The 54,969-nt window shown below is 74.2% G+C and carries 59 protein-coding genes (1 of these 59 only partly in view); 33 read left to right on the top strand and 26 right to left on the bottom strand.

Annotated elements, in window-relative coordinates:
- Positions 1-852: the 5' portion of a mycothiol synthase gene (mshD, locus tag VKZ81_RS23920; protein WP_414709456.1), read on the bottom strand. The gene continues 18 nt to the left of window position 1, outside the view; only the first 852 of its 870 coding nucleotides appear in the window; the start codon lies at positions 850-852; its stop codon lies beyond the left edge, outside the window.
- 30 nt (positions 853-882) lie between these two features.
- Positions 883-1,668, bottom strand: coding sequence for a winged helix-turn-helix transcriptional regulator (locus tag VKZ81_RS23915; protein WP_324243899.1), 786 nt, complete (start codon positions 1,666-1,668; stop codon positions 883-885).
- 141 nt (positions 1,669-1,809) lie between these two features.
- Here VKZ81_RS23915 and VKZ81_RS23910 point away from each other — a divergent pair, with 141 nt between their 5' ends.
- The 7 genes from VKZ81_RS23910 to VKZ81_RS23885 all read left to right on the top strand — a co-directional run bounded on the left by VKZ81_RS23910 (position 1,810) and on the right by VKZ81_RS23885 (position 5,698).
- Entirely contained in the window at positions 1,810-2,670 is an 861-nt protein-coding gene (locus VKZ81_RS23910; protein ID WP_324243898.1) for an alpha/beta hydrolase family protein, read from the top strand.
- Positions 2,667-3,458: an LmeA family phospholipid-binding protein gene (locus VKZ81_RS23905; RefSeq protein ID WP_324243897.1), complete on the top strand. Its 792-nt coding sequence runs from the start codon at positions 2,667-2,669 to the stop codon at positions 3,456-3,458. The genes VKZ81_RS23910 and VKZ81_RS23905 overlap by 4 nt, the downstream gene beginning before the upstream one ends.
- A gap of 54 nt (positions 3,459-3,512) precedes the next feature.
- Positions 3,513-3,587 carry a putative leader peptide gene (locus VKZ81_RS35215; protein ID WP_414709458.1) on the top strand — a complete coding sequence of 25 codons (75 nt, stop codon included), beginning with the start codon at positions 3,513-3,515 and terminating at the stop codon, positions 3,585-3,587.
- Positions 3,588-3,724: 137 nt separating this feature from the next.
- Positions 3,725-4,576: a sulfurtransferase gene (locus tag VKZ81_RS23900; protein ID WP_324243896.1), complete on the top strand. Its 852-nt coding sequence runs from the start codon at positions 3,725-3,727 to the stop codon at positions 4,574-4,576.
- Entirely contained in the window at positions 4,576-4,875 is a 300-nt protein-coding gene (locus VKZ81_RS23895) for a DUF1416 domain-containing protein (RefSeq protein ID WP_324243895.1), read from the top strand. Before VKZ81_RS23900 ends, VKZ81_RS23895 begins: the two co-directional genes overlap by 1 nt.
- A gap of 74 nt (positions 4,876-4,949) precedes the next feature.
- Positions 4,950-5,081, top strand: a complete 132-nt coding sequence (locus VKZ81_RS23890; RefSeq protein WP_324243894.1) for a hypothetical protein — start codon at positions 4,950-4,952, stop codon at positions 5,079-5,081.
- A gap of 11 nt (positions 5,082-5,092) precedes the next feature.
- Entirely contained in the window at positions 5,093-5,698 is a 606-nt protein-coding gene (locus VKZ81_RS23885) for a heme-binding beta-barrel domain-containing protein (protein ID WP_414709457.1), read from the top strand.
- 3 nt (positions 5,699-5,701) lie between these two features.
- Here the strand turns inward: VKZ81_RS23885 and VKZ81_RS23880 are convergent, their stop codons facing one another.
- Positions 5,702-6,928 (bottom strand): hypothetical protein, encoded by a 1,227-nt coding sequence (locus tag VKZ81_RS23880; protein WP_324243893.1) that lies wholly within the window; start codon positions 6,926-6,928, stop codon positions 5,702-5,704.
- A gap of 45 nt (positions 6,929-6,973) precedes the next feature.
- On the bottom strand, positions 6,974-8,740 hold the full coding sequence (locus tag VKZ81_RS23875; RefSeq protein WP_324243892.1) for a DivIVA domain-containing protein: 1,767 nt from the start codon (positions 8,738-8,740) through the stop codon (positions 6,974-6,976).
- Between the two features lie 259 nt (positions 8,741-8,999).
- Between VKZ81_RS23875 and VKZ81_RS23870 the strand changes: the two genes are divergently transcribed.
- The 4 genes from VKZ81_RS23870 (at position 9,000) to VKZ81_RS23855 (ending at position 12,215) form a co-directional block, all read left to right on the top strand.
- Positions 9,000-9,383 (top strand): Fur family transcriptional regulator, encoded by a 384-nt coding sequence (locus tag VKZ81_RS23870; RefSeq protein WP_324243914.1) that lies wholly within the window; start codon positions 9,000-9,002, stop codon positions 9,381-9,383.
- Positions 9,380-10,456 (top strand): CAF17-like 4Fe-4S cluster assembly/insertion protein YgfZ, encoded by a 1,077-nt coding sequence (gene ygfZ, locus VKZ81_RS23865; protein WP_324243891.1) that lies wholly within the window; start codon positions 9,380-9,382, stop codon positions 10,454-10,456. The genes VKZ81_RS23870 and ygfZ overlap by 4 nt, the downstream gene beginning before the upstream one ends.
- A gap of 145 nt (positions 10,457-10,601) precedes the next feature.
- Positions 10,602-11,792, top strand: a complete 1,191-nt coding sequence (locus VKZ81_RS23860) for an MFS transporter (RefSeq protein WP_324243890.1) — start codon at positions 10,602-10,604, stop codon at positions 11,790-11,792.
- Between the two features lie 216 nt (positions 11,793-12,008).
- Positions 12,009-12,215, top strand: coding sequence for a DUF3073 domain-containing protein (locus tag VKZ81_RS23855; RefSeq protein ID WP_324243889.1), 207 nt, complete (start codon positions 12,009-12,011; stop codon positions 12,213-12,215).
- 55 nt (positions 12,216-12,270) lie between these two features.
- Here VKZ81_RS23855 and VKZ81_RS23850 read toward each other — a convergent pair whose 3' ends face one another.
- The gene (locus VKZ81_RS23850; RefSeq protein ID WP_324243888.1) at positions 12,271-12,999 is read right to left on the bottom strand and encodes a GntR family transcriptional regulator; all 729 of its coding nucleotides are present in this window, start codon (positions 12,997-12,999) and stop codon (positions 12,271-12,273) included.
- 122 nt (positions 13,000-13,121) lie between these two features.
- Here VKZ81_RS23850 and iolC point away from each other — a divergent pair, with 122 nt between their 5' ends.
- The 13 genes from iolC to VKZ81_RS23785 all read left to right on the top strand — a co-directional run bounded on the left by iolC (position 13,122) and on the right by VKZ81_RS23785 (position 26,310).
- Positions 13,122-14,078 carry a 5-dehydro-2-deoxygluconokinase gene (iolC, locus tag VKZ81_RS23845; RefSeq protein ID WP_414709455.1) on the top strand — a complete coding sequence of 319 codons (957 nt, stop codon included), beginning with the start codon at positions 13,122-13,124 and terminating at the stop codon, positions 14,076-14,078.
- Positions 14,068-14,961, top strand: a complete 894-nt coding sequence (locus VKZ81_RS23840; protein WP_324243887.1) for a Cgl0159 family (beta/alpha)8-fold protein — start codon at positions 14,068-14,070, stop codon at positions 14,959-14,961. The genes iolC and VKZ81_RS23840 overlap by 11 nt, the downstream gene beginning before the upstream one ends.
- A 35-nt stretch (positions 14,962-14,996) precedes the next feature.
- Positions 14,997-15,851, top strand: a complete 855-nt coding sequence (gene iolB / locus VKZ81_RS23835; RefSeq protein WP_414709454.1) for a 5-deoxy-glucuronate isomerase — start codon at positions 14,997-14,999, stop codon at positions 15,849-15,851.
- Positions 15,848-17,710 (top strand): 3D-(3,5/4)-trihydroxycyclohexane-1,2-dione acylhydrolase (decyclizing), encoded by a 1,863-nt coding sequence (iolD, locus tag VKZ81_RS23830; RefSeq protein ID WP_324243886.1) that lies wholly within the window; start codon positions 15,848-15,850, stop codon positions 17,708-17,710. The genes iolB and iolD overlap by 4 nt, the downstream gene beginning before the upstream one ends.
- On the top strand, positions 17,707-19,203 hold the full coding sequence (locus VKZ81_RS23825; RefSeq protein ID WP_324243885.1) for a CoA-acylating methylmalonate-semialdehyde dehydrogenase: 1,497 nt from the start codon (positions 17,707-17,709) through the stop codon (positions 19,201-19,203). The genes iolD and VKZ81_RS23825 overlap by 4 nt, the downstream gene beginning before the upstream one ends.
- A 2-nt stretch (positions 19,204-19,205) precedes the next feature.
- Positions 19,206-20,129, top strand: a complete 924-nt coding sequence (locus VKZ81_RS23820) for a TIM barrel protein (RefSeq protein ID WP_324243884.1) — start codon at positions 19,206-19,208, stop codon at positions 20,127-20,129.
- A gap of 54 nt (positions 20,130-20,183) precedes the next feature.
- Positions 20,184-21,176 (top strand): substrate-binding domain-containing protein, encoded by a 993-nt coding sequence (locus VKZ81_RS23815; RefSeq protein WP_324243883.1) that lies wholly within the window; start codon positions 20,184-20,186, stop codon positions 21,174-21,176.
- A 66-nt stretch (positions 21,177-21,242) separates the two neighbouring features.
- A complete protein-coding gene (locus VKZ81_RS23810) occupies positions 21,243-22,307 on the top strand; it encodes an ABC transporter permease (protein ID WP_324243882.1) in 1,065 nt (354 codons plus the stop codon).
- A gap of 68 nt (positions 22,308-22,375) precedes the next feature.
- Positions 22,376-23,128, top strand: coding sequence for an ATP-binding cassette domain-containing protein (locus VKZ81_RS23805; protein WP_324243911.1), 753 nt, complete (start codon positions 22,376-22,378; stop codon positions 23,126-23,128).
- A gap of 12 nt (positions 23,129-23,140) precedes the next feature.
- The gene (locus tag VKZ81_RS23800) at positions 23,141-24,160 is read left to right on the top strand and encodes a Gfo/Idh/MocA family oxidoreductase (protein ID WP_324243881.1); all 1,020 of its coding nucleotides are present in this window, start codon (positions 23,141-23,143) and stop codon (positions 24,158-24,160) included.
- Positions 24,157-25,158, top strand: a complete 1,002-nt coding sequence (locus VKZ81_RS23795) for a Gfo/Idh/MocA family oxidoreductase (protein WP_324243880.1) — start codon at positions 24,157-24,159, stop codon at positions 25,156-25,158. The genes VKZ81_RS23800 and VKZ81_RS23795 overlap by 4 nt, the downstream gene beginning before the upstream one ends.
- Complete coding sequence (locus tag VKZ81_RS23790; protein ID WP_324243879.1) at positions 25,155-26,048, top strand: sugar phosphate isomerase/epimerase family protein; 894 nt, start codon at positions 25,155-25,157, stop codon at positions 26,046-26,048. Before VKZ81_RS23795 ends, VKZ81_RS23790 begins: the two co-directional genes overlap by 4 nt.
- Before the next feature lie 91 nt (positions 26,049-26,139).
- Positions 26,140-26,310: a type II toxin-antitoxin system CcdA family antitoxin gene (locus VKZ81_RS23785; RefSeq protein ID WP_324243878.1), complete on the top strand. Its 171-nt coding sequence runs from the start codon at positions 26,140-26,142 to the stop codon at positions 26,308-26,310.
- Here the strand turns inward: VKZ81_RS23785 and VKZ81_RS23780 are convergent.
- Entirely contained in the window at positions 26,307-27,347 is a 1,041-nt protein-coding gene (locus tag VKZ81_RS23780; protein WP_324243877.1) for a LacI family DNA-binding transcriptional regulator, read from the bottom strand. The two genes, VKZ81_RS23785 and VKZ81_RS23780, sit on opposite strands and share 4 nt — an antisense overlap.
- A 42-nt stretch (positions 27,348-27,389) precedes the next feature.
- On the opposite strand from VKZ81_RS23780, the gene VKZ81_RS23775 reads away from it, so the two are divergent.
- From VKZ81_RS23775 to VKZ81_RS23760, 4 genes are all read left to right on the top strand, one after another.
- The gene (locus VKZ81_RS23775; RefSeq protein WP_324243876.1) at positions 27,390-28,532 is read left to right on the top strand and encodes a phytanoyl-CoA dioxygenase family protein; all 1,143 of its coding nucleotides are present in this window, start codon (positions 27,390-27,392) and stop codon (positions 28,530-28,532) included.
- Positions 28,532-29,308, top strand: coding sequence for an SDR family oxidoreductase (locus tag VKZ81_RS23770; protein WP_324243875.1), 777 nt, complete (start codon positions 28,532-28,534; stop codon positions 29,306-29,308). Before VKZ81_RS23775 ends, VKZ81_RS23770 begins: the two co-directional genes overlap by 1 nt.
- Positions 29,308-30,309: a Gfo/Idh/MocA family protein gene (locus VKZ81_RS23765; protein ID WP_324243874.1), complete on the top strand. Its 1,002-nt coding sequence runs from the start codon at positions 29,308-29,310 to the stop codon at positions 30,307-30,309. Before VKZ81_RS23770 ends, VKZ81_RS23765 begins: the two co-directional genes overlap by 1 nt.
- A 131-nt stretch (positions 30,310-30,440) precedes the next feature.
- Complete coding sequence (locus VKZ81_RS23760; RefSeq protein WP_324243873.1) at positions 30,441-31,109, top strand: NUDIX hydrolase; 669 nt, start codon at positions 30,441-30,443, stop codon at positions 31,107-31,109.
- Between the two features lie 14 nt (positions 31,110-31,123).
- On the opposite strand, the gene VKZ81_RS23755 is transcribed toward VKZ81_RS23760, so the two are convergent.
- Positions 31,124-31,546, bottom strand: coding sequence for an SRPBCC family protein (locus VKZ81_RS23755; protein WP_324243872.1), 423 nt, complete (start codon positions 31,544-31,546; stop codon positions 31,124-31,126).
- Between the two features lie 169 nt (positions 31,547-31,715).
- On the opposite strand from VKZ81_RS23755, the gene VKZ81_RS23750 reads away from it, so the two are divergent.
- Positions 31,716-31,943, top strand: coding sequence for a hypothetical protein (locus VKZ81_RS23750; RefSeq protein WP_324243871.1), 228 nt, complete (start codon positions 31,716-31,718; stop codon positions 31,941-31,943).
- Positions 31,944-31,958: 15 nt separating this feature from the next.
- On the opposite strand, the gene purM is transcribed toward VKZ81_RS23750, so the two are convergent.
- From purM to VKZ81_RS23720, 6 genes are all read right to left on the bottom strand, one after another.
- Positions 31,959-33,038: a phosphoribosylformylglycinamidine cyclo-ligase gene (gene purM / locus VKZ81_RS23745; protein ID WP_324243870.1), complete on the bottom strand. Its 1,080-nt coding sequence runs from the start codon at positions 33,036-33,038 to the stop codon at positions 31,959-31,961.
- A gap of 63 nt (positions 33,039-33,101) precedes the next feature.
- Positions 33,102-34,583, bottom strand: a complete 1,482-nt coding sequence (gene purF, locus VKZ81_RS23740) for an amidophosphoribosyltransferase (RefSeq protein ID WP_324243869.1) — start codon at positions 34,581-34,583, stop codon at positions 33,102-33,104.
- Between the two features lie 173 nt (positions 34,584-34,756).
- Entirely contained in the window at positions 34,757-36,931 is a 2,175-nt protein-coding gene (locus VKZ81_RS23735; RefSeq protein WP_324243868.1) for a putative bifunctional diguanylate cyclase/phosphodiesterase, read from the bottom strand.
- A 127-nt stretch (positions 36,932-37,058) separates the two neighbouring features.
- On the bottom strand, positions 37,059-37,424 hold the full coding sequence (locus VKZ81_RS23730; protein ID WP_324243867.1) for a sterol carrier family protein: 366 nt from the start codon (positions 37,422-37,424) through the stop codon (positions 37,059-37,061).
- A gap of 81 nt (positions 37,425-37,505) precedes the next feature.
- A complete protein-coding gene (gene purL, locus VKZ81_RS23725) occupies positions 37,506-39,773 on the bottom strand; it encodes a phosphoribosylformylglycinamidine synthase subunit PurL (RefSeq protein ID WP_324243866.1) in 2,268 nt (755 codons plus the stop codon).
- A 78-nt stretch (positions 39,774-39,851) separates the two neighbouring features.
- Complete coding sequence (locus tag VKZ81_RS23720) at positions 39,852-40,337, bottom strand: carboxymuconolactone decarboxylase family protein (RefSeq protein WP_324243865.1); 486 nt, start codon at positions 40,335-40,337, stop codon at positions 39,852-39,854.
- 156 nt (positions 40,338-40,493) lie between these two features.
- Between VKZ81_RS23720 and VKZ81_RS23715 the strand changes: the two genes are divergently transcribed.
- Entirely contained in the window at positions 40,494-41,390 is an 897-nt protein-coding gene (locus VKZ81_RS23715; protein ID WP_324243864.1) for an RNA polymerase sigma-70 factor, read from the top strand.
- A 60-nt stretch (positions 41,391-41,450) separates the two neighbouring features.
- A complete protein-coding gene (locus tag VKZ81_RS23710) occupies positions 41,451-41,846 on the top strand; it encodes a RidA family protein (protein WP_324243863.1) in 396 nt (131 codons plus the stop codon).
- Positions 41,847-41,999: 153 nt separating this feature from the next.
- Here VKZ81_RS23710 and VKZ81_RS23705 read toward each other — a convergent pair whose 3' ends face one another.
- From VKZ81_RS23705 to purS, 6 genes are read right to left on the bottom strand one after another with little or no spacing between them, the layout of a single operon-like run.
- A complete protein-coding gene (locus VKZ81_RS23705; protein ID WP_324243862.1) occupies positions 42,000-42,506 on the bottom strand; it encodes a hypothetical protein in 507 nt (168 codons plus the stop codon).
- Between the two features lie 47 nt (positions 42,507-42,553).
- Complete coding sequence (locus VKZ81_RS23700; protein ID WP_324243861.1) at positions 42,554-43,015, bottom strand: response regulator; 462 nt, start codon at positions 43,013-43,015, stop codon at positions 42,554-42,556.
- Positions 43,012-44,625: a sensor histidine kinase gene (locus VKZ81_RS23695; RefSeq protein ID WP_324243860.1), complete on the bottom strand. Its 1,614-nt coding sequence runs from the start codon at positions 44,623-44,625 to the stop codon at positions 43,012-43,014. The genes VKZ81_RS23700 and VKZ81_RS23695 overlap by 4 nt, the downstream gene beginning before the upstream one ends.
- Complete coding sequence (locus VKZ81_RS23690; RefSeq protein WP_324243859.1) at positions 44,622-45,773, bottom strand: PP2C family protein-serine/threonine phosphatase; 1,152 nt, start codon at positions 45,771-45,773, stop codon at positions 44,622-44,624. The genes VKZ81_RS23695 and VKZ81_RS23690 overlap by 4 nt, the downstream gene beginning before the upstream one ends.
- A 47-nt stretch (positions 45,774-45,820) precedes the next feature.
- A complete protein-coding gene (gene purQ / locus VKZ81_RS23685) occupies positions 45,821-46,495 on the bottom strand; it encodes a phosphoribosylformylglycinamidine synthase subunit PurQ (protein WP_324243858.1) in 675 nt (224 codons plus the stop codon).
- Positions 46,492-46,725 carry a phosphoribosylformylglycinamidine synthase subunit PurS gene (gene purS / locus VKZ81_RS23680; RefSeq protein WP_324243857.1) on the bottom strand — a complete coding sequence of 78 codons (234 nt, stop codon included), beginning with the start codon at positions 46,723-46,725 and terminating at the stop codon, positions 46,492-46,494. The genes purQ and purS overlap by 4 nt, the downstream gene beginning before the upstream one ends.
- A 127-nt stretch (positions 46,726-46,852) precedes the next feature.
- Here purS and VKZ81_RS23675 point away from each other — a divergent pair, with 127 nt between their 5' ends.
- Positions 46,853-47,479, top strand: coding sequence for an MBL fold metallo-hydrolase (locus VKZ81_RS23675; protein WP_324243910.1), 627 nt, complete (start codon positions 46,853-46,855; stop codon positions 47,477-47,479).
- 7 nt (positions 47,480-47,486) lie between these two features.
- Here VKZ81_RS23675 and VKZ81_RS23670 read toward each other — a convergent pair whose 3' ends face one another.
- The 6 genes from VKZ81_RS23670 to VKZ81_RS23645 all read right to left on the bottom strand — a co-directional run bounded on the left by VKZ81_RS23670 (position 47,487) and on the right by VKZ81_RS23645 (position 52,468).
- Positions 47,487-48,233: a DUF2334 domain-containing protein gene (locus tag VKZ81_RS23670; RefSeq protein ID WP_324243856.1), complete on the bottom strand. Its 747-nt coding sequence runs from the start codon at positions 48,231-48,233 to the stop codon at positions 47,487-47,489.
- 68 nt (positions 48,234-48,301) lie between these two features.
- On the bottom strand, positions 48,302-49,135 hold the full coding sequence (locus tag VKZ81_RS23665; protein ID WP_324243855.1) for a phosphoribosylaminoimidazolesuccinocarboxamide synthase: 834 nt from the start codon (positions 49,133-49,135) through the stop codon (positions 48,302-48,304).
- On the bottom strand, positions 49,132-50,550 hold the full coding sequence (gene purB / locus VKZ81_RS23660; protein ID WP_324243854.1) for an adenylosuccinate lyase: 1,419 nt from the start codon (positions 50,548-50,550) through the stop codon (positions 49,132-49,134). The genes VKZ81_RS23665 and purB overlap by 4 nt, the downstream gene beginning before the upstream one ends.
- A gap of 44 nt (positions 50,551-50,594) precedes the next feature.
- Positions 50,595-51,167, bottom strand: a complete 573-nt coding sequence (locus VKZ81_RS23655) for a TetR/AcrR family transcriptional regulator (protein ID WP_324243853.1) — start codon at positions 51,165-51,167, stop codon at positions 50,595-50,597.
- A gap of 21 nt (positions 51,168-51,188) precedes the next feature.
- A complete protein-coding gene (locus tag VKZ81_RS23650) occupies positions 51,189-51,935 on the bottom strand; it encodes a hypothetical protein (RefSeq protein WP_324243852.1) in 747 nt (248 codons plus the stop codon).
- Positions 51,936-51,949: 14 nt separating this feature from the next.
- The gene (locus tag VKZ81_RS23645) at positions 51,950-52,468 is read right to left on the bottom strand and encodes a SigE family RNA polymerase sigma factor (protein WP_324243851.1); all 519 of its coding nucleotides are present in this window, start codon (positions 52,466-52,468) and stop codon (positions 51,950-51,952) included.
- A gap of 251 nt (positions 52,469-52,719) precedes the next feature.
- Here VKZ81_RS23645 and VKZ81_RS23640 point away from each other — a divergent pair, with 251 nt between their 5' ends.
- Entirely contained in the window at positions 52,720-53,733 is a 1,014-nt protein-coding gene (locus VKZ81_RS23640) for a threonine aldolase family protein (protein ID WP_324243850.1), read from the top strand.
- A 3-nt stretch (positions 53,734-53,736) separates the two neighbouring features.
- Here VKZ81_RS23640 and VKZ81_RS23635 read toward each other — a convergent pair whose 3' ends face one another.
- Entirely contained in the window at positions 53,737-54,921 is a 1,185-nt protein-coding gene (locus VKZ81_RS23635; protein ID WP_324243909.1) for an aminotransferase class I/II-fold pyridoxal phosphate-dependent enzyme, read from the bottom strand.
- Between the last annotated feature and the right edge of the window lie 48 nt (positions 54,922-54,969).

Below are 54,969 nucleotides of genomic sequence, written 5' to 3'. Positions count from 1 at the left end.
GTCGACCTTCCAGGGCCGGAAACCCAGGCGGGTGTAGAGCCGCACCGCGGGCTCGTTGTCCGCCTCGACGTAGAGCATGACGTCGGCGAGCCCGCGCTCGCGCAGGTGGCGCAGCCCGGCGAGGGTGAGCGCGGCGCCCAGCCGCATGCCCTGCGCCGCCGGGTCGACGCCCAGCACGTAGACCTCGCCGATCGGCTCGGGGTCGGTGTGCACCTTGGTCCAGTGGAACCCGAGCAGCCGGTCCGACGCGTCCACGGCCAGCAGGAACCCCTCCGGGTCGAACCACGGCTCGGCCTCCCGCAGCCGCAGCTGGGAGCGGTCCCAGCCGCCCTGCTCCGGGTGCCAGGAGAAGGCGGCGTTGTTGACGCGGAGGAACTCCTCGTCGTCCTGGCCCGGCACGAAGGCGCGCAGGCGCACGCCCTCGGGCAGCTCGGGCTCGGGGACCGGCTCGGACAGGCTGCGGCGCATCTGCCACAGCTCGCGCACGGGCCGGAAGCCGAGCCGCTCGGCGAGCGCCACCGCCCCCGGGTGACGGCCGTGGGCCCAGACCCGCAGCGTGCCGCCGGTGCGCGCGAGCAGCTCCTCGACGATCCGCCTGCCGATGCCCAGCCTGCGGTGCTCGGGGTGCACCACGAGCTCGGCCACCTGCTCGGCGGTGTCGAGCTGGGCGACGCCGCGCAGCGCGCCGCCCTCGACGGCGAGCAGGTGCGCGGCCTCGGCGTCGCCGAGGTGCATCAGCACGTGCTCACCCAGCGGCGGGGTGCCGTCGGCCTCCGTCGCCGCGGCGGCGAGCGCCCTGACCTCGGCGGCCTGCGCCTCGTCCAACCCGGCCCGCCACGACAGCTCGATCACGCCGACGACGCTACCGCGCCGGCGGCCGGCTCACTGCCGGCCCGCGACCTCCGACACCCGCTCGCGACGACCCCGGTCGTCCTCCTCGTCGTTCCCGCGGCCGCCGCCGTCGTCGTCCAGGAGGTCGACCTGGGCCTGGCCCAGCCCGCTGCGGGTCGGACGGACGAACTTGTAGCCCACGTTGCGGACGGTGCCGATCATCCCCTCGTGCTCGGGGCCGAGCTTCGCCCGCAGCCGCCGGACGTGCACGTCGACGGTGCGGGTGCCGCCGAAGAAGTCGTAGCCCCACACCTCCTGCAGCAGCTGGGCGCGCGTGAAGACCCGACCCGCGTGCTGCGCGAGGTACTTGAGCAGCTCGAACTCCTTGTAGGTCAGCTCGAGCAGGCGCCCGCGCAGCCGCGCCGCGTAGGTCGCCTCGTCGATGACGAGGTCGCCGAGCACGAGCGCACCGCCGTCGCGGCCCGAGTCGTTGCCCGGCCGCGACTTGAGCAGCCGCAGGCGGGCGTCCACCTCGGCGGGGCCCGTGGTGGGCAGTAGGATCTCGTCGACGACCCACTCCCCGGACACGGCCACCAGGCCACCCTCGGTGAGCACGGCGATGACGGGGACGTCGGTGCCGGTGCTGCCGAGCAGCCGGCACAGGCTGCGGGCCGCCACGAGGTCGGTGCGCGCGTCGACGAGCACCGCGTCGTGCGGACCCGCGTCGAGCAGCGCCGCCACCTCGGGGGCTGCGGTGCGGACGCCGTGCGGGAGCAGGGTGAGGGCGGGCAGCACGGACCCCGGATCGGGGTCAGCCGTCAGCAACAGGAGTTCCACGTTACGTGCCTCCTCTCCCACCGGGAACCGGGCCGCCCGCTGCGGCCCATCCTCAAGAGGACGGCGGGCAGCGCTGACGCACCGTTCACACCCGCGTGACCCGGCGGGAACACCACACGCGGATCGATGCAGGATAACCGGGTGACCGTGGATCACACGAGTCCCGCGGCGCAGGTCACGCCGGTTCCGATCACGGCGACGGCAGCCGACGGCGTTCCGCTCGCGGGTGTGCACCTGTCCCACGGGGCCGCCCCGCGGGGCGGTGCGCTCGTCGTCGCGCACGGGTTCACCCACCACACCCGGCACCCGACGACCCGCAGGCTGCTCGCGTCGCTCGCCGCCCAGGCCCCGGTCGTGGCCTTCGACATGCGCGGGCACGGCCGCTCCGGAGGCCGCACCACCGTCGGCGACCGCGAGCCCCTCGACCTCGACGCCGCGGTCGCCGCCGCGCTCGACCTCGGCTACGAACGGGTGGCCACGGTCGGGTTCTCCCTCGGCGCCGCCGTCGCGCTGCGCCACGCGGTCGCGGGAGCCCACCGGCCGGCCGCCGTCGTGGCCGTGAGTTCCCCCGCCCGCTGGTACGCCCGGGAGACCGCGGCCATGCGCCGGGTGCACTGGCTGCTCGAGCAGCCGCACGGCAGGCTGGCCGCCCGCGCCCTCGGGGTCCGGCTCGACGGCGGGTGGGAGGTCGTGCCGCCCTCCCCGGTCGAGATCGTCGCCGACGTCGAGGTGCCGCTGCTGCTCGTCCACATCGCGGGCGACCGCTACTTCCCGGCGGCGCACGCCCGCGCGCTCGCGGCCGCGTCCGGCGGGCGGGCGCAGCTGTGGGAGGAGCCGGGCGGCGGGCACGGGGAGAGCGGAACCCACCCCGAGCTCGCCCGGCGCATCGCCCGATGGGCGCTCGCGGCCTGCAACCCGGATGACGGGCCCGAACCGGCTCGCTCTACCGTCGATGGCCTCAGCCCGGCGAAGCGCCGGGCCGCAAGGTCGGAGGTCGGATGAGGCGCCTGGTCATCGCGCTGCTCGTCCTGGTGGGGCTGTTCATCGCCGTGGACTTCGGGGCCGCCGCGCTCGCCGAGTCGGCGGTCTCGCGCCAGATGCGCGAGCAGATCGGGCTGGTCGACGACCCGTCCGTGCGCATCAACGGGTTCCCCTTCCTCACCCAGGCGATCTCCGGCGAGTACTCCAGCGTGGACGTCGACGCCACCCGGATCCGCGTGGGCGAGCTGCGGGAGCTGACCGTCCACGCGCAGCTGCGCGACGTCACCGCCCCGCTGCCGATGCTGCTCGGATCGGGCCCGAAGTCGCTGTCCGTCCGGGAGGTCGAGGGCACGGTCCGGATCCCGGCCGACGACATCGAGCGGCTCGTGCCGGGCATGGACGACCTGCGCATCGAGAACGTCGACGACTACGCCATCGAGCAGGCCGTCGAGGACGGCGCCGACAAGTCGCTGCGGACGATCGAGCCGGAGAACGCGGTGCGCCTCGTCGGCACCACCGCCCTGCTCGACGAGGAGACCGAGGTGTCGGTGATCGCCGCGCTCGAGCTCGTCGACGGGCAGGCGCAGATCGTGCCGCGCGACGTCCGGATCGGGGGCGACGACGCCGAGCCGCTCCCGCCCGCGGTGCAGCGGACGCTGACGCAGCGGTTCACGCTGCGCATCGACCCCGGCTCGCTCCCGCTCGCGGCCACGCCGACCCGGCTCCGCGCGGCGGGCGGGGCCATCGAGATCAGCGGGTACGCCGACGACCTCACCCTCGGCGACGCGGCCGTCTCGGCCACCGGGTGACCTGCCACCGATCCGGACTGCCGGGAACGGCCAACCTCGGCTACCCTCACCAGCGTGTTCTGGCCGCTGACCCGTCGCCGCGCAGTCGACCTGTGCCGCGTCGGCAGCTGCCTGTGTCGCGTCTCCTGAGCCTTCGCGTCTAGAACGCACCCCCTTCTCAGGAGCATCCGCATGTCCGCATCACCGCACACGTCTGCCGTGCCCCGGGCCGGCAGTCGAGTCGTGCACGCCCGAAACCGCTTCACCGACATCCAGGGAGCCACCGCATGAGTCGCCAGGACGTCCTGGTCACCGCAGACTGGGCTGAGAAGAACCTCGGCACCGACGGCATCGTCTTCCTCGAGGTCGACGAGGACACCACCGCCTACGACGGCGGGCACATCCCCGGCGCCGTCAAGATCAACTGGACCACCGAGCTCCAGGACCCGGTCCGCCGCGACATCATCGACTCGGAACAGTTCGGCAAGCTCCTGTCGGAGAAGGGCGTGAGCAACGACGACACCGTCGTGCTCTACGGCGGCAACAACAACTGGTTCGCCGCCTACGCCTACTGGCAGTTCAAGCTGTACGGCCACGAGAAGGTGAAGCTGCTCGACGGCGGGCGCAAGAAGTGGGAGCTCGACGGCCGCGCGCTCACCACCGACGTGCCCGAGCGCCCCACCACCACCTACAAGGCGAAGGAGCCGGACCTGTCGATCAGGGCCTTCCGCGACGAGGTCGTCGACGCGATCGGCAAGAAGAACCTCGTCGACGTGCGCTCGCCCGACGAGTTCTCCGGCAAGATCCTCGCCCCCGCGCACCTGCCGCAGGAGCAGTCGCAGCGGCCCGGCCACGTGCCCACGGCGATCAACATCCCGTGGAGCAAGGCGGCCAACGAGGACGGCACCTTCAAGTCCGACGAGGAGCTCGCCAAGCTCTACGCGGACGAGGGCTACGACGCCGACAAGCCCACCATCGCCTACTGCCGCATCGGCGAGCGCAGCTCGCACACCTGGGTGGTGCTGCACGAGCTGCTCGGCTACCGCGACGTCAAGAACTACGACGGCAGCTGGACCGAGTACGGCTCGCTGGTCGGCGTGCCGATCGAGCTGGGCGCGCCCGCGAAGAAGGGCTCCTGATGTGCGGCGCTCCTGACCAGGCGGTCGCCCTCCCGCCGGGCACCGACCTGACGAAGGAGACCGTGCTGACCGGCCGGGTCGTCGCGGGCGGCACCCCCGTGGGCGGCGCCTACGTGCGGCTGCTCGACGGCACCGGCGAGTTCACCGCCGAGGTCGTCTCGTCCGAGGCGGGCCAGTTCCGGTTCTTCGCCGCGCCCGGCACCTGGACCGTCCGCGCGCTCTCGCGCGCGGGCACCGGCCAGGCCGAGGTGAAGGCCGAGGGGCCCGGCATCCACCGGGCCGAGATCGCCGTCGCGTAGCCCGCTCCCGGATCGCAGCGGAGCCGCTCCCCGCCCGGGGGTCGGCTCCGCTGCGACCGGGTAGGGTTCGGCCGGTGCAGTGGTTGTTCACCGGCGTACTCCTGGCCACCTGCGCCGGGATCGTGACGTTCACCGGCTTCCTGCTGCGCCGGCTGTTCACGACGGCACCCGGCGCCCCCGACGTCCCCGCGGAGCCGGAGCCGTGAGCGGCGAGGACCTGAAGGGCACCGTGCCCGGCCCGACCAACGCCGCACCCGACTCCCCGCAGCGCAACCGGCCGCGGTTCGACGACCTGCCGATCCCCGACGACACCGCGAACCTGCGCGAGGGTCCCGACCTGCACGAACAGTGCATCGGGTTGCTCCCGCTGGTCGGCGTCTGGCGCGGCACGGGCGAGGTCGTCTACCCCACCATCGACGGCCCGCAGACCTTCGGGCAGCAGATCGTCTTCTCCCACGACGGCCGCCCCTTCCTCACCTACGAGGCCAAGTCGTGGCTGCTCGGCCCGGACGGCGAGGTGCTGCGCCCCGCCGCCCGGGAGACCGGCTTCTGGCGGCCGCAGCCGGACGGCGAGCTCGAGGTGCTCATCACCCACGCCACCGGCATCACCGAGATCTTCTACGGCCGCGCCCGCAACCTCACCTCCTGGGAGATCAAGACCGACGCGGTGGCCCGCACCGCGTCGGCGAAGGAGGTCGTCGGCTCCCACCGCCTCTACGGCATCGTCGAAGGCGGTGACCTGGCCTACGTGGACGAGCGCGCGATGGTCGGCCAGCCCCTCCAGCCGCACCTCTCGGCGCGGCTGAACCGCATCGCGGGCTGACCGTCAGGCCTGCTGCTGCGCGGGCGCGTCCGCCAGCAGCTCGTCCACCTCGGCCTGCGGCATCCGCGCCAGGCGGGCCAGCTGGTCGGGGCGCAGGCCGGCCGCGGCGAGGCGGCGCAGCACGTCGCGCAGGCCCGCCCGGCCCGCGCGCACCGCGTCGGAGAGGCGGTCCAGCTCGGCGAGGCAGTCCTCCAGTTCGACGGCGGCCCCGACGGCCCGCTCCGGGTCGTCGAGCAGCACGGCGAGCAGCCGGTCCCGCGCGTCGGACGCCGGGCCCGCCCGGTGGACCGACCGGTCGTGGTCGGGGCGCGGCACGGGCACCGGCGCGTCGACGGGCCCGTGGCCCGCGCTGGGCGCGTTTCCGTTGGCGCTCGGTGTGACAGGCGCGGGCGCCTCCTCGGCCGCCTCAGATCCGGCCTCAGGGCCCGGAGCACGAAGCCCCGCAGCGGGCGGCGGCGTGATGCCGGTGCCGTCGGGGTCGGTGGTCGCGGCGGGGTCCACGTCGTCGGCGGCGGGCGGGTCGTCGGCGGCGGGCGGGTCGGCGGGCCGCGGCGCGCTGCTCTCCTCGGCCGGGCCCGTCCCCGGGGTGTGCGGTGGGGTCGGGTCTCGCGGCGGCTGGTCGGCGGCGGGCCGCGGCGCGCCTGCCCGGCTCGCGGCGGCGCGCATGGCGAACGCCTGCGCCACCGCCTCGGCGACGGTGCGCCCCGAACCCGCCTGGGGGTGACGCGGTGGCGTGGGCTCCGGCGGGACCCGGTCGTCGCCCGCGGGCGGCTCGACGCGCGCGGTGACCTCCACCGGGCGCGGCGTCGGCGCGGCCAGGGGCTGCACCACCGGCCCGGCCACCGGCCGCGGCTCGGGCGACGGCGCAGACGCCGGCGCAGGAGACGGCGCAGGAGACGGCGCAGACGGCGGCTCGGCCGCTGACGGCGCAGGGGGAACGGACGGCACGGGCGTCTGCGCGGCCGGGTCGGGCGCGGGCTCCGCAGGCGCGGGCAGGGCCGCGGCGGCCTCCGCCCGCGGGCGCGCGGTCGGGTCGTCGACGGCGCGTTCGACGGCCTGCGGCCCCGGGGTCGCCGCGGGCGGTGCGGGCACGCGCTCGTCCGGCGGGACCCGGGTGGGGCCGCTCGCCTTCCGCCTGCGCACGGCAACCACCACGAGGATCGTCGCACCGACGAGCACTGCGCCCAGGCCCAGCATGACCAGCGCAGACGCCGACAAGGGCAGCTGCATGGTTGCGCACCGTACGCCTTTTCAGCTCACGGTGCGCAACAACGATCACCCGGAGCGTGATGCCGACGCGGACCGATCCGAGCGCTCGGCGCCGCTCCCGGAGGGCGCGGAGGACTGCCGCCCCTGCTCCCCGGAGCCGCCCTGTCCGTCGCGCCGCGGCTCGTCCGGGCGCGACCCGGAGGCGGGCCGGGACGAGTTGCCCGTGGTCGCGGCGCCGTTCGCGGGCTTGTCGGTCTGCCGCGGCGGGGCCATCTCCGAGGGCGGGATGGTCGGGACGAGCGCCGTGCGGTCGCCGCCGGGGCGGTCGACCGGGCGCGCCCCGGGCTTCTGCTCGGCGCCGCCACTCTTCGCCTGATCGGATGACGCCCGGAACAGGTCACCGGACTCCTGCCCGCCGGCGGGACGGCGCTGCCCGTCACCCTGGGACGGGCTCGGCGAGCCGGCGTCCGGAGCGGACGGCCGCGCCCCGGACGCCTGCTGCTGGCCCGGGCGCGGTCCCGCCTGTTGGGCGGCCCCGTTGCCCCCGGACCCGGTGCCCCGCTGCGGGGACTGCGGCTGCTGCTGGCCGCCTGCGGGGCGCTGGGCGGAGGGCGCGTTCTGCCCCTGCTGGCCCTGGGACTGCTGGCCTTGCCCTTGACGCTGCGCCTGGCCCTGGTTCGGCGCCGGCGGGTTCGGGCGGCCCGGCGCCTGCTGACCGGCCGCGGCGCCCGGTGCGTTCGGGCGCTGGCCCGGCTGCTGCTGGTTCTGACCCTGCTGCTGGCCGCCACCCTGCTGCTTGTTCGGGCCCTGCTGGGTGTTCGGGGCGGACGCGTTCGTCCCGGCGGCCCCGGGCCCCGGGGTGCCCGGGCGGTTCGGGTTCTGCGCGGGCTGCGCGGGCCGCGCCTGCCCGGCCGAGCCGGGCTGCTGCCGCGCGCCGCCTGCCGACGGCGGCGCGGCGGGGCGGGCCGGTGATCCGGACGCGGAGCCGCCGGAGCCGGCGACGGCCGCCTTGCCCCGCGGCTGGGGCTGTTCCTGGCCCGTGGGCGGCTTCGGCGAGGCCGGGCCGGCCGGCGGGACCTGCGGTGCGGCACGCGTGAGGCCGTCGGCGGGCACCGGGCGCGCCGAGGCGTCCTTGCCGGGCTCGGCCGCGGGGCGAGCGGGCGGCTGCCCCTGCGGGTCCGCCGAGGGCCGCGGCCGCGGCGTGGGGGTGGCCTGCGGTCGGGGCGGCTGCGGGGTTCCGCCCTGCCCCTGCTGCTGCGGGGTCGGCTGCGGCTTGCCCGGGCTGGGCTTGCCGGGGCTCGGGGACGGCGGGGCGGCGGCGGGGCGGGGCTGCTGGCCCTCCTTCGCGAGGTCGATGCGACCCGTGGGCGCCGCGAGCATCCCCTCCAGCTGCCCGCGCATCCGGGTGAGCTCCTTCAGCAGGGCGTCGCGCTGGCGCTGGAGGTCGGCGATCTGCGCGCGGACCTTCTCCTCCTCGGCCCGCGCCTGGGCGCGCGCCTTGTTGCGGATCTCGGCGGCCTCCTCCTCCGCCGCCTGGAGGATGCTCTGCATGCGGTCGGTGAAGCTGCCGACCACGTCGGGGGCGTCGCCCCGCTGCTGCGGTCCACCCGGCCCCGGACGGGGCGGGACGGGCCGCGGTCCGCCCGCCGCGGGCATGCCCCCGGGCGGGGAGACCATCGGGAGCGGGTGGCTGCGGGCCATCTCGAGGTCGGCGCGCATCCGCGCCACGACGCGCTGGAGCTTGGCCACGTGCTCGTCGACCTGCTTGCGGTCGTAGCCCCGGAGGACGACGTCGAAACGGGGGGCGCCGAGCGCGCCCGGATCACTCGTCATCCGTCGTCCCTCCCGAGCGTGGTAGCCCCTCCACCCGCCGAGGGTAGGTAGGTCCAGGCTCGCAAACCTGGTCGTTCACCCTGACGGAGCATACCGAGGACACCCGATCCTCCGATATCGGAGCGATGTAACCCGCGGTCCGCCGCCCGACACGCCGCGCACCGGAGCGCCTACCATCGACGCGGTGGACACCACGTCGGGCTCCGTGGAGAGCGGTCCGGCCGCGCTCCGCCGCACCCTGCACCAGCGGGGTCTGCGGATGACGCCACAGCGGCAGCTCGTGCTGGACGCCGTGCGCGACCTCGGGCACGCCACCCCGGAGCAGATCTGCACGCAGGTCCAGCAGTCGGCGCCCGCCGTCAACATCACCACCGTGTACCGGACGCTCGACCTGCTGGAACGGATCGGCCTGGTCCGCCACACCCACCTCGGCCACGGCGCCCCGACCTACTCCGAGCAGGAGCACCAGCACGTCCACCTGGTGTGCCACACCTGCGGATCGGTCACCGAGTCGCCCACCGACCTGATGGACGGGCTGGCCCAGCGGCTGCTCGACGAATCCGACTTCGCCCTGGACGCCGCCCACGTCGCGCTGTCCGGGCAGTGCGGCGCCTGCCGCAACGCCGAGGAGAACGCGCCGTGACCGAACTGCCGGGCACCGACAACGACCAGGGCCTCCCCGCGCACCGGGGCGACCCCCTCGCGGAGCAGCGCGCGATGGCCCGGGGCGCCGCCGTCGTCGACCGGAGCAACCGCGGGGTCGTCGCGGTCACCGGGCCGGAGCGGTTGAGCTGGCTGCACCTGCTGCTCACCCAGCACGTCAGCGAGCTGCCCGCCGACACCGGCACCGAGGCGCTCGTGCTGGACGCCCACGGCCGTGTGCTGCACCACATGGTGGTGGCGCACACCGCCGACACCGTCTTCCTCGACACCGAGCCCGGCGACGTGCCGGAGCTCGTCGAGTACCTGCAGAAGATGGTGTTCTGGTCGAAGGTCGAGCCCCGCGACGCCTCCTCCGAGCTCGCGGTGCTGAGCCTCGTCGGCCCCGACACCCCCGAGGTGCTGGCGAAGGCGGGCCTCCCGGCGCCGGAGCGCCCCCACGGCGTGGCCGCGCTGCCCGACGGCGGCTTCGTCCGCCGCATGGACTGGCCCGGCCAGGACGCCGCCGACCTGATCGTGCCCCGCGACGCGCTGGCGTCGTGGTGGGAGCGGCTCACCGCCGCCGGCGCGCGCGAGGCGGGCACGCTCGCGTTCGAGGCGCTGCGGGTCGAGGCGCAGCGCCCGCGCCTGCATCTCGACACCGACGAGAAGACGATCCCCCACGAGGTCGGCTGGATCGGCTCGGCCGTGCACCTGTCGAAGGGCTGCTACCGGGGCCAGGAGACGGTGGCCCGGGTGGCCAATCTCGGCCGCCCGCCCCGCCGCCTCGTGCTGCTGCACCTCGACGCGGGCGACGAGACGCTGCCGGTCCCGGGCGACCCGGTGCTCCGCGACGGGCGGGCCGTCGGCCGCGTCGGCACGGTGGCCGTGCACCACGAGCTGGGTCCGGTGGCGCTGGCCCTGGTCAAGCGCAACGTGCCCGCCGACGCCGAGCTGACGGCGGGGGCGGACGACCGGGTGGCGCCGGTGGCGATCGACCCGTCGTCGATCCCGCCGGAGCAGGACGCGCCGCCGCCCGGCCGCGCCGCCCAGCTGCGCGGCGGCCTGCGCGGCTGACGCACCCCGACGAACCCGGCGAGTCGCGGGCTGAACGCGGGCGAGTCGCGGGCTGAGTGCGCCCGTTTCGCCAGTTCGCTCGCACGTCGTCCCAACGACTGGGATCACGTCCCGGATCGCGGTACGCGGAACCTATGGTCGACCCATGGGCTCGGGGCCTCGGTACCGGTGGGTCGTGCTGATCGTGGGCACGGCCGCGCAGGCCGCCACCGCCTACTTCCTCGGGCTCGCCGCCGTCACCCCCGCCCTGCGCGAGCACTTCGGGCTGGGCGTCGCCGGGGTCGGCGTCCTCATCGGGCTGGCCTCCGCCGGGCTGATCCCGACGCTCATGGCGTGGGGCAGCGCGGCCGACCGGTTCGGCGAGCGGTGGGTGATGGCCTCCGGGCTGCTCGGCGCCTCCGCGACGCTCGGCGTCCTCGCCCTCGTCGACGACGCGATCGCGGCCGGGGTGCTGCTGGTCGTGGCCGGGGCGTTCGGGGCCAGCGTCAACGCGGCGAGCGGGCGCGCCGTGCTCACCTGGTTCCCCGCGACCGGCCGCGGCACGGCGATGGCGATCCGCCAGACCGCCGTGCCGCTGGGAGCCGCGGTCGCGGCCGTCGCGCTCCCCGCGATCGCCGACGCGGGCGGGGTGCCCGCGGTGTTCGCGGCGCTGTCGGCCACCTGTCTCGCCGCCGGGGCGGCCGTCGCGGCGTTCATCCGCGAACCACCGGGGCGGCGCGCGGGCGGGGCACGCCCGGCCGCGCGGGCCCGCGAGGTGCTGGCCGATCGGCGGCTGCAGCGGCTGAGCCTGGCCGGCCTGCTGCTCGTCGTGCCGCAGTTCCTCGGATCGGTGTTCCTGGTGGAGGTGCTGCACGGCGCGGCGGGGTTCTCCCTCGCCGTCGCGGGAGGGCTGCTGGGCCTCACCCAGGTGCTCGGCGCCGCGGGCCGCCTGGCGAACGGCGCGTGGTCCGATCGGGTGGGCAGCAGGCTCGGCCCGCTGCGGATCGTCGCGGTGGCGGTGGCGGCGGGCTTCGCGCTCTCGGCCGTCCTGCGCCCCGGGCCCGGGGTGCTGCTCGCCGCCGCCCTCGTCCCGGCGGCGGCGCTCGCGATCAGCTGGAACGGGCTCGTGTTCACCGCGGCGGGCGAGCTGGCACCGGAGGGCAGGGCGGCCACCGCGATGGCGATGTCCAACACCGCGAACTACGCGGCGGGCGCCGCGGCCCCCGCCGTCGGCGGGCTGGTGGCCGACCTCGCCGGCTGGTCGGCGATGCTCGCGATGGGTGCTCTCGCCGCGCTCGGCGCCGTGCTCGCGCTGCGGCACCTCGTAGAATCGAGCGCGGAGGCACTGCCGGGCTGAGCCCGGCGGGTGCCGCCCGGTCGAGCGGCGGGAGGTCGGATCACCCCGTCGGAGCCAGCCCAGCGGGTGACCTCACACGCGTGCGACGTCACATCACCGGTGCCACGTCGCACTCCTGCCGGTTCGCAAGGTACGGTGAACACCAGGAGATTGATGAGATGAATGGGGCCGCCGAGACATCCGGCCGCCCCTTCCCTGTTGTAAGGGGGACCAGCCATGGGGCGCGGACGAGCCAAGGCCAAGCAGACCAAGGTGGCCCGTCAGCTCAAGTACAGCTCCCCCACCATGGACCTCGACGCTCTGCAGCGCGAGCTCGGGGGTGCGGCACCCCGCAACCGTGAGGCGGAGGACGACTACTACGCCGACCCCTACGCTCCCGCGGAGGACGACGAGGACGAGGCCCCTCAGCGGCGCTACCGCTGAGCGGGTCGCCTGCAGCCTGGTGGGGGGTTGGCGCAGGTGAGCGGGCCCATGCGGGTCAGCTGGTCAGTGTGAGCGCGAAGGAGTACCGGCTCGCGCGGTAGATGTGCGAGCCGTACTCCACCGCGCGACCGCCGGCGTCCCACGCCGTGCGCGTCATGGTCAGCACCGGGGCACCCCGCGCGTCACCCAGCAGCCGAGCCTCGGCTGCGGTCGCCGCGCGGGCTCCGACCACCTGGTCGGCCATCCGGGGCACGTAACCCGCGGCGCGCAACAGCTCGTAGAGCCCGCGCGCCTCGAGGTCGTCGCGGCGCAGCCGCAGCACGTCCAGCGGCACCGCGTTGTGCATGAGCGCGAGCGGTTCGCCGTCGGCGAACCGCAGCCGCTCGACCCACGTGACCTCGGTGCCCTCCGGCACGCCCAGCGCGTCGGCGACCTCGCCGCACGCCGGGCGGACGTCGAGGTGCCGGACCTGCGTCGTGGGCCGCTTGCCCGCCTTCACCAGATCGTCGTGGAGGCTCGACAGCTCGACGGGCCTGCGCACCTTCGGGTGCACGATCTGGGTCCCGATCCCCCGCTTGCGCACGAGCACGCCGCGTTCGACCAGGTACTGGATCGCGCGGCGCATGGTGGACCGGGAGACCCCGAGCCGCTCGGCGAGCTCCACCTCGTTCTCCAGCCGGCCGCCGACCGGCAGCTCCCCGCTCTCGATGAGCTGCTCGAGGCGGCGCGCCACCTGGAAGTAGAGGGGAACCGGGCTGGATCGGTCGAGCGCCGGGACCTGCATACGCCTCCCCCAAGGACTTTCGGCACTATGTCATGACAAAGTGTTGACAGGTTTGGCGGGTCAGAGTACACCTGAGCCGCGTGTTCCGGGTCACTTCGGACGCGGACTCGAAGGGGAGGGTGATGGCGGGGTTCGAGGTCCTCACCATGGGCCGCATCGGCGTGGACGTGTACCCGCTGCAGACCGGCGTCTCGCTGCGCGAAGTGCAGACGTTCGGCAAGTACCTCGGCGGGAGCGCCACGAACGTGGCGGTCGCCGCCGCGCGCCACGGCCGGCGCAGCGCCGTGATCAGCCGGACCGGCAAGGACCCGTTCGGCGAGTTCATCCACGACGCCCTGCGCGGCTTCGGGGTCGACGACCGCTACGTCACCCCCGTGGAGCACCTGCCGACGCCGGTGACGTTCTGCGAGATCTTCCCGCCCGACGATTTCCCGCTGTACTTCTACCGCTTCCCCAAGGCCCCCGACCTGGAGATCCACGCGGATGAGCTGGACATGGAGGCCGTCCGGGAGGCGGGCGTCTTCTGGGTGACCGGCACCGGCCTGTCCCAGGAGCCCAGCCGCGAGGCCACGCTCGCCGCCCTGCGGGAGCGGGGCAAGCGGGGCATCACCGTGTTCGACCTGGACTACCGCCCGATGTTCTGGCCGTCCCGCGAGGAGGCCCGGCGCTGGTACCAGGAGGCGCTGCCGTACGCCACGGTCGCCGTCGGCAACCTCGACGAGTGCGACACCGCGGTCGGCACCCGCGAGCCGGAGGCCGCCGCTGCTGCGCTGCACGAGGCGGGCATCGGGCTCGCGGTCGTCAAGCAGGGGCCCGCCGGGGTGCTGGCGTCGGACGGCACGACGCAGGTCGTGGTGCCGCCCGTGCCGGTCGAGGTCGTCAACGGGCTCGGAGCGGGCGACGCGTTCGGCGGCGGGCTCTGCCACGCGCTGCTGTCCGGCTGGGACCTGGAGCGCTCGATGCGGTTCTGCAACGCCGCGGGCGCGATCGTCGCGGGGCGCCTGGCCTGCGCCGACGCCATGCCCACGACCGACGAGGTCGAGGCCGTGCTGCGGGAGGAGGCAGTCCGTGCCGGCTGATCGGACGAGCACCGCCGAACGCCTGCAGGAGCTCGTCGAGCTGCGGGTGAACCACCCGGAGGCCGTCGCCGAGGCGGCCCGGCGCCGGCGCAGGCCGAGCTCGCTGCTGGGCGAGCACGGGAAGCTGATGATGATCGCCGCCGACCACCCGGCGCGCGGGGCGCTGCGCGCCGGCGACCGGCCGCTCGCCATGGCCGACCGCACCGACCTGCTCGACCGGCTCTGCCTCGCCCTGTCCCGGCCCGGCGTCAACGGCGTCCTCGGCACCCCCGACGTGCTGGAGGACCTGCTGCTGCTCGGCGCGCTCGACGGGAAGGTCGTCGTCGGGTCGATGAACCGCGGCGGCCTCGCGGGCACGGCGTTCGAGATCGACGACCGGTTCACCGCCTACGACGCCGAAGGCATCGCCTCCGCCGGGTTCGAGGGCGGCAAGATGCTGATCCGCATCGACCCGGAGGACCGCTCCACCGCCGCCACGCTCGAGTCGTGCGGGCGCGCGGTGACCGAGCTGGCCGCGCGGCACCTCATGGCGATGGTCGAGCCCTTCATCGCGCACCGCGTCGACGGGCGGGTGCGCAACGAGCTGACCACCGAGGCCATGATCCGCGCCTCGACGGTGGCCGCCGGGCTGGGCAACACGTCCGCCCACACCTGGCTCAAGGTTCCGATCGTCGACGAGATGGAGCGTGCGATGGCCGCAACGACCCTGCCCGCCCTGATCCTCGGCGGGGAGGTGACCGAGGACCAGGACGCGGCGTTCGCGAGCTGGAGCAAGGCGCTCGCCCTGCCCACCGTGAAGGGCCTGGTGATCGGCCGGTCCCTGCTCTACCCGCCCGGCGACGACGTGGCGGCCGCGGTGGACGCGGCGGTGAGCCTGCTGTGAGCGCGCAGGTCGCCTCCGGGCGGAAGGTGGGGCCCGTGGTCCGCAGGGGCGAGACCGCCGACGGCCCCTTCTCGCTCGTCATCACGCCGGAGAACGCCGGGTGGGCCTACAGCTCCTTGCGGGTGCTCGAGCTCGCCCCCGGCCAGACCCACTCGTTCGCGACCGGCGAGGACGAGATGGTCGTGCTGCCGCTCTCGGGCGGTTGCCGGGTCACCTGCGACGGCGAGTCGTTCGAGGTCACCGGTCGGCGTAGCGTCTTCACCCGGGTGAGCGACTTCGCCTACGTGCCGCGGGACGCCGAGGTCACCGTGTCGTCCGCGGGCGGCGGGCGGTTCGCGCTCCCGGCCGCCCGGGCCACGCGGCGGCTGCCCGCGCGCTACGGCCCGGCCGAGGGCGTGTCGGTCGAGCTGCGCGGCGCCGGCCAGGCGAGCCGGCAGGTCAACAACTTCTGCAACCCCGAGACCTTCGAGGCCGACAAGCTCATCGCCGTCGAGGTGCTCACCCCGGCGGCGAACTGGTCGTCGTTCCCGCCGCACAAGCACGACGAGCAGCGCGAGGGCGAGGCGCAGCTCGAGGAGGTCTACTACTTCGAGGTGGACCGCGACGGCCCCGCCTACCAGCGCGTCTACACCTCCGGCCCGGGCCGGGAGATCGACGTGTGCGCCGAGGTGCGCAGCGGCGACACCGTGCTCATCCCCTACGGCTGGCACGGCCCCTCGATGGCGACGCCGGGCTACGACCTCTACTACCTCAACGTCATGGCCGGTCCGAGCCCGGACCGGGCCTGGCTCATCTGCGACGACCCCGAGCACGCCTGGGTGCGCGGCACCTGGGAACACCAGGAGGTCGACCCACGCCTGCCGCTCACGACGACGGAGGAGAAGCAGTGAAGCTGACCGTGGCCCAGGCCGTCGTGCGGTTCCTGGCGAACCAGTACAGCGAGCGCGACGGCGTGCAGCACCGGCTCATCCCGCGCTGCTTCGGGATCTTCGGGCACGGCAACGTGGCCGGGCTCGGGCAGGCCCTGCTGGAGGCGACGCGCACCGGCATCGACCTGCCCTACCACCTCGCCCGCAACGAGCAGGGCATGGTGCACACCGCCGTCGGCTACGCGCGGATGCGCAACCGGCTGCAGACGATGGCCTGCACCGCCTCGATCGGGCCCGGCTCGACGAACATGGTCACCGGCGCGGCGCTCGCCACCACCAACCGGATCCCGGTGCTGCTGCTGCCGTCGGACGTGTTCGCCACCCGCGTCGCCAACCCGGTGCTGCAGGAGCTGGAGGACCCCCGCACCTACGACATCTCGGTCAACGACGCGTTCCGGCCGGTCTCGCGGTTCTTCGACCGGATCTGGCGGCCCGAGCAGCTGCCCTCGGCGCTGCTCGGCGCGATGCGGGTGCTCACCGACCCGGCCGAGACCGGTGCGGTGACGATCGCCCTGCCGCAGGACGTGCAGGCCGAGGCCTACGACTGGCCGGAGGAGCTGTTCGAGCCGCGGGTGTGGCACATCCCGCGCCCGGCGCCCGAGCCGGCCGCGCTGGCCAGGGCCGCCGCGCTGATCCGGTCCGCCGAGCGGCCGCTCGTGGTCGCGGGCGGGGGCGTGCACTACAGCGAGGCCACCGACGCCCTGCGCCGGTTCGCCGAGGCCACCGGCATCCCGGTGGCCGACACCCAGGCGGGCAAGGGCGCGCTGCTGTGGGACCACCCCCAGGCGGTGGGCGGCGTGGGCGCCACCGGCTCACCGGTCGCGAACAAGCTGGCCAGGGAGGCCGACGTCGTGATCGGCGTCGGCACCCGCTACAGCGACTTCACCACCGCGTCGCGCACCGCGTTCCAGCACCCGGACGTGCGGTTCGTGAACCTGAACGTGGCGGCGTTCGACGCGGCGAAGCACGCCGGCGAGATGCTCGTCGCCGACGCCCGCGCTGGGCTCGAGGCGCTCACCGAGGCGCTCGCCGGCTACCGGTGCGCCTCGACCTGGGACACCGGCGAGTGGAACCGCAGGGTGGACGAGGCCTTCCACCTGGGCCACCAGCCGCTCCCGGCGCAGTCCGAAGTCCTCGGCGCCCTCAACGAGGAGATGGCCCCCACGGACGTGGTCGTGCAGGCGGCCGGGTCGATGCCCGGCGACCTGCAGCGGCTGTGGCGCGCCAAGGACGCCAAGCAGTACCACGTGGAGTACGCCTACTCCTGCATGGGCTACGAGATCGCCGGCGCGGTCGGGGTCAAGATGGCCGCCCCCGACCGCGAGGTGTTCGCCCTGGTCGGCGACGGCTCGTACCTGATGATGGCGAGCGAGCTCGTCACCGCGGTGGCCGAAGGGATCAAGATCAACATCGTCATCGTGCAGAACCACGGGTTCGCATCCATCGGCTCGCTGTCGGAGTCGGTGGGCTCCCAGCGGTTCGGCACGTCCTACCGCTACCGCAACCCGGAGTCCGGCCTGCTCGACGGGCCGACGCTGCCGGTCGACCTCGCGGCCAACGCCGAGAGCCTCGGGGCCGACGTGATCCGGGTCCGGACGATCGAGGAGTTCCGCGAGGCCATCGCGCGCTCCCGCGCGTCGGACCGCACCACCGCGATCCACATCGAGACCGACCCGCTCGCACCCGCCCCGGACTCCGACAGCTGGTGGGACGTGCCGGTCGCCGAGGTCGCGCAGCTCGACACCACCACGGCCGCCCGCAAGACCTACGAGGCGCACAAGGTCGACCAGCGCCCGCTGATCGGAGGCAACCGGCAATGAGGACCGTCACCCACTGGATCGGTGGCAAGCCCACCACCGGCGAGTCCACCCGGACGGGCCCGGTCTGGAACCCGGCCACCGGCGAACAGCAGGCCGAGGTGCTGCTGGCGAGCCCCGCCGACGTCGACGCCGCGGTGCAGGCGGCCGCGGCGGCGTTCCCGTCCTGGTCGCAGTCGTCGCTGTCCCAGCGGACGAAGATCCTGTTCAAGTTCCGCGAGCTGGTCGCCGCCCGCACCCAGGAGCTCGCCGAGATCATCTCCGACGAGCACGGCAAGGTGGTCTCGGACGCCCGCGGCGAGGTGCAGCGCGGCCTCGAGGTGGTCGAGTACGCCTGCGGCATCCCGACCCTGCTCAAGGGCGAGTACTCCGACCAGGTCTCCACCGGCGTCGACCTGTTCTCGTTCCGCAACCCGCTGGGCGTCTGCGCCGGCATCACGCCGTTCAACTTCCCGGCGATGGTGCCGATGTGGATGCACCCGGTCGCGATCGCGTGCGGCAACACGTTCGTGCTCAAGCCGAGCGAGCGCGACCCGAGCGCCTCCCAGCTGGTGGCCGAGCTGTGGGCGGAGGCGGGCCTGCCCGACGGCGTGTTCAACGTCGTGCACGGCGACAAGGAGGCCGTCGACGCGCTGCTCGACCACCCGGGCGTCGCGGCGATCTCGTTCGTCGGCTCCACCCCGATCGCGCAATACATCCACCAGCGGGCCTCGGCGAACCGCAAGCGCGTGCAAGCGCTGGGCGGGGCGAAGAACCACGCCGTCGTGCTGCCCGACGCCGGGCTCGACTACGCCTCCGACCACCTGGTCGCGGCGGCGTTCGGGTCCGCGGGCGAGCGCTGCATGGCGATCTCCGCCGCCGTGGCGGTCGGCTCGGCGGCCGACGAGCTCGTCGCCGCCGTCAGCGAGAAGGCGCGCGCGGTCAAGGTGGGACCGGGCCGGGACCCGGAGAGCGAAATGGGCCCGGTCGTCACCGCCGCCGCGAAGGAGCGGATCGTCGGGCTGATCGGCAGCGGTGCCGAGCAGGGAGCCGAGCTCGCCGTGGACGGACGCGGCTACACCGTGCCCGGCTACGAGAACGGCTTCTTCGTCGGCCCGACCGTCATCGACAAGGTGCGGCCCGAGATGGACGTGTACCGGGAGGAGGTCTTCGGCCCGGTGCTCTCGGTGCTGCGGGCCGACACCGTGGACGCGGCCATCGAGCTGGTCAACTCGAACCCGTACGGCAACGGCACCGCGATCTTCACCTCGTCCGGCGAGGCGGCGCGGCGGTTCCAGCGCGGCGTCAACGTCGGGATGATCGGCATCAACGTCCCGATCCCGGTGCCGATGGCCTACTACTCCTTCGGCGGGTGGAAGGACTCGCTGTTCGGCGAGCACCACATCCACGGCCCGGAAGGCGTGCAGTTCTACACGCGGGCCAAGGTCGTGACCTCCCGCTGGCCGCACGTGGAGCACCCCATCGACGCGAGCTACCACTTCCCGACGGCGACGTGACCATGGCGAACCTCGACCGACTCACGCTGGCGACCGCCCCCGACTCGTGGGGCGTGTGGTTCCCGTCCGATCCCAAGCAGGTCAGCTGGAAGCAGTACCTGGACGAGATCGCGCAGGCGGGCTACCTGTGGACCGAGCTCGGTCCGTCGGGCTTCCTCCCGCAGGACCCGGCCCGGCTGCGCGACGAGCTGGACGCCCGCGGCCTGCGGGTCTGCGGCGGCACGATCTTCGCGGGCCTGCACCGCGGGTCGGAGGCCCTCGACGAGGCGATCGAGAAGTGCAGCAAGGAGTCCCGGCTGCTCACCGCGCTCGGCGCCCGCCACCTGGTGCTGCTGCCCGAGCAGTACACCGACATGCACAGCGGTGCGGCGCTGCAGCCCGGTGAGCTGGACGCCGAGCAGTGGAAGAACCTCGTCACCGGCTACGACCGCCTCGGCAAGTACCTCGCCGAGGAGTTCGGCGTCGAGCTGGTCTTCCACCCGCACGCCGACACCCACGTCGACACGCAGGACCGGGTGGAGCGCTTCCTCACCGACACCGACCCGCAGTACGTGAACCTGTGCCTGGACACCGGGCACATCTCCTACTGCTTCGGCGACAACCTCGCCATCATCGAGAAGTTCGGGGAACGGATCCGCTACGTCCACCTCAAGCAGGTCGACCCGGCGGTCCGGGAGCGGGTCCGCGCCGAGAAGCTCTCGATGGCCGAGGCGGTTCCGCTCGGGGTGATGGTCGAGCCGCCCTACGGCGAGCCCGACATGCCGCCGCTGCTCGACGCGCTGGCCCGGTTGGACACCGACCTGTTCACGGTGGTCGAGCAGGACCTCTACCCGGTCGAGCCGCACATCCCGCTGCCGATCGGGGCTCGCACCGCGGGCTACTTCCGGGCCTGTGGACTCGGCCCGGTCCGCAGGTGGCCCTACTGACCCATCCCCAGCCGCCGCCTCGGCAGGCTGTGCACTGGAAGGAAGAACTCAAAGATGAGTACCAGGAAGACGATGCGCTCCTTGGCGGTGGCCGCGGCACTCGGCCTCGCGCTCGCGGCGTGCAGCAGCCAGGGTGGCGCCCGACAGGAGCAGGGTGGTGGGGACGCTCCCGCCGGCAACGTCGGCGGGGAGCAGTACACGATCGCGATGATCACCCACGAACAGCCCGGCGACACGTTCTGGGACCGGATCCGCGCCGGCGCCGAGGACGCGGCCCGCGCCCTCAACGTCGATCTGCGCTACTCCAACGGCGCGCAGGCGCCCGAGCAGGCGACGCTGGTGCAGAACGCGATCGACAGCCAGGTCGACGGCATCGCCGTCACGCTGGCCCAGCTGGAGCAGGTCGGCCCGGCGGCCAAGGCGGCCGCCGACCGGGGCATCCCGGTCGTGGCGTTCAACGCCGGCCTGGAGGACTACGAGCGTTTCGGCGCGAAGATGTACTTCGGCTCCGACGAGATCGTCGCGGGCCGCGCCGCGGGCGAGCGGCTGGCCCAGGACGGTGCGCAGAAGGTCATCTGCGTGGTCCAGGAGCAGGGCCACGTCGCGCTCGAGGCGCGCTGCGCCGGTGTCCGGGAGAGCTTCCCGAACACCGAGAACCTCTACGTCCAGGGCACCGACCTGCCGTCGGTGCGCTCGACGATCGGCGCGAGGCTGCGGGAGGACCCGTCGATCACGCACGTGATCGCGCTGGGTGCCCCGTTCGCCCTCACCGCGCTCGAGGCCGTGTCCGACGCGGGCAGCCAGGCGAAGGTCGCGACGTTCGACCTCAACGTCGACGCCGCGCAGGCCATCCAGGAGGGCCGGATCATGTTCGCCGTCGACCAGCAGCCGTACGTCCAGGGCTACATGGCCGTGACGTCGCTCTGGCTGAACCTGAGCAACGGCAACGACATCGGCGGGGGCGGCCCGGTGCTCACCGGCCCGTCGTTCGTCGACTCCACCAACATCGACCAGATCCTGACCTACGCGCAGAACAACAAGCGCTAGTCCCTCCCAGGGGGAGCCGGGCCGCCGGCTCCCCCTGGCTCCACCCGACCCTCCCTGGAGCCGGCCATGAGTACACCCGTGGCAACCCAGCCGTCCCCTCCGACGCCGACCGCTGAGGTCGAGCGCCCCAAGAAGCCGCTGCTGTCCAGGCTGCTCACCCGGCCGGAGGTCGGGTCGCTCGCGGCCGCCATCGCGATCTTCATCTTCTTCTTCGCGATCGCCGAGCCGTTCCGCACGCTGCCGGCGCTGTCGACCGTGCTGTACGCGAGCTCGTCGATCGGCATCGTCGCCGTCGGCGTGTCCCTGCTGATGATCGGCGGCGAGTTCGACCTGTCGGCCGGCGTCTCGGTCGTGACCGCGGCGCTGACCGCGTCGATGTTCAGCTACCAGCTCACCGCGAACCTGTGGGTCGGGGTGGTCGTGAGCCTGATCCTGATGCTCGCGATCGGGTTCTTCAACGGTTACCTGGTGGTGAAGACCGGCATCCCGTCGTTCCTGATCACGCTGAGCACGTTCTTCATGCTCAGCGGCATCAACCTCGGCGTCACGAAGCTGATCACCGGCACGGTCGCCACCCAGAACGTCGCCGACATGGACGGGTTCGCATCCGCCCGGGCGATCTTCGCGTCGGAGTTCGCCCTCGGCGGGGTGACCATCCGGGTCACGGTGCTCTGGTGGTTCTTCTTCGTGGCGCTCGCCACCTGGATCCTGCTGCGGACGCGCCTCGGCAACTGGATCTTCGCGGTCGGTGGGAACGCGGCCAGCGCCCGCGCGGTCGGCGTGCCCGTGGACAAGGTCAAGATCGGCCTGTTCATGGGCGTGGCCTTGATGTGCTGGTTCTACGGGATGCACATCCTGTTCGCGTTCAACACCGTGCAGTCCGGCCAGGGCGTCGGCAACGAGTTCCTCTACATCATCGCCGCGGTGGTGGGCGGCTGCCTGCTCACCGGCGGGTACGGCTCGGCGATCGGCGCAGCGGTCGGCGCGTTCATCTTCGGCATGACCACCCAGGGCATCGTGTTCGCCGGTTGGGACCCCAACTGGTTCAAGTTCTTCCTCGGCGCGATGCTCCTGCTCGCGGTGATGCTCAACCTCTACGTCAAGAACTACGCCACGAACCGGAGGAGCTGAGCGCCGTGACCGACACGATCGTGGAGCACGCGGACCGGAGCCTGAAGGTCGGCACGCCGCTGGTGGAGATGGAGGGCGTCGGCAAGTCCTACGGCGCGATCCGGGCCCTCGAGGACATCAACCTCACGGTGAACGCGGGCGAGGTCACCTGCGTCCTGGGTGACAACGGCGCCGGCAAGTCCACCCTCATCAAGATCATCTCCGGCCTGCACCCGCACACCGAGGGCGTGCTCAAGGTGGACGGGAAGGAGGTCCACTTCAGCTCGCCGCGGGAGGCGCTCGACCACGGCATCGCCACCGTGTACCAGGACCTCGCCGTCGTCGGGCTGATGGAGGTCTGGCGCAACTTCTTCCTCGGCTCGGAGATCCGCAAGGGCAACTACCCGCTCGCCCCGCTGGACGTGAAGGCCATGCGGGAGATCGCCGACGCCGAGCTGCGCAAGATGGGCATCGTCGTCAAGGACATCAACCAGCCCATCGGCACGCTGTCCGGCGGCCAGCGCCAGTGCGTCGCGATCGCGCGGGCGGTCTACTTCGGCGCGCGGGTGCTGATCCTCGACGAGCCGACCGCCGCGCTGGGCGTCAAGCAGTCGGGCGTGGTGCTCAAGTACACCGCCGCCGCCCGCGACGCAGGGCTGGGCGTCGTGTTCATCACCCACAACCCGCACCACGCGTTCCTGGTCGGCGACCACTTCATCATCCTCAAGCTCGGCCGGCGCGTGCTGGACAAGAAGCGCGACGAGGTGACCCTCGAGGAGCTCACGGCCGAGATGGCGGGCGGCCAGGAGCTCGCCGAGCTCTCCCACGAACTCAAGCGGTAGAGGAGTACCCGAGTGACACTCGACGTCGGCGTCATCGGCACCGGCATGATCGGCCAGGACCACATCCGCCGCATCTCCACGGTGCTGTCGGGCGCCCGGGTGGCCGCGGTGACCGACGTGGACCTCGACCGCGCCCGCGCGGTCGCCGACGGCGTGCCCGGGGCGGTGGTGCACGAGACCGGGCAGGCGCTGATCGAGGACCCCCGCGTCGACGCCGTGGTCGTCACGTCGTGGGGACCGACGCACGAGGAGTACGTGCTCGCCTCGATCGCGGCCGGCAAGCAGGTGTTCTGCGAGAAGCCGCTCGCCACCACCCGCGAGGCGTGCGACCGCATCGTCGACGCGGAGGTGGCCGCGGGCAGGCGCCTGGTGCAGGTCGGGTTCATGCGCCGGTTCGACCCGCAGTACCGGGCGATGAAGGCCGTGGTCACCAGCGGGGAGATCGGCGCGCCGCTGCTCATGCACGCGGCGCACCGCAACCCCTCGGTGCCGGACTTCTTCACCAGCGACATGACGATCAACGACTCCACCGTGCACGACATCGACGTCGCGCGGTGGATGTTCGACGACGAGATCGCCGCCGTCACCGTCGTGAAGGGCCGGATCAGCCGGAAGGCGAAGCCGGGGTTCAACGACCCGCTGCTCGTGCTGCTGGAGATGCGGGGCGGCGTCGTGGTCGACGTCGAGGCGATGGTGAACGCCGGCTTCGGCTACGACATCCGCGGCGAGGTGGTCTGCGAGGACGGCACCGTCGAGCTCTCGGAGAGCGCGGGCGTCATCGTCAAGCAGTCCGGGCGGTACTCCGGGCGGGTGCCGGAGCACTGGAAGGAGCGCTTCGAGCGGGCGTTCGACCTGGAGCTGCAGGCCTGGGTGGACGCCGTCACCGCAGGCGGCACCACCGGCCCGAGCGCGTGGGACGGCTACGCGGCCACCGTCGTGTGCGAGACGGGCCTCGCCGCGCTGCGCAGCGGCAGGCGCGAGGAGGTGGTGCTGCGCGAGCGGCCCGACCTGTACGCCAAGGAGGGCCTGTGAGGAAGGTCGGCATCGGCGTCGCGGGCGTCGGCCGGATGGGCCGCATCCACGCGGTCGACCTCGTGTCCCGCTGCGCCAAGGCCGGCCTGGCCTGCATCTACGACGCCGACCGTGACCGGGCCGCGGCCCTGGCCGCCCAGCTGGACGTGCCGGTCGCGGCGAGCTTCACCGAGCTCCTCGACCGCAGCGAGGCGGTCGTGATCGCCACCCCGACCGGCACCCACGCCGAGCTGACGGTGGCGGCGGCGCGCGCCGGCCGGCCCGTGTTCTGCGAGAAGCCCATCTCGTTGGACCGGGCCACCACGCTCGTGACGATCGAGGCGGTCGAGGCCGCGGGCGTGCCGTTCCAGGTGGGCTTCCACCGCCGCTTCGACCCGGACTGGGTGGCCGCGGCCGAGCGGATCGCCGCGGGCGAGCTCGGCCGGGTCACGCTGTTCCGCACGTCGCTGCGGGACATGAACCCGCCGAACCCGGCGTTCCTCGCGGGCTCGGGCGGGTTCTTCGTCGACGTCACCGTGCACGACCTCGACGTCGCTCGGTGGCTGGTCGGCGAGGTCGTCGAGGTCAGCGCGCACGGCGCCGCGTCCGACCCGGCGTTCGCCGAGCTCGGCGACATCGACACGGCCGTTGTCGTGCTGCGCTTCGCCAACGGCGCGCTCGGCGTCATCGACAACAGCCGCAGCGCCCGCTACGGCTACGAGTGCTCCACCGAGGTGATGGGCACCCTGGCCACCGCGCGGATCGACAACCCGCACCGCAGCGGGCTGGAGTGGCGCACCCCCGGCGCCGCGACCCGCGACATCGTGCGCGACTTCGAGGAGCGCTACCCGTACGCCTACGCCGCCGAGCTGGACGCGTTCGCCGAGTGCGTCCGCACCGGCGCCCCGCCGCGCGTCACCGGTCGCGACGCGCTCGCCGCGTTCGACCTCGCCGTCGCGGCCGACGAGTCCTGGCGCACCGGACGGCCGGTCGCCATCCCCCAGGGAGTGAACGCATGAGCAGCAACCGGATCGCGGGTGCCCCCATCTCGTGGGGCGTGTGCGAGGTGCCCGGGTGGGGCTACCAGCTGCCGCCGTCGCGGGTGCTCGCCGAGATGCACGACGTCGGGCTCGCGGCCACCGAGCTCGGACCGGACGGATTCCTGCCCTCCGACGCGGGCGCGGCCGCCGACGTGCTGGCGCGGCACGAGCTGCAGGCGATCGGCGGGTTCACCCCGCTGCTCCTGCACGTCCCCGGCCAGGACCCCGTCCCCGGTGTCGAGGAGCTGCTCACGACCTACGCCGCCACCGGCTCGAACGTGCTCGTGCTGTCGGCGGTCACCGGGCTCGACGGCTACGACGAGCGACCCGAGCTCGACGCCGAGGGGTGGCGCACCCTGCTGCGCAACCTCGACCGGCTCGACGCGCTCGCGGCCGACCACGGCGTGAAGGCCGTGCTGCACCCGCACGTGGGCACCATGGTCGAGAACGGCACCGACGTGCAGCGCGTGCTGGAGGGCTCGACCATCGCGCTCTGCCTCGACACCGGCCACCTGCTGATCGGCGGCACCGACCCCGCCGAGCTCACCCGCCAGGCACCGCACCGCATCGCGCACACCCACGTCAAGGACGTCGACCTCGGCCTCGCCCGCCAGGTGCAGTCCGGGCGGCGGACCTACACCGAGGCCGTGCGCGAGGGGATCTACCGCCCGGTCGGGCAGGGCGACGTCGACTTCGCCGCGATCGTGAGCCACCTGCGCGCCGAGGGCTACGACGGCTGGTACGTGCTCGAACAGGACACGATCCTCACCGAGGAGCCGGTCGGCGAGGGCCCGCTCGCCGACGTCCGCACCAGCGTCGCGACGCTGCAGGGACTGCTGGAGGGCGTTTCGGCGTCCCCGAAGGAGTGATGCACACCTCACCCGGAGGTGACACGCTCGGGCTCGTTGGGACGATAACCGCGGAAAGACGTCGACACCGAGACTCCGAGGGGGGCGCCACATGATCAATATTTCTGTGTCCTCGCGATCGCTGGCGGCTGCCCGCCGGGTCGACCCCAACGTGTCGCCGGCCGCGGTGCACGCCGCGGTGGAGGCCGCGATCGCCGAGCACACCCGCGAGCAGCGCCGGCGCCCCGTGGAGCCGCCGGAGGAGCACGACCCGGACGCCTAACCGGCTTCGGGTGAACGCGGCGGGGCCGTGGTCCCGCGGATCACGAGGTGCGGCTTCAGCACCACCTCCACCGGGTCGGTGCGCGCCCCCTCCAGCCGCTCCAGGGCCGCACCCACGGCGCGTTCGGCCTGCTCGGCGGCCTCCTGGCTGACCGTCGTGAGGTCGATGTGGGACAGGCGGGCCAGCTCCCCGTCGTCGTAGCCGATCACCGACACGTCCTGCGGCACCCGCACGCCCGCCCGCAGGAACACGTCGAGCAGCCCGATCGCGCTGCGGTCGTTGGCCGCGATCACCGCGGTCGGCAGCTCCGGCTCGTCCAGCAACGCGCGCGCCGCGGCGGCCCCGGCCGCCTCCACGGACCCACCGCGCAGGACGCGCCCGTCGACGCCGTGGCGCCGCACGGCCTCCAGGAAGCCCGTCCTGCGGTCGGCCGCCATGGCCGCCTCGCCGCCGTCGACGTGCACGATGCGCCTGTGCCCGAGGTCGACGAGGTGGTCGACCGCCTCCCCCACCCCGGCCTCGTCGGCGACCCGGACGACGTCGAACCCGTCGGGCGCGACGTGGCGGGCCACCACCACGACCGGCGCCCGGGTCGCGAGGGCGACCAGGTCGGCGGGCGGCAGCTCGGGGGCGAGCAGCAGCACCGCCTCGCACCGCATGTCGAGCAGCGCCTCCACCACCCGCGGCTCGTCCGAGACCGGGGTGATCGCGCTCAGCGCGACGGTGTACCCGTGCCGGTGCGCGGCGACCTGCACCTCCTCGGCGAGCTCCGCGCGGAAGGCGTCCCGCAGCAGCACCGGCACGCCGAGCAGCCGCGTGCGGCGGCGCGCGAGCAGGCTCGCGGTGCGGTCGGCCCGGTAGCCGAGGCGCTCGGCCGCGGCGAGCACGCGCTCCCGGGTCCGGGCGCTCGGGCCGGGGACGTCGCGCAGCACGAGGGAGGCCGAGGCGGTGGAGACGCCCGCCGCCGCGGCGACGTCCTCGAGCCGAGGCCTGCGCTGCACCTCCACCCCCTTGACAGCGGTCGACGTCGGGCGCATCGTAACGAACATCTCTTAAAGCGCTTTAAACGGGAGGTGAAGATGGCAACGACGCACGCCCCCGACACCCGGTGGACCGAGGCGGACTGCCGCCTCGACGACCTGCTCGAGGTGCTCTCCGACCGCACCGACCCGAGGGAGTTCCCGCTGGCGAGCGAGGTCGTCTCCGAGGTGCTCGTCTACGACGCCGCACGGCTGCTCGACGCGCGGGAGGAGGACGCGCGGGCCGAGCTCGTGCGCGCCTTCGCCGACGGGCCCGGCGTCGTCGTGATCCGCGGCGCCTTCCCCGACCAGGCCGTGGTCGACCGCGCCACCGCCGCGTTCGACGAGATGATCGCCGAGCAGCGCGCGAGCGGCGCGGTGGCGGGCGACCACTTCGCGAAGCCGGGCGCCAACGACCGGGTGTGGAACGCGCTGGAGAAGCTCGCCGTCCGGGCGCCCGAGGTGTTCGTCGAGTACTACGCCAACCCGGTCATCGCCCTGGTGTCGTCGGCCTGGCTGGGCCCCGGCTACCAGGTGACCTCCCAGATCAACGTCGTCAACCCGGGCGGGGATGCCCAGGTCGGGCACCGCGACTACCACCTGGGCTTCATGACGCCGTCGCAGATCGAGCAGTACCCGCCGCACGTGCACCAGCTCTCCCCGGTGCTCACCCTGCAGGGCGCGGTGGCGCACAGCGACATGCCGGTCGAGAGCGGCCCCACGATGTACCTGCCGCACTCGCAGAAGTACGGCCCCGGCTACCTGGCCACCGGCCGCGCGGAGTTCGCCGAGCACTTCGAGCGCAACCACGTCCAGCTCCCGCTGCGCAAGGGCGACGCGGCCTTCTTCAACCCGGCCGTGATCCACGGCGCGGGCGCGAACCGCTCGGCGGACATCCGGCGGATGGCCAACCTGCTGCAGGTGTCGTCGGCGTTCGGGCGCGCGATGGAGAGCGTCGACCGCGACCGGATCTGCCGCGCCATCTACCCCGCGCTGCAGCGCCACCCGGCGCCCGAGCCGGCGATCGCGGCGGCGGCCGAGGGCTACCCCTTCCCCACCAACCTCGACCTCGACCCGCCGGTCGACGGGCTCGCCCCGCCCAGCCAGGCCGACCTCGTCCGGCAGGCGCTCGCCGAGGGCTGGAGCCAGGAGAAGTTCGAGGCCGAGCTCACCGAGCACACCGCACGCAGGCGGACCGCCTGATGGGCCTCCTCGACGAGCGGGTGGTGCTCGTCAGCGGCGGCACCCAGGGGGTGGGCGCCGGGGTCGCCCGCGCCGCCGCCCGCGAGGGCGCGCGCGTCGTCGTCACCGGGCGGCGGCGGGAACCCGGCGAGAAGCTCGCCGCCGAGCTGCGCGGGAGCGGCACCGAGGCGCTGTTCGTGGCCACCGACGTCGCGGACGTGGCGCAGGCGCAGGCCTCGGTCGCCGCCACCGTCGAGGCGTTCGGCCGCGTCGACTGCCTGGTCAACGCGGCCGGCCTGACCTCGAGGGGCACGCTGCTCGACACCACCCCCGAGCTGTTCGACGAGCACATCGCGATCAATCTGCGGGCGCCGTTCTTCCTCATGCAGGCGGCCGTGCGCGACATGCTGCGCCGCGGGGCGCCCGGCACGATCGTCAACATCATCTCCTCGTCCGAGCTGGGCGGGCAGCCCTACCTGGCGCCGTACGTCGCGGCCAAGGCCGGCCTCGCCGGGCTCACCCGCAACGCCGCGTACGCCCACCGCTTCGACCGGATCCGCATCAACGGCCTCGACATCGGCTGGACCGACACCGAAGGCGAGGACGCCACGCAGCGGCGGTTCCACGGCGCGGGCGACGGGTGGCAGCAGGAGGCGGCGAAGCGGCTGCCGATGGGCAAGCTCGGGCAGGTCGACGAGATCGCCGACTTCGTCGTGTTCCTGCTGTCGGACCGCAGCGGCGTCGTCACCGGCTCGGTGATCGACTGGGACCAGAACGTGTTCGGGGGGTTGGACTGATGCGGCTCGGCCTGATCGGCCTCGGCAGGATCGGGGCCTTCCACGCCCAGACCCTCGCCGGCCTGGACGCCGTCGACTCGCTGGTCGTGACCGACGCGGTGCCGGCGCTGACGAAGGAGGTCGCCGAGCGCGTGGGCGCCGAGCCGGTCGGCTCGGTGGCCGAGCTGCTCGCGGCGGGCGTCGACGGGGTGCTGGTCGCGGCCGCCACCGACACCCACCCCGAGCTGGTGCTCGCCGCGGTCGAGGCCGGCCTGCCGGTGTTCTGCGAGAAGCCGCTCGCCCGCGCCGTCGACGACGCCGTGGCCGTGGCCCGGCGGGTGCAGGAGTCGGGCGTGCCGGTGCAGGTGGGCTACCCGCGCCGGTTCGACCCGGCGTTCCGGGCCGCCCGGGCGGCCGTCGAGAGCGGGGAGCTGGGCGGCCTGCACACCGTCCGGTCCACCACGCTCGACCCGGCGCCACCGCCCGCGGAGTACCTGGCCGCGTCGGGCGGGATCTTCCGCGACTGCGCGGTGCACGACTTCGACGCCGTGCGCTGGGTGACCGGCCGGGAGGTCGTCGAGGTCTACGCGACCGGCTCCGACCGCGGGGACCCGCTCTTCCGCGACCTCGACGACGTGCACACCGCGGCCGCGATCCTCACCCTCGACGACGGCACGCTCGGCGTCGTCTCCAACAGCCGGGGCAACCCGCGCGGCTACGACGTGCGGCTGGAGCTGCACGGCACCGCCGATAGCGTCGCCGCGGGCCTCGACGACGGGCTGCCCCTGCGGTCGCTCGAACCCGGCGTCACCTTCCCGGCCGGGCCGGCGCACGGGTTCTTCATGGACCGGTTCGCCGCGGCGTTCCGGGCCGAGCTCGCCGCGTTCACCGAGGTCGTCGCGGGCACCCGGCCGAGCCCGTGCACCGTGCAGGACGCGCTGGAGGTGGCGTTCGTCGCCGAGGCCGCGACGCTCTCGCGGCAGCAGCACCGCCCGGTCCGCCTCGACGAGGTCCGCCCCTGATCCGACGAACGGCGCGCTGGTCGGAACCCATCCGACGAACGGGCCGTTCGTCGGAACGAGAAGCGACACCCGCGACGCGGGACGATGATCCACAATTGGTAGTGTCAGCCCGACGAGAAGTCGGGAGGACGATGCGCGGCAATCTGTTCGCCGTTGCGGTGGACCTGGTCGTGCTCACCGTGCGGGACGGTGTTCTGTGCGTGCTGTTGCGCCAGCGGGTGGCGCCCCCGTTCGCCGGTGAGTGGGCGCTGCCCGGCGGCTTCGTGCGGGCGCGCGAGGACCTCCTCGACGCCGCGGCCCGCGAGCTCGTCGAGACCGGGCTGGCGATCGAGGGCCACCACCTGGAGCAGCTGGCGAGCTACGCCGCCCCCGACCGGGACCCGCGCGGCCGGGTGCTCACCGTGGGGCACCTCGCGCTGGTGCCGGACCTGCCCGAACCGCCCGGAGAGGGCACCTGGGTGCCGGTGGCCGAGGTCGGCCCGCTCGCCTTCGACCACGAGAAGATCCTCGCCGACGGCGTCGAGCGGGCCCGCGCGAAGCTCGAGTACACGACGCTCGCGGCGGCGTTCTGCCCGCCGGAGTTCACGATCTCGCAGCTGCGCCGGGTGTACGAGGCGGTGTGGGGCACCTCGCCCGACCCGCGCAACTTCTCGCGCAAGGTCACCTCGACCCCCGGCTTCCTCGTGCCGACCGGCGCGAAGGCCAGCTCCGGGCGGGGCAGGCCGGGGCAGCTGTTCCGCCGCGGCCCGGCGACCACGCTGCACCCGCCGATGCTGCGGGAGTCGACCTCGGCGCCCTGAGTGGCGCCGTCCCGCTACGAGATCGTCGGCGCGTACCCGGCCAGCCCGTCCAGCAGCATGCCGCTGCCCTGCTCGGACATGTCCCGCTCCTGCGGGGAGCCGCACTCCTGCGACACCACGATCCGGGTCCGGCCGTCCGCCTCCGGGGCCAGGTCCACCGCCATGACGGTCGACGCGCCGCCGGGCAGGTCCATGCTCACCTCGAGCCGCTCGTTCTCCCGCACGTCGCCGTACGTGCCGGACAGCGGGAACTCCGAGCCGTCCGGCCCGGCCATCGTGGCCCGCCACGCCCCGCCGGGGCGCACGTCCATCGACAGCGACGACCGCACCGCGCCGGACCAGCGCGCGTAGTGGTCGGGCTGGGTCCAGGCGGCCCAGACGTCCTCGACGGGGGCGTCCAGCACGCGGGTCAGGGCGTAGCCGTGGGTCTCGCTCATCGTCATCTCCTCCTCGGATGGCCCGGGGTGGGGCCGTCGGAGGGTGGACCGGGCGACGACCCGAACCTGAGCGGACCACGCCGGTGATGGCGGTCACACCGTCGTGCTCGTACCGCCGGCGCCCATCGCGAGCAGGGCGCGCGTCAGGTCCTCCGCGCCGGCGCGTGCGGTGAGCAGCACCCGGACCGCCCCGGCCGTGGCGCCGCAGCAGCTCCGCGACCCCGGCCGCGATCCGGTCGTGCACCGCGTGCAGGCGCTCCACGCCCTCCGGCACCCGCGGTGCGTGGGCGTGCAGCTGGACGCGCAGCCGGGGCCGGCCGGAGTGCAGCTCGACGGGGGCACCCACCAGGGCGCGCACCGCGGCCTCCCGATCCGGGGGCAGCGCGCCGGTCGGTAGGGGTCGCGCCGCCGGTCAGAACCGCGGGTGGTCGCCGGTGAGCGTGACCTTCCGCTCCTCGGACCGGCGCACCTCGCCCAGCACCCAGGCCGGCACGTGCCGCGCCGTGAGCACCGCGAGCGCGCGGTCGACGTCGTCGGGCGGCATGACGGCCACCATGCCGACACCCATGTTGAACGTCTTCTCCATCTCCGCCCGCTCGACGCGGCCGCGGGCGGCGATCATCTTGAACACCGGCGCGGGCGTCCAGCTGCCGCGCTCCACCACGGCCTCGACGCCGTCGGGCAGCACCCGCACCAGGTTGCGGGCGAGGCCGCCGCCGGTGATGTGGGCGAACATCCGCACCCCGGTCTCCGCGGTGAGCGCGAGGCAGTCGCGGGCGTAGATGCGGGTGGGGACGAGCAGCTCCTCGCCGAGGGTGTGGCCGAACTCCTCGACGTGGCCCTCCAGGGGCAGCCGCGCGATCTCCAGCAGGACGTGCCGGGCGAGCGAGTAGCCGTTGGAGTGAAGGCCGGACGAGCCGAGCGCCACCAGCACGTCCCCGGGGCGGATGCGGTCGGGCCGCAGCATGGCGGAGGCCTCGACGATGCCGACCCCGGTGCCGGAGATGTCGTAGCTGCCCGCGTCCATCAGGCCCGGGTGCTCGGCCGTCTCGCCGCCCAGGAGGGCGCACCCGGCCTGCTGGCAGCCGTCGGAGATGCCCTTGACGATCGCGGCGACCTGCGTCGGCACGACCTTGCCGACCGCGATGTAGTCCTGCATGAACAGCGGCTCCGCCCCGCAGACGACCAGGTCGTCGACCACCATCGCCACCAGGTCGAGCCCGATCGTGTCGTGCTTGTCGAGCGCCTGCGCGATCGCGACCTTGGTGCCGACGCCGTCGGTGGACGAGGCGAGCACCGGCTCGGTGTACTTGTTCAGCTTGAGGGCGAAGAGCCCGGCGAAACCGCCGATCCCGCCCAGCACCTCGGGGCGGTTCGCCTTCTCCGCGTACGGGCGCAGCGCCTCGACCGCTTCCTCACCGGCGTCGATGTCCACACCGGCGGCGGCGTAGCTGGCGCCTGCCCCGGTGGGCCGGTCGGTGGTGGGCGGCATGGTCTCGCACTCCTACTGGGATGTCGTCGGCGGCGCACCGCCGGGATCTGATGAGCCTGGTTCCTAGGGCCGGCGCAGCGCGTCGGCCGCGCCGTAGCCGACCGTGAGCGACGGCGGGCCCGCGGGCTCGGGCACGTCCTCCGGTACGGGGATGTCCTCGAGCAGGTGCTTGCCGAGCCGCTCCTCCTCCGGGAGCGGGATCGGGTACTCGCCGGTGAAGCAGGCGGTGCACAGTCTGCTGCGCGGCTGCTCGCTCGCCGCGACCATCCCCTCGACCGAGATGTAGCCGAGCGTGTCGGCCCCGATGGAGCGGCGCACCCCCTCCGTGTCGAGGCTGCTCGCCACGAGCTCGGCCCGGGTGGCGAAGTCGATGCCGTAGAAGCACGGCCACTTCACCGGCGGCGACGCGATCCGCACGTGCACCTCGACGGCACCGGCCTCGCGGAGCATCCGCACCAGCGCGCGCTGGGTGTTGCCCCGCACGATCGAGTCGTCGACGACCACGAGGCGCTTGCCGCGGATGACGTCGCGCAGCGGGTTCAGCTTGAGCCGGATGCCCAGCTGGCGGATGGTCTGGCTGGGCTGGATGAACGTGCGGCCGACGTACTGGTTCTTGACCAGACCCTGGCCGTAGGGGATGCCGGAGCCCTGGGCGTAGCCGATGGCCGCCGGTGTGCCGGACTCGGGCACCGGGATCACGAGGTCGGCCTCGACGGGGTGCTCCTCGGCGAGCCTGCGGCCGATCTCCACCCGGGCCGCGTGCACCGAGCGCCCGGTGATCGTGGTGTCCGGGCGGGCGAGGTAGACGTACTCGAACACGCAGCCCTTCGGCTCCGGGGCCGCGAACCGGGAGCTGCGCAGGCCGCCGGCGTCGATCGCGAGCAGCTCGCCCGGCTCGACCTCGCGCACCATCGACGCGCCCACGATGTCCAGCGCGGCGGTCTCGCTCGCCACCACCCAGCCGCGCTCCAGCCTGCCGAGCACGAGCGGCCGGACCCCGTGGGGGTCGCGCGCTGCGTAGAGGGTCTGCTCGTCGGCGAACACGAGCGAGAACGCCCCGCGCACCCGGGGCAGCAGCCGCAGCGCGGCCTCCTCCACGCCGGTGTCGGCCGCGGTGACGGCCAGCAGCTCGGTGACGAGGTCGGAGTCGGTGCTGGCGGGGATCGTGCTGCGGTCGGCGGGCACCTCCGCGCGGCGGGCGACGACCTCGTCGCGCAGCTCGGCGCTGTTGACGAGGTTGCCGTTGTGGCCGAGGGCGATGCCGCTGCCGGTGGCCGTGGTGCGGAACGTGGGCTGCGCGTTCTCCCACGTGGTGGAGCCGGTGGTCGAGTAGCGGCAGTGGCCGACGGCGAGGTGGCCCTTCAGCGACGAGAGCACCTGCTCGTCGAAGACCTGGCTGACCAGCCCGAGGTCTTTGTACACCACCATCCGGCGCCCGTCGGACACCGCGATGCCCGCCGCCTCCTGGCCGCGGTGCTGCAAGGCGTAGAGCCCGTAGTAGGTGAGGTTGGCGACGTCCTCGCCGGGGGCCCACACGCCGAACACGCCGCACTCCTCGCGCGGTTCCGGGTCGAGGTGGAGGCTCGGTGGTTGCGGCGAAGCGCCGAGGGGATCGGGTTCCGGGTTGCGTTCGGTCGGCTGCTGGTTCCGGACGGAACTCGGGCCCACAACACGCTCCTCGCGCAGACGGCACGGTTCGGCGGCGAACGGGCTGCCGCTCAGCGCCCGATGCTACGCCGGTACAGCTCCGGGACCCACTCGCCGGGACCCGCGTCACCGAACCACCTGCCCTGGCCCGTGTCGCAGCCCAGCTCGGTGAGCCGCTCGGCCTGTACGGGCGTCTCCACCCACTCGGCCGTGACCTCGATGCCGAGCGCGTGGGCGAGCTCGACCAGCGCGCGGACGATCGAGGCGTCGGTGGGGTCGGCGGACGGGTTGCGCAACCCGTCGATGAACGAGCCGTCGATCTTCAGGGTGTGCACGGGGAGCCTGCGCAGCCAGGCGAGGCTGGAGTAGCCGGTGCCGAAGTCGTCCAGCGCGATCCGGACGCCCGCCTCCCGCAGGGCGCTCAGCGCGTCGAGGACCGCCACCTCGTCGCCGAGCACGGCCTGCTCGGTGATCTCCAGTTGCAGCAGGTGCGCGGGCAGGCCGGTGTCGACCAGCACCCCGGTGACCTCGGACACCCAGGTCGGCTCCACCAGCTGCACCGGCGAGACGTTCACGCTCACGAACGGCGCCTCCTCGCCGAGCGCGCGCCACCACGTCGCCGCCTGCTCGCACGCGGCCTGGAGCACCCAGCGGCCGAGCGGGACGATCGCGCCGCTGTGCTCGGCGAGCTCGATGAACCGGCCCGGACCCACCACGCCCTGCACGGGGTGCTGCCAGCGCACCAGCGCCTCGGCGCCGCGCACCCGGCCGTCGGCCAGCTGCACCAGCGGCTGGTAGGCCAGCCGGAACTCGCCCCGCTCGATCGCGCCGCGCAGCCCGGACAGCAGCGCGAACCGCGCGGCCTCCGCGGCGTCGCGCTCCGGGTCGAACACCACGCGCCTGCCCCCGCCGAGCGTCCGCGCCCACCCGCGGGCGACCTCGGCGGCGCGCAGCAGCTCGGCGGCGCTGCCGCCCGCGGTGGCGGACTCGGCGACCCCGATGCTCGCGGAGATGACGAGGTCGTGCCCGTCGATGTGGAACGGCGTGGCGAGGGCGGCCTGGAGCCGGTCGGCGAGCCGGCTCACGTCCGCGCTGCCCGCGGGGTCGGCCACCAGCACCACGAAGTCGTCGTCGCCGGTGCGGCACACGACGTTGTTGCCCGCCGCGAGGTGCAGCCTGCCCGCGACGCCGAGCAGCAGCCGGTCGCCGATCTGCTGGCCGAGCTCGTCGCTGATCGCGTGGAAGCCGTCGAGGTCGATGGCGCAGATGCCCACCCGGGCCGGGCCGCCCGCGGCGAACGCGCGGTGCAGCCACTGGTCGGCGACGGCCTGGTTCGGCAGCCGGGTGAGCTGGTCGGCGAAGGAGCCGTCGCGCAGGCGCGACCACAGCCGGTGCCGGTCGGACACGTCCTCGACCAGCCCGACCACGTGCGAGGGGGTGCCGTCGTCGGTCAGCACCCGCGACGCCGTGACGTGCACCCACAGCACCCGCGAGTCGGCGCGCACGAGCCTCATCTCCATGCGCACGACGTCCGGCTCGCCCCCGCCCGCGAGGCGCTTCAGGCGCTCGACGACGTCGACCATGTCCTCGGGGTGGACGAAGTCAGACATCGGGCGCGGCTGGTCGAGCGGCCCGTCGAGGCCGAACATCCGGCACAGCGCCGGGTTCAGGTCCAGGATCGTGCCGTCGAGCGTCACCACGCCGATCCCGACCGCGGCCTGCTCGTAGATCGCCCTGACGTGCCGGCCGTCCACCGCCGCCGCCCGCGTGGAACGGGCGCGGGCGAGCGCGCCGTTCTCGGGCCGGATCCGGTCGCGGAGCGCACCCACGACGCCGGCCACGACCTCGTCGAGGGCGGCCGCGAGGCGGCGCTCCCCGTCCGGCCCCTGCAGGCCGAGCGTGCCGGGGACCTCGCGGCGCAGCAGCCGGAGGCTGGGCACGAGGAGGCCCTCGACATCCACTGTGTCGATGCTCTCGGCGTCGCCACGCCCACCCGCGGTGACCAGCTCGGCGCCGATCGCCCGCGCCGCGAGCGGCCAGAACGGTTCGGCCCGCAGCACCGCCGCGAGCTTGCGCAGCAGGGTGGCGAGGTGGGCGGACGCGCCTGGGTCGTCCTGGTAGGCGCACGAGGCCCAGCGGGCGGCGAGAGCGTCGATCCGCTCGACCTCGGCGGCGCGGAGGGCGCGGCGCACGGCCGGGTCCTGCGGCGGCTCCACGGGCTCGGGCAGGCTGCGCGGAGCGACCACGCGGCCACCTCCTGTCGCCCGTTCGGTCCGACCCGACCCTGATCGGACCAATCTTCCGTCCCCCGCCCGTGTTCGCGCCACTGCGAAGTGTGCACATTCACCGGAGCGAGCGGCACCTCGGTGCCGACTACCCCTTTTGGTGGACCGGCAACAGCCGGGCGACCTCGCCGCTGCGGATCCCCGACGCCGTCAACGCGCCGCGCTGCACCGCCGCCTCCCACGCGGTGCGGCCCGTCACCAGCTCGAGCCAGGTGCGCGGGTCGGCCTCCACGACGTTCGGCGGCGTGCCCCTGCCGTGCCGCGGCCCGCTCACGCACTGGACCGCGCCGAACGGGGGCACCCGCACCTCGACGCTGTGGCCGGGTGCGGCGGCGGCGACGGCCGCGAGGCTCGCCTTCACCGCGGCGCGCAACACCGGGCGCTCCGGCGTCGGGCCGCCGTCGAGCCAGTCGAGGACGGAAGGGTCGATGCGCGTGTCGGTCGGTCCCCGCACGCGCGGAACGGTAACCGATCCGGTTCGGCACTCGCCGTTCGGACAGGTCGGCGGCGCACGCGGTCGAGCGGCGGCCGCCGATCAGCCGAACAGGGCCGGGAGCGTGCCCTCCCACGCGGTGCGCAGCGTCTCCAGCGGCAGCTCGGGCACGCCGTCGATCGCCAGCGCGGACCCGCCGGTGGTGCCGATCTCGCGCGCGGGCACCCCGGCGTCGGCCGCCCGGGACAACAGCTCGGACGCGCGCTCGGGGGCGACGGTGACGAGCACGCGGCTCGCCGACTCGGAGAACAGCGCCACGAACGGGTCGATCGGTGGCAGCTGCACGGTGGCGCCGCGCCCGCCCACCAGGCACGCCTCGACCAGCGCCTGGGCGAGGCCGCCGTCGGAGAGGTCGTGCGATCCGGTGAGCAGGCCGGCGGCGGCCGCCTTCGCGAGCAGGTCCGCGAGCCGGGCCTCGGCGGCCAGGTCGACGGCGGGCGGGCGGCCACCGAGGTGCCCGTGCGCGACGTGCGCCCACTCGCTGCCGCCCAGCTCGTCGCGGGTGGTGCCGAGCAGCACGACGGTGTCGCCGTCGCGGCGGAACCCGCAGGGGACGCGGCGCGCGACGTCGTCGAGCACGCCGAGCACGCCCACCACCGGCGTGGGCAGGATCGCCCGGTCGCCGGTCTGGTTGTAGAAGCTCACGTTCCCGCCGGTCACCGGGATGCCCAGCTGGGCGCAGCCGTCGGCCAGCCCCCGGACCGCCTGCTGGAACTGCCACATCACGTGCGGGTCCTCCGGCGAGCCGAAGTTGAGGCAGTTGGTGACGGCGATCGGGACCGCGCCGCTCGTGGCGACGTTGCGGACCGCCTCGGCCAGCGCGAGCTGCGCGCCCGCGTACGGGTCGAGCGCCACGAAGCGGGCGTTGCAGTCGGTGGAGACGGCGACCCCGCGGCCGGTCCGCTCGTCGATCCGCACCACGCCGGCGTCGGCGGGCTGGGCGAGCACGGTGTTGCCGCGCACGTAGCGGTCGTACTGGTCGGTCACCCAGGCCTTGCTGCAGAGGTTCGGGCTGGCCGCCATCCGCAGTATCTCCGCGTGCAGCTCGCTGGGTGCGGCCGGGCGGGGCAGCCGGTCGGGCGAGTCGGCGACCAGCGCGTCCTGCTTCTCCGACCGTGCCACCGGGCGGTGGTAGACCGGGCCCTCGTGCGCGACGGTGCGCGGCGGCACGTCGACCACCGTCTCCCCGTGCCAGTCGATCACCAGCCGGTCGCCCGCGGTGACCTCGCCGATCACCGTGGCCAGCACGTCCCACTTGCGGCACACCGCGAGGAACGCGTCGACGTGCTCGGGCCGCACGACCGCGCACATGCGCTCCTGCGACTCGCTGGACAGGATCTCCGCGGGCGTCATCCCCGACGCGCGCAGCGGCACGGCGTCGAGGTTGATGTGCATGCCCCCGTCACCGGCGCTCGCCAGCTCCGAGGTGGCGCACGACAGGCCGGCGCCGCCCAGGTCCTGGATGCCCACGACGAGGCCCGCGTGGAACAGCTCGAGGCAGCACTCGATGAGGACCTTCTCGGTGAACGGGTCCCCGACCTGCACCGACGGGAGCTTCTTGCGGCCGGTTTCCTCGCCGAACGTCTCCGACGCCAGCACCGACACGCCGCCGATGCCGTCGAGGCCGGTCCGGGCGCCGAACAGGATGATCTTGTTGCCGGTGCCGGACGCGAAGGCGAGGTGGAGGTCCTCCTTGCGCATCGCGCCCACGCACAGCGCGTTGACCAGCGGGTTGCCCGAGTAGCTCTCGTCGAAGACGACCTCGCCGCCGATGTTGGGCAGGCCGAGCGAGTTGCCGTAGCCGCCGATCCCGGCGACCACGCCCGGCAGCACCCGGCGGGTGTCCGGGGCGTCGGCCGGGCCGAACCGCAGCGGGTCGGCCACCGCCACCGGGCGGGCACCCATCGCCATGATGTCGCGGACGATCCCGCCGACGCCGGTGGCCGCGCCCTGGTAGGGCTCGACGTAGGACGGGTGGTTGTGCGACTCGACCTTGAACGTCACGGCCCAGCCGTCGCCGATGTCGACCACGCCCGCGTTCTCGCCGATCCCCGCGAGCATGCGCTTGCGCATGGCGTCGGTGGTGGTCTCGCCGAAGTAGGCGAGGTGGACCTTGGACGACTTGTAGGAGCAGTGCTCGCTCCACATCACCGAGTACATGGCCAGCTCGGCGTCGGTGGGCCTGCGTCCCAGGATCTCCCGGATCCGCGCGTACTCGTCGTCCTTCAGCCCCAGCTCCCGGTGGGGCTGCGGTTGGTCGGGGGTGGCGGCGGCGTTCTTGACGGTGTCGGCAGCCGGGTGAGGCGTCACGGCTGCTCAGCCTACGTGCCGGTCCCGGCGCGACCGGTGGACGCCCGGCCCCCTCCCCCGGACGTCCACCGCCGGTGATCAGCTCGCCGCGCGCTCGAACATGCCCGGCTCGTAGGAGCCTGCGGGCATCCGCGCGATCACGTTGAACCGGTTGACCGCGTTCATCAGGCCGACCAGCGCGATCAGGGCAGCCACCTGCTCGTCGTCGTAGTGCTCGCGCACCGCGGCCCAGGTCTCGTCGGAGACGCCGGTGTGTGCGTCGGCGATCCGGGTGCCCTCCTCGGCCAGCGCGAGCGCTGCCCGCTCGGCGTCGGTGAACACGGTGGCCTCCCGCCAGGCGGCGACCATGTTGAGCCGGAGCGCGGACTCGCCCGCGGCCGCGGCGTCCTTCGTGTGCATGTCGACGCAGAACCCGCAGCCGTTGATCTGGCTGACGCGCAGCGACACCAGCTCCTTCGTCGGCTTCGGCAGCGTCGACCGCTCGAGCACGCTGGAGATGTTGCCGAACCGCTTGGCGAGCGCGGCGCCGGTCTCGCTGGCCATCAGATCGATGCGGGGTTGCATGGCGTGGTCCTCCTCCGTGGTGTGCACTGGACACCCACGAGATGACGGCGCCCCGCCGAGCGTGACGGCGCGGCGCCGTGACGAGGCCCACACGGCTTCGGCTGTCACGGGACGGCGACCTCCGGCGTCCGGTGAGGACGCCATCCAAGGAGAGCCATGAGCGAGGACGACCGGCCGGACGCCGCCACCGCAGCGTTCCTCACCCACCGCAACCTGCTGTTCACCGTCGCCTACGAGATGCTCGGCTCCGCCGCCGACGCCGAGGACGTCCTGCAGGAGACCTGGCTGAAGTGGGCGGGCGTCGACCTGGACACCGTCCGCGACCACCGCGCCTACCTCGTCCGGATCGCCAGCAGGCAGGCGCTCACCCGGCTGCGCACGCTCGGCAGGCGCAAGGAGTCCTACGTCGGCCCGTGGCTGCCCGAACCCCTGCTCACCACCCCGGACGTGGCCGAGGACGTCGAGCTGGCCGACAGCGTGTCGATGGCCATGCTGCTCGTGCTCGAGACGCTGTCCCCCACCGAGCGGGCGGTGTTCGTCCTGCGCGAGGTCTTCGCCCTGCCCTACGAGGAGATCGCGGAGGCCGTCGACAAGAGCTCGGCCGCCGTCCGCCAGATCGCGCACCGAGCCCGCGAGCACGTCGCGGCCCGCAGGCCGCGCGCCGCCGTGTCGGCCGACCAGGCCCGCAACGCGCTCGACGCGTTCCGGCACGCGGTCGAGACCGGGGACCTGCAGGGCCTGCTCGACCTGCTCGCCCCCGACGTCGCGCTCATCGGCGACGGCGGCGGGCTCAAGCAGGTCGTGCCGCGCCCGATCGTGGGAGCCGACAAGGTCGCCCGCCTGCTCACCTCGGGTCTCACCCGCTTCGCCGACCGGGTGTCGATGGAGCCGGCGCTGGTCAACGGCTACCCGGCGCTCGTGCTGCGGCTCGACGGCGAGCTCGACACCGTCGTCGCGCTCCGCATCGAGGACGACCGCGTCACCGGCCTCTACGCGGTGCGCAACCCGGAGAAGCTCTCCCACATGGAGCGCGAGACCGTCCTGCGCCGCTGACGGTCGAAGATATCTCGGATGTATATTGTCCGAGATACTCGCGACCGAGAGGAGCCGGCGATGACACCCACCCTCATCAACCCCGCGGGCCTGCACGACCCGGTCGGCTACGGCTACAGCCACCTCGCAGCGGCGGGGAAGGACCTGGTCTTCGTGGCCGGCCAGTACGCCTCCGGCCCCGACGGCACCGTGCCGACACCCGACTTCACCGAGCAGGTGGAGCTGGCGTTCCGCAACCTCGGCACCGCCCTCGCCGCCGCGGGGCTGGGGTACGAGCACGTCGCGCGGCTCGGCACGTACATCGTCGACCACGACGAGGCGAAGCTCGGCGCGCTGCTCGGCGTGATCAGGCGGATCTGGGGTGAGCGGCCGCCGGCCCAGACGTTGATCGGGGTCGCGCGGCTCGCGCTGCCGGACATGCTGTTCGAGGTGGACGCGGTCGCCGTGCGGGGGTAGTGCGGGCGGTCCCGCGGAACCCGCGCGGGCCTCCCGGCGCGGCCGCGCAGCGTGCGGGCCGCCTCGAACCGCGGCGTGGCCGCCTTCACGCGACCACGTGGCATGGAGGTGGCCGTCCGGCAGGGCAACCGGGTGCACCCACCGGCAGCCGGATCAACCGCGATCGGGTTCCGCGGAACCCGCGGCGTCGGGCGGCGTCCCGGCTATCCCCCGGTGGAGCAGGTCGGTCAGCGTCTCGATCGCCTCCTCGTCGTCGACGGACGGCCGGGAGCCGTCCCCACCGCCGACGAGCCAGGTGTAGGCGAACTGGTCCAGCCGGCAGAACATCGCGGACGCCACGAGGCGCGGCTCGCCGGGCAGCGGGCTGCCCGCGGCGCGCACGAGGTCGAGGTGGTCGAGCATGTGCACGACCGGCACCCCCACCCCGGCCGGCTGGAGGCGGGCGATCGCGCGCCGGACGCCCCGGTGGTCGGCGCCGACGGCCGCCCGGTCCGGCTGTTCGACCTCTTCCGCGGCCCGCACGCCACGCTCGGGGTGTTCGGCGACCACAACCCCCTCCGCCGTGCACACCGTGCTCCCCGCCGGGAGCGCCGCCACCGGGCACGCCGTCGTCGACGCCGACGGGTGGGCCGCCGCGGCCTGCGACGCGCCGGACGGCACCGCGGTGCTCGTGCGCCCCGACGGCTACGTGGGCGAGATCGGGGTGGCTACCGGTCGTGCTCCCGCTGGTGCCGTTCCGGCGGCAGCTGGACCACGCTGACGAAGAAGTGGTCGATCTGCTTGACCGCCTCGATGAAGCCCTCGAAGTCGACCGGCTTGGTGACGTAGGCGTTGGCGTGCAGCTGGTAGCTGCGCAGCACGTCCTCCTCGGCCTTCGACGTGGTCAGCACGATCACCGGGATGTGACGCAGGTCCGGGTCGGCCTTGATCTCCTGCAGCACCTCGCGGCCGTCGCGGCGGGGCAGGTTCAGGTCGAGCAGGATGAGGTCCGGCCGGGGTGCGTCGGCGTAGGGCGGGGCCTGGCGGAGGTAGCCGAGGGCGGCCTCCCCGTCGGTGACGACGTCCAGCCGGTTGTGCAGGTTCTCCTCGAACGCCTCGCGCGTCATGAGGACGTCGCCGGGGTCGTCCTCGACGAGGAGGACGTTGATCGTCCGGGGCTGGTCGTTCATTCGGCGATCTCCTCGCGCAGCGCGGGCAGGGTGAACCGGATCGTGGTGCCGGGACCGTCGGTCGGGGCGAGGCCGATGTGCCCCTGGTGGAACTCGACGATCTTCTTCGCCAGGGCGAGCCCGATCCCGGTACCGGAGTAGGCGTCGCGCCCGTGCAGCCGCTGGAAGATCACGAAAACCTTGTCGCCGTACTCGGGCTCGATGCCGATGCCGTTGTCGGTGACGGAGACCTCCCACACGTCGCCGTCGCGCCGCGCGTCGACGCGGACGACGGGCGGCACGCCCTCGCGGTGGAACTTCAGGCCGTTGCCGATCAGGTTGGCCATGAGCAGCTGCAGGAGGCCGGGGTCCCCGAGCACGGTCGGCAGCGCGCCGATCACGATCTCCCCGCCCAGCTCCTGGCGCGCCTGCTCCAGCTGCTCGGCCGCCGCCGTGGCGACGGCGCCGAGGTCGACCCGTTCGAAGTTCTCCGTGGTGCGCCCGACGCGGGAGAACGCGAGCAGGTCGTTGATCAGCTGCTGCATCCGCTGCGCCCCGTCGACGGCGAACGCGATGTACTGGTCCGCGCGCTCGTCGAGCTTGCCGGCGTAGCGCCGCTGCAGGAGCTGGCAGAAGCTCGCCACCTTGCGCAGCGGCTCCTGCAGGTCGTGGCTCGCCACGTAGGCGAACTGCTCCAGGTCCCGGTTCGAGCGCTCCAGGTCGCGAGCCTGGTCGTCCAGCCTGCGGTTGACGGCCTGGGCGCTGTCGAGCTCGCGCAGGATGTGCCTGCGCATGGCGTCGACGTCGGCACCGAGCCCGCTGATCTCCCGCGGCCCCTCGACGTCGACCTGCCGGTGCGTGTTGCCCGCGACGACCTCGCGGACCTGGGCGGCGAGGGCGGACACGGGCTGCAGCACCAGCCTGCGCAGCCCGATCCCGACCACGGCGAGCAGGACGAGCAGCGTCACCCCGATCGTGCCGCCCGCCCACGCGAGGAACGACGCGGCGGAGGACAGGTCCTCCCGCCCCTCCAGCCGGAGCTGGGCGAGCCGGTCCTGGAGGGCGTCGGTGGTCCGCCGCACCCGCTCGGAGTAGATCAGGCCGGCCTCGGGGCCGGGCGCGCCGGGCTCCCGGGCGATCACCGGCTCGGCGTACCCGAGGCGCCAGTCCTGCTCGGCCTGCACGGCGGCGTCGATGTCCGGTCCGAGCTGCGGGATGTCGTCCTGCGCGGCGCGCAGCCGGGCCACGGCGTCCCGGCCGCGCTCGACGCCCGCGTGGTACGGGTCCAGGTACCCCTCCTGCCCCGTGAGGAGGAACCCGCGCAGCGCCGCCTCCTGGTCGAGCTGGGCGTTCGCCAGGTCCTTCGCGGCGATCAGCGCCGGGATGGTCCCGTCGAGCAGGGACGCCCGCGATTCGGTCAGCCGCGTCAACGCGGTGACGCCGAGCACCACCGTTCCGGAGGCGACCAGGGCGGCGAGCACCGCGCCCACGACGAACACGCGCTCCAACGGCCAGCGCCCGGTGCTCAGGCGCTCCGGCAGCGCCAGGCCGCGCGGGCCCTCGGCGGGCTCGGTGGGCTCGGTGGGCTCGGTGGGCTCGGCGGGCTCGGCGGGCTCGGTCGGTGCGGTCACCGCGTTCCCTCCTCGGACAGGATGAGGATCGCGACGTCGTCGACCAGCGAGCCCCCGTTGAGCTCCTGCGCCCGCTCCACGAGCCGCGCGGGCAGCCGCTCCAGGTCGGTCCCCCGCTCCTCCAGCAGCATCGCGTGCAGGCCCTCCTCCCACAGCGGCTCCCCGGGGTCCGGGCCGCGGCCCTCGATGAGGCCGTCGGTGTAGGCCAAAAGCGCCCACCCCTTCGCGAGCGGCACCGTGAGCGGGTCCCACGTGGCGTCCGGGAACACCCCGAGCGGCACGCCGACGGGCGGCTCCAGCCGCTGCGGCGGCCGCAGGAGCACCGGCGGCGGGTGCCCGGCGACGCGGACGGCCATCTCGCCCCGCCCGCCGGGCGCCGGGCGGATCGCGATGGCGCAGACGGTGGTGAACAGCGAGGGGTCGTGCCGCTCCGTCACGAGCACCTGCTGCAGCTTCGGCAGCAGCTGCGACTCGTGGAGGCCGGCCAGGACGAGCGCGCGCCACGACACCCGCAGGAGCGCGCCGAGCGCGGCCTCGTCGGGCCCGTGGCCGCAGACGTCGCCGACGATCGCGTGGACGGTGCCGGTGGGGCCGAGGACGGCGTCGAAGAAGTCGCCGCCGATGAGCGAGCGCGCCCGCCCGGCCCGGTAGTACGACCGCGCACCCACCGGGCTGCCCGCGAGCAGCGGCGACGGCAGCAGCCCGCGTTCCAGGCGCGCCGACTCCGCGGCCGCGAGCTGCTCCTCCCGCAGCCGCAGCAGGCTCGACTCGGCCCGCCGCCGCTCGACGGCGTAGCGCACGGCCCGGATCAGGACCTGCCCGTCCACCTTGCCCTTGACCAGGTAGTCCTGCGCGCCCGCCGCGACCGCCGCCACGCCGAGGTGCTCGTCGTCGACGCCGGTGAGCACGCACACCGCGGCGCTGCCGTCGGCGCGCAGGAGGCTGCGCAGGGCGTCGAGGCCCTGCACGCCGGGCAGGTTGAGGTCGAGCAGCACGCAGTCGACCCGGCCGAGCTGGCCGCCCGCCACCGCGTCGGCGACGGAGCTCGCGACGGAGACCTGGAGCGCCGGATCGGCCTCCGCGAGCAGTTCGCGTACCAGGAACACGTCGCCCGGGTCGTCCTCGACCAAGAGCACGCGTCGCGGCATTGCGGCAGCGGATCCGGTCATGGGGAGGGGGCGCGTTCGAGGGCTGGTCAGGCGGCCGAGGCGGTGGCCCGCAGGACGGACGTGAACAGGCCGAGCCCGTCGTTCGACGGGCCGGTGAGGGGGTCGATGGCATGCTCGGGGTGCGGCATCAGCCCGACCACCCGCCCGTCGTCGGAGGCGATGCCCGCGATGTCGGCCACGGCACCGTTGGGGTTGCCGCCCGCGTACCGGAACACCACCCTGTTCTCGGCCTCGAGCTGTTCCAGGGTGGCGGCGTCGGCGACGTAGCGGCCCTCCCCCGACTTGAGCGGCACGAGCAGCTCCTGCCCGACCGTGAGCCCGCCCGTCCACGCCGTGGCGGTGGACTCGACGCGCAGCCGCTGGTCGCGGCAGACGAAGTGCAGCCCGGCGTTGCGCACGAGCGCGCCCGGCAGCAGCCCCGCCTCGCAGAGGATCTGGAAGCCGTTGCAGATGCCGAGGACCGGGGCGCCCCGGCCGGCCGCCGCGACGACCTCCGTCATGATCGGCGCGATGCTCGCGATGGCGCCTGCGCGCAGGTAGTCGCCGTAGGAGAACCCGCCGGGCACGATGATCGCGTCCACGCCCTTGAGGTCGTGGTCGGCGTGCCAGAGGGCCACCGGCTCCGCACCCGCGTAGCGCACCGCCCGGGCCGCGTCGACGTCGTCGAGCGTGCCGGGGAACGTGATGACCCCGATCCTCATGCCCTGGTCACCACCCAGTCCTCGATCACCGGGTTGGCCAGCAGGGTGGCCGCGACGCGTTCGAGGGTCTCGTCGTCGACCGTGTCGTCCACCTCGAGCACGAAGTGCTTGCCCTGCCGCACGTCCGTGACGCCCGAGACACCGAGCCGCGTGAGCGCCCCCGCCACCGCCTGGCCCTGCGGGTCCAGGATCTCCGGCTTCGGCATCACATCCACCACGACCTTCGCCACGCCCCCAGCCTACGGGCGTGCCTCGGCCCGACCAGCCGTGACACCCCTCCCACCCGATGGGGGCACGCCTCCACGAGGCGGAAACCGGCCGGGACGGCGACGTCGGGCGGTGGCAGAGTGGGTGGCCGTGCGCATCACCCACTTCGGACATTCGTGCCTGTTGCTGGACACCGGCAGCGCCCGGATCCTGTTCGACCCGGGCAGCTTCTCCACCGGGTTCGAGTCGGTGCGCGGGCTCGACGCGGTGCTCATCACGCACCAGCACTTCGACCACCTCGACGCCGACCGCATCCGCCCGCTGCTCGACGCCAACCCGGACGCCCGGCTGATCGTCGACGCCGGCACGGCGGAGCAGCTCGGCGAGGTCCCGCACGAGGTCACGGCCCCGGGCGCCCGGCTGCAGATCGGCGGGGCCCGCGTCGACGTGCTGGGTGGCGACCACGCCGTGATCCACCCCGACATCCCGATCGTGCCGAACAACGCCTACCTGGTCGACGGCACGCACCTGCACCCCGGCGACTCCTACACCCCGCCGCCCTCCCCCGTCGACGTGCTGTTCCTGCCGACCGGGGCGCCGTGGCTCAAGCTCTCCGAGGCCGTCGACTACCTGCGCGCCGTCGCGCCCCGCACGGCCGTGCCGATCCACGAGGCCGTGCTCTCCCGTCCCGCGATGCACTACGGCTTCTTCGAACGCCTCGGGCCGGAGAAGACCACGATCAAGGTGCTGGACCGGGAGACCGCCACCGAGGTCTGAGGCCCGCTCACGCGGCCCTGGCCACGACGGCGAGCCGGTAGGTGGTCGGGGTCGCGCCGAGGGCGAGCGCGGCGTCCACCGCGGCCAGCGCGGCGGCCCTCCGGTGCGGGCGCCGCAGGTCCTTGGCCCGCACGTTGATCCGCACGAGGTCACCCCGCCGCACCGTCCGGGCGACCTCGGCCAGCAGCACGCGGCAGCGCCACGCCTCGGCCGCGTGCCGGTCGTCGGCCACGGGGCGGCGCTCGCCGGAGACCCGGAACCCGAGCACCCGCGACCGCAGCAGCGACGTGCCCGGCTCCCGCAGCAACCGCACGCCGTGCTCGTCGGCCAGCACGGCGAAGCCCTGCTCGCGCAGCGCCTGCACCGTGCCGGGCGAGGCGATCCAGCGGGGCGGGACGAACACGTCGGTCCGCAGCCCCAGCGCGGTCAGCGCCCGCCGGGCCGCCACCAGCCGCAGCCCGGCCTCGTGCCGCGGCAGGGCGGCGAACTCGGCGCGCCTGCCCACCCGCAGCGACGCCACCGGCGGCGCGGTGTGGTCGTAGCCGTGGAGCGCGACGGCGTCGCCCGCCGCTCGCCGCTCGTGCACCCACCGCGCGAGCGGCGAGCCCGGCGCGACGCCCGCCGGGCGCAGCAGGTGCGAGGCGGGGACGCCGCGCGCCTGCAGCTCGGCGGTGAAGGCGGCGGCGTCGGCGAGCGCGTCACCGGCGTCGGGGGTCAGGCCCGACACCGACACGACCAGCTGCGATTCGGTCACACCGACATGAACGCACGCCCGTGTGAACACCGGTTGACCGGCCCGTGAGAGTTGCGTGGGAAGTGGGCCTACTGCCAGTTCCGCCCGGTGATCCGCTCGTAGGCCTCCACGTAGCGGGCCCGCGTGGCCGCCACGACGTCCGGCGGGATCTCCGGGCCGGGCGGGGTGCGGTCCCAGTCGAGGCCCTGCGACCACTCCCGCAGGAACTGCTTGTCGAACGCGTACTGCCGCCTGCCCGGCTCCCACGAGTCGGCGGGCCAGAACCGCGACGAGTCGGGGGTGAGCACCTCGTCGGCGAGCACGATCCCGCCCCCTGGATCGACGCCGAACTCGAGCTTGGTGTCGGCCACGATGATCCCGTTCGCCGCCGCGGTCTCCGCGCCGCGGGTGTAGACGGCGAGCGTCAGCTCGCGCAGCCGGGTGGCGGTGTCCGCGCCGACGGCGGCGACCACGTCGTCGAACGTCATGAACTCGTCGTGCTCGCCGGCCGCGGCCTTCGTGGTCGGCGTGAAGATCGGCTCCGGGAGCTTGGAGCCCTCGACGAGGCCGTCCGGGAGCGGCACGCCCGAGACGGTGCCGTGCTTGCGGTACTCCTCCAGGCCCAGCCCGGCGAGGTAGCCGCGGGCGATGCACTCGACCGGCAGCATCTCCAGGCGCCGGCAGCGGACCGCGCGACCGGCGAACTCGGCGGGCACGTCCGTGGCCGAGACGACGTGGTGCGGGACGAGGTCGGCGAGGCGGTCGAACCACCACAGCGACAGCTGGGTGAGCACCTTGCCCTTGTCCGGGATCGGGGTCGGCAGGACCACGTCGTAGATCGACACGCGGTCCGAGGCGACCATGATCAGCTCGTCGCCGTCCAGGTACAGGTCGCGCACCTTGCCCGAGTGCAGCAGCTTCACAGGATCGCTCCGGGGGTGTAGGCGGCGGCGTCCGGGTGGGCCTCCACGATCTCGGACACGCGCTCGATCACGGCCTCCACCTGCGCGGTGGCGGCGCCGGTGAACCGCAGCGGGTCGGCGAGCAGCCCGTCGAGCGCGCCCGGGGGCAGCCCGAGCCGCGAGTCGCTCGCGAGCCGGGCCATCAGGTCGTTCTCGGCCTGGCCCTTCTCCCGCATGGCCAGCGCGACGGCCACGGCGTGCTCCTTGATCACCTCGTGCGCGGTCTCGCGGCCGACGCCCGCCCGCACCGCGGCCATCAGCACCGCGGTGGTGGCCAGGAACGGCAGGTAGCGGTCCAGCTCGCGGGCGATGACGGCCGGGTAGGCGCCGAACTCGTCGAGCACGGTCAGCGCGGTCTCGTAGAGCCCGTCGAGGGCGAAGAACGCATCCGGCAGCACCACGCGGCGCACGACGGAGTCGGACACGTCGCCCTCGTTCCACTGCGCCCCGGCGAGCTCGGAGGCCATGCCCGCGTAGCCGCGCAGCAGCACCAGCATCCCGTTGATCCGCTCCGCCGAGCGCGAGTTCATCTTGTGCGGCATCGCCGACGAGCCCACCTGGCCGGGCTGGAAGCCCTCGGTGGCGAGCTCGGCGCCCGCCATCAGGCGGATCGTGGTGGCCAGCGACGACGGCGCCGCCGCGAGCTGGACGAGCGCGGAGACGACGTCGAAGTCGAGCGAGCGCGGGTAGACCTGCCCGACGCTGGTCAGCACCCCGGAGAACCCGAGGTGCTCGGCGACGCGGCGCTCGAGGTCGGCGAGCTTGGCCGCGTCGCCGTCGAGGAGGTCGAGCATGTCCTGCGCCGTGCCGACCGGGCCCTTGATCCCGCGCAGCGGGTAGCGGGCCCGCAGCTCCTCCAGCCGCGCGTAGGCGACGAGCAGCTCGTCCGCTGCGGTCGCGAACCGCTTCCCCAGCGTGGTGGCCTGCGCCGGGACGTTGTGCGAGCGCCCCGCCATCACCAGCTCGGCGTGCTCCCCGGCCCGGCGGGCCAGCCGGGCGAGGAGGGCGACCGTCCGGTCGCGGACGTGCTCCAGCGACAGCCGCACCTGCAGCTGCTCGACGTTCTCGGTGAGGTCCCTGCTGGTCAGGCCCTTGTGCACGTGCTCGTGGCCGGCGAGCGCGTTGAACTCCTCGATACGGGCCTTGACGTCGTGCCGCGTGACCCGCTCCCGCTCGGCGATCGAGTCCAGGTCGACCTGCTCGACGACCCGCTCGTAGTCCTCCAGGACGCCGTCCGGCACGTCGACGCCGAGGTCGCGCTGCGCGCGCAGCACGGCGAGCCACAGCCGCCGCTCCAGAACGATCTTGTTCGACGGCTGCCAGATGCGGACGAGCTCCGGGCTCGCGTAGCGGGCGGCCAGCACGTTGGGAATCACGTTCGGGCAGCTTACGGCCCCGACCCGGACGCGGCGGCGGCCACTCACAGGGTGCGCAGGAGCACCTCGCGGCCCACGGCGCGGGGGTCGGGGTCGGCCTCGATGAGCGCGCTGACCAGCGCGCCGTCCACGAGCGAGACGAGGTCGCGCAGCGCGACCGGGTCGAGGGTGCGCCCGGACCGCGCGAGGATCTCGGCGAGCAGCGCCTCGAACTCCTCGCGCATCTTGCGCATCAGCGGTGCGAGGTAGGGCCGGCGCCCGGCGCCCACCAGGCGCTCGAACCGCAGCAGCGCCGCCTCGAGGCCGCGCTCGCGCGACTCGCGGCCGATCAGGTGGTCGAGGATCAGCTCCACCAGCTCGTCGGTGCCGAGCGGGCCCTCGGGGAGGGCGTCGAGCTGCTCGCGGACCTCGGCGAGCTCGTCGCGGCTCGTGCGCTCGACCGCCGCCGTGACCAGCTCCTCCAGCGAGGAGAAGTAGTAGGTGGTGGACGCGAGCGGCAGCCCGGCCCGCTCGGCCACGGCTCGGTGGCGCACGGCGTCGAAGCCGCCGGAGCGCAGCAGGGCGGCAGCCGCCGTGACCAACTCCTGCCTGCGCCGCTCGCCCTTCGCGGTGCCCACGTGACCATCTTCCCCCGCCGGTCAGAGACGGGGTGAAAGCTGCGCGGCCAGCGCGTCGAGGCGGTCCGCGAACGGGGCGGCCGCGCCGGGCCCGTCGCCGCGGCTCGACACGACGACGGTGCCGCCGGACGCCGTCGGACGCGACACCGCGCCCTCCGCCGCGCCCCCCACCCGGTCCGCCCCGGGCGGCAGGTACTGCACGGTCAGCACGCCCCGCGCCGCCCCGTCGGTCACCTCGAGGTTGACGCCCCGCTCACCGGGGGGCCTGCACTCCATCGTGATGGCCGCCTCCGGCGCGCCGACGACCTCCGGCAGGTACTCCTCGACGATCGCGCGCAGCGCGGGGTCCTGCCGATCGGCGCACTCGGTGGTACCCGGTCCGAGGGGCGCAGGCGCCGCCGCGTCCGCCTCCCCGGAGCCGCGCGCCGCGTACGGGGCCTGTGCGGCCCCCGGTGCCCCCTCCGCCGCGGCGGGCGGCGGCGCCTGCCGCTCGTCCCGCCGGGCGTCCGCGGGCGGGCCCTCCGGCGCGAGCATCGGCGCGGCGACCGTCGACGCGCCGCCTTCCTCGCGACCGTCCGGGAGCACGACCGCCCCGCCGACGCCGACGACGGCGAAGAGCGCCAGCCCTCCGACGGTGACCGCGGCGCGGCGGCGGACGGTGATCCGGCGAGACGCCCGCACGACCGACTCGTGGTCGAACCCGGGCGGTGGCGCGGTGTCGGAGGCGGCGGCGCGGAACAGCGCACCGAGCTTCTCGTCGTCGGTCATGTCGCCCACCCCCTTCACCCGGCCGGTCGCAGGTCCTCGAGCGCGTCGCCGAGCACGGCGCGCAGCGTCGCCAGCCCGTGCGCGGTCTGGCTCTTCACGGTGCCCTCGCTGCAGCCCAGCGCCTCGGCCGTGGCCGCGACGTCGAGCCCGTCGAGGTAGCGCAGGACGAGCACGGCGCGCTGGCGCGGCGGGACGGCCCGCAGCCCGTCGACGAGGACGTGCCGCGTGGTCACCGCCTCCGAAGCCGACGGGACGCCGCCGGACTCGACCGGCGGTTCCGCGGTCGCCCGCTCGCGGCGCCATGGCCGCCGCGACTCGTCGACGACGGCGCGCACCAGCGTGCGGCGCACCCACGCGTCGAGGGCCCCGCGGTCGCGGATGCGCCTCCAGTGGCGGTGCAGCGCGACGAACGCGGCCTGGGCGTGGTCGTCGGCGCGGTGCCAGTCGCCGCACAGCAGGTACGCCGTGCGGCGCACGGCGTCGCGGCGTGCGCGGAAGTACTCGGCGAACTCCCGCTCGCTGGCGTCGTCCACCCGGCCTTGCCCCCCTTCCCGCCGGCCCGTCGTGCAAAGGACGCGAGCATCCTCGTCCGGGGTTGGCCGCACCCACGAGATTCCCCCGATCGGCCCAGAACTGTGATCGTTCCGTGACCCTCCCGCCGCCGGACCGTCTCCTCCTGGTTGAATCGGGGGTCGTGCGACCCACGACTCGAGCCCGGCGTTCATCGGCCAACACCGGTCCGATCGACCTCCGCTCGGACACCGTCACCAAGCCCACGAAGCGGATGCGGGAGGCGATGGCCGCGGCCGAGGTCGGCGACGACGTCCTCGACCGCGACCCGACGATGCGCGAGCTGGAGCTGCGGGTGGCCGGTCTGGTCGGCGCCACCGACGCCCTGTGGACGCCCAGCGGCTCGATGGGCAACCTCATCGCGCTCATGCACCACCTGGACCGGGGCGACGCCTTCCTCGCCCCCGCGGGTGCCCACGTCCTGGACAACGAGCTCGGCACCGCCGCGTGGCTCGCGGGCGGGATGCCGCGCCCGCTGGCGCACGACGCCGGGCCGGGCAAGGTCTCCCCGGCGGCCGTGCGCCGGGCCGCCGCGGGCGGCGACGGGCCGTACCACGCGCTGCGCACCACGCTGCTGTGCCTGGAGAACACCCACAACGCCGCGGGCGGCACGGTGACCGCGCCGGACGAGCACGCGGCCGTGGTCGCCGCGGCCAGGGCGGCGAAGCTCAAGGTGCACCTGGACGGGGCGCGGCTCTGGCACGCGGCGGTCGCGCTCGGCGTGCCCCCGGCGGCCCTCACCGTCGGCGTCGACACGGTGCAGGTCTGCCTGAGCAAGGGGCTCGGTGCGCCGATGGGTTCGGTCGTCGCCGGTTCCGCCGAGTTCGTCGCGCACGCGCGGCGGTTGCGCAAGATGCTCGGCGGCGGGGTGCGCCAGGGCGGCGTGGTCGCCGCGGCCGGGCTCGTCGCGCTGGACCGCATCGATCGCCTCGCCGAGGACCACGAACGGGCGCGGGCCCTCGCCGCGGGGCTGCGCGAGCGCGGCTGGCAGGTCTCCACCCCGCAGACCAACATCGTGCTCATCTCGGTGGCCGACCTCACCGGCACCCTGCAGCGGTTCGAGGCCTCGGGCGTGCGGGCCGTCCCGATGGCGGGCCAGGTCCGGCTGATGACCCACGCCGACCTGACCGACGCCGACATCGCCACCGCGCTGGAGCGGATCGGGCCGGTCGACGCGGCCGCGGTCCGCGCGGACGGCCACCGCCCGCCGGTGCGCCCGGGCAGGTGACGGTCAGGCCTTCGGCAACCAGGCCTCGAGCCGCGCCAACGTCTCCTTGATGTCCGCGGTGGCGCCGGCGAAGGACATCCGGATGAACCGGCCGCCGTCCACCGGGTCGAAGTCCACGCCGGGGGCGACCGCGACGCCCGTCTCCGCGAGCAGCCGGTGGGTGAAACCCATCGAGTCGTCGGTCAGGTGCGACACGTCGGCGTAGACGTAGAAGGCGCCGTCGGCGGGGGCGGTGCGGGTGATGCCGAGGTCGGCGAGCCCGTCGAGCAACAGCTCGCGGTTCGCCGCATACCGGGCGACGTGCCCGTCCGCCTCGGCGTAGCTGGACTCCTCGAACGCGGCCAGCGCGGCCCGCTGCGCCAGCGCGGGCGGGCAGATCGTGAAGTTGCCGGTGAGGCAGTCGACGGCGCGCAGGAGCCGCGGCGGCACGAGCAGCCAGCCCAGCCGCCAGCCGGTCATCGAGAAGTACTTCGAGAACGAGTTGACGACCACCGCTTCCCGCGACGTCTCCCACGCCGAGGACGTCGCCGGGGCGCCGGCGTAGGAGATCCCGTGGTAGATCTCGTCGCTGATCAGCTGCACCCCGGTCCGCTCGCAGTGCTCGGCGAGCGCCGCCAGCTCGGCGGCGTCGAGGACGGTGCCGGTCGGATTCGCCGGGCTCGCGACGACCAGGCCCCGCACGGGCTCGTCGAGCGCCTCCAGCATCTCGACCGTGGGCTGGTAGCGGGTCTGCGGCCCGCACGGGAGGTCGACGACCTCGCAGCCGAGCGCGGTGAGGATGTTGCGGTAGCAGGGGTAGCCGGGGCGGGCGAGCGCCACCCGGTCGCCCGCGTCGAACGCCGCGAGGAACGCGAGCAGGAACCCACCCGACGAGCCGGTGGTGACGACGACCTGCTCCGGCGGGACGTCGAGGCCGTAGGTGCGCTCGTAGTGCGCGGCGATCGCCTCGCGCAGCTCCGGGATGCCCAGCGCGACGGTGTAGCCGAGGACGTCGCCGTCGAGGGCGGCCGCGGCGGCGGCCCGCACGGCGGCCGGGGCCGGGGTGGAGGGCTGGCCCGCCGAGAGGTTGACGAGGTCGCCGTGGGTGCGCTGGCGTTCGGCTGCTGCCGCCCAGACGTCCATGACGTGGAACGGGGGCACCGCGGCCCGGGCGGCGACCGTGAGCTGGGTGGGCGGAACGGGCTGCATCGGCACGGCCCGAGCTTAGGCAGGAAAGCGGAACGGCGGCCGCCCCAC

It is taken from the genome of Pseudonocardia sp. (assembly GCF_035305885.1).
Lineage (GTDB): Bacteria > Actinomycetota > Actinomycetes > Mycobacteriales > Pseudonocardiaceae > Pseudonocardia.
This window is presented reverse-complemented; position numbering and strand designations above follow the sequence as displayed.

Excerpts from the sequence above, each read along its gene's own strand:
- VKZ81_RS23905 (WP_324243897.1), top strand. The coding sequence starts at position 2,667 with ATGAGGCGCCTGGTCATCGCGCTGCTCGTCCTGGTGGGGCTGTTCATC.
- VKZ81_RS23900 (WP_324243896.1), top strand. The coding sequence starts at position 3,725 with ATGAGTCGCCAGGACGTCCTGGTCACCGCAGACTGGGCTGAGAAGAAC.
- VKZ81_RS23895 (WP_324243895.1), top strand. The coding sequence starts at position 4,576 with ATGTGCGGCGCTCCTGACCAGGCGGTCGCCCTCCCGCCGGGCACCGAC.
- VKZ81_RS23880 (WP_324243893.1), bottom strand. The coding sequence starts at position 6,928 with ATGCAGCTGCCCTTGTCGGCGTCTGCGCTGGTCATGCTGGGCCTGGGC.
- VKZ81_RS23875 (WP_324243892.1), bottom strand. The coding sequence starts at position 8,740 with ATGACGAGTGATCCGGGCGCGCTCGGCGCCCCCCGTTTCGACGTCGTC.
- VKZ81_RS23870 (WP_324243914.1), top strand. The coding sequence starts at position 9,000 with ATGACGCCACAGCGGCAGCTCGTGCTGGACGCCGTGCGCGACCTCGGG.
- VKZ81_RS23860 (WP_324243890.1), top strand. The coding sequence starts at position 10,602 with ATGGGCTCGGGGCCTCGGTACCGGTGGGTCGTGCTGATCGTGGGCACG.
- VKZ81_RS23855 (WP_324243889.1), top strand. The coding sequence starts at position 12,009 with ATGGGGCGCGGACGAGCCAAGGCCAAGCAGACCAAGGTGGCCCGTCAG.
- VKZ81_RS23850 (WP_324243888.1), bottom strand. The coding sequence starts at position 12,999 with ATGCAGGTCCCGGCGCTCGACCGATCCAGCCCGGTTCCCCTCTACTTC.
- iolC (WP_414709455.1), top strand. The coding sequence starts at position 13,122 with ATGGCGGGGTTCGAGGTCCTCACCATGGGCCGCATCGGCGTGGACGTG.
- VKZ81_RS23825 (WP_324243885.1), top strand. The coding sequence starts at position 17,707 with ATGAGGACCGTCACCCACTGGATCGGTGGCAAGCCCACCACCGGCGAG.
- VKZ81_RS23820 (WP_324243884.1), top strand. The coding sequence starts at position 19,206 with ATGGCGAACCTCGACCGACTCACGCTGGCGACCGCCCCCGACTCGTGG.
- VKZ81_RS23815 (WP_324243883.1), top strand. The coding sequence starts at position 20,184 with ATGAGTACCAGGAAGACGATGCGCTCCTTGGCGGTGGCCGCGGCACTC.
- VKZ81_RS23810 (WP_324243882.1), top strand. The coding sequence starts at position 21,243 with ATGAGTACACCCGTGGCAACCCAGCCGTCCCCTCCGACGCCGACCGCT.
- VKZ81_RS23805 (WP_324243911.1), top strand. The coding sequence starts at position 22,376 with ATGGAGGGCGTCGGCAAGTCCTACGGCGCGATCCGGGCCCTCGAGGAC.
- VKZ81_RS23790 (WP_324243879.1), top strand. The coding sequence starts at position 25,155 with ATGAGCAGCAACCGGATCGCGGGTGCCCCCATCTCGTGGGGCGTGTGC.
- VKZ81_RS23785 (WP_324243878.1), top strand. The coding sequence starts at position 26,140 with ATGATCAATATTTCTGTGTCCTCGCGATCGCTGGCGGCTGCCCGCCGG.
- VKZ81_RS23780 (WP_324243877.1), bottom strand. The coding sequence starts at position 27,347 with ATGCGCCCGACGTCGACCGCTGTCAAGGGGGTGGAGGTGCAGCGCAGG.
- VKZ81_RS23775 (WP_324243876.1), top strand. The coding sequence starts at position 27,390 with ATGGCAACGACGCACGCCCCCGACACCCGGTGGACCGAGGCGGACTGC.
- VKZ81_RS23770 (WP_324243875.1), top strand. The coding sequence starts at position 28,532 with ATGGGCCTCCTCGACGAGCGGGTGGTGCTCGTCAGCGGCGGCACCCAG.
- VKZ81_RS23765 (WP_324243874.1), top strand. The coding sequence starts at position 29,308 with ATGCGGCTCGGCCTGATCGGCCTCGGCAGGATCGGGGCCTTCCACGCC.
- VKZ81_RS23760 (WP_324243873.1), top strand. The coding sequence starts at position 30,441 with ATGCGCGGCAATCTGTTCGCCGTTGCGGTGGACCTGGTCGTGCTCACC.
- VKZ81_RS23755 (WP_324243872.1), bottom strand. The coding sequence starts at position 31,546 with ATGAGCGAGACCCACGGCTACGCCCTGACCCGCGTGCTGGACGCCCCC.
- purM (WP_324243870.1), bottom strand. The coding sequence starts at position 33,038 with ATGCCGCCCACCACCGACCGGCCCACCGGGGCAGGCGCCAGCTACGCC.
- VKZ81_RS23720 (WP_324243865.1), bottom strand. The coding sequence starts at position 40,337 with ATGCAACCCCGCATCGATCTGATGGCCAGCGAGACCGGCGCCGCGCTC.
- VKZ81_RS23715 (WP_324243864.1), top strand. The coding sequence starts at position 40,494 with ATGAGCGAGGACGACCGGCCGGACGCCGCCACCGCAGCGTTCCTCACC.
- VKZ81_RS23710 (WP_324243863.1), top strand. The coding sequence starts at position 41,451 with ATGACACCCACCCTCATCAACCCCGCGGGCCTGCACGACCCGGTCGGC.
- VKZ81_RS23700 (WP_324243861.1), bottom strand. The coding sequence starts at position 43,015 with ATGAACGACCAGCCCCGGACGATCAACGTCCTCCTCGTCGAGGACGAC.
- VKZ81_RS23690 (WP_324243859.1), bottom strand. The coding sequence starts at position 45,773 with ATGCCGCGACGCGTGCTCTTGGTCGAGGACGACCCGGGCGACGTGTTC.
- purQ (WP_324243858.1), bottom strand. The coding sequence starts at position 46,495 with ATGAGGATCGGGGTCATCACGTTCCCCGGCACGCTCGACGACGTCGAC.
- VKZ81_RS23650 (WP_324243852.1), bottom strand. The coding sequence starts at position 51,935 with ATGACCGACGACGAGAAGCTCGGTGCGCTGTTCCGCGCCGCCGCCTCC.
- VKZ81_RS23640 (WP_324243850.1), top strand. The coding sequence starts at position 52,720 with ATGCGGGAGGCGATGGCCGCGGCCGAGGTCGGCGACGACGTCCTCGAC.
- VKZ81_RS23635 (WP_324243909.1), bottom strand. The coding sequence starts at position 54,921 with ATGCAGCCCGTTCCGCCCACCCAGCTCACGGTCGCCGCCCGGGCCGCG.